The sequence below is a fragment of the Sphingomonas sp. DBB INV C78 genome, from assembly GCF_042693015.1.
In the GTDB taxonomy this organism is placed as follows: Bacteria; Pseudomonadota; Alphaproteobacteria; order Sphingomonadales; family Sphingomonadaceae; genus Sphingomonas_E.
Genome location: NZ_CP170544.1, coordinates 3,822,227 through 3,876,916, shown reverse-complemented (window position 1 = coordinate 3,876,916; position 54,690 = coordinate 3,822,227). Strand labels below are relative to the sequence as shown.

Annotated in this window: 61 protein-coding genes and 1 tRNA gene (2 of these 62 only partly in view); 39 read left to right on the top strand and 23 right to left on the bottom strand. The window is 65.2% G+C overall.

Going from position 1 to position 54,690, the window contains the following annotated elements:
* The 12 genes from ACFB49_RS18325 to ACFB49_RS18270 all read right to left on the bottom strand — a co-directional run.
* Window positions 1–1,209, bottom strand: the 5' portion of a protein-coding gene (locus ACFB49_RS18325; RefSeq protein ID WP_380872741.1) for a mannitol dehydrogenase family protein. The gene continues 258 nt to the left of window position 1, outside the view; 1,209 of the gene's 1,467 nt are visible here — the first part of the coding sequence; its start codon is at window positions 1,207–1,209; its stop codon lies off the left edge, out of view.
* Window positions 1,210–1,414: 205 nt separating this feature from the next.
* Window positions 1,415–2,830 (bottom strand): glucuronate isomerase, encoded by a 1,416-nt coding sequence (gene uxaC, locus ACFB49_RS18320; protein WP_380872740.1) that lies wholly within the window; start codon window positions 2,828–2,830, stop codon window positions 1,415–1,417.
* A gap of 98 nt (window positions 2,831–2,928) precedes the next feature.
* A complete protein-coding gene (locus ACFB49_RS18315; RefSeq protein ID WP_380872739.1) occupies window positions 2,929–4,359 on the bottom strand; it encodes an aldehyde dehydrogenase family protein in 1,431 nt (476 codons plus the stop codon).
* A gap of 70 nt (window positions 4,360–4,429) precedes the next feature.
* Window positions 4,430–5,662, bottom strand: a complete 1,233-nt coding sequence (locus tag ACFB49_RS18310) for a glycoside hydrolase family 130 protein (protein WP_380872738.1) — start codon at window positions 5,660–5,662, stop codon at window positions 4,430–4,432.
* 133 nt (window positions 5,663–5,795) lie between these two features.
* Window positions 5,796–8,066 carry a glycosyltransferase family 4 protein gene (locus ACFB49_RS18305; protein WP_380872736.1) on the bottom strand — a complete coding sequence of 757 codons (2,271 nt, stop codon included), beginning with the start codon at window positions 8,064–8,066 and terminating at the stop codon, window positions 5,796–5,798.
* A gap of 168 nt (window positions 8,067–8,234) precedes the next feature.
* The gene (locus tag ACFB49_RS18300; RefSeq protein WP_380872735.1) at window positions 8,235–9,695 is read right to left on the bottom strand and encodes a cobyric acid synthase; all 1,461 of its coding nucleotides are present in this window, start codon (window positions 9,693–9,695) and stop codon (window positions 8,235–8,237) included.
* Window positions 9,683–10,621: an adenosylcobinamide-phosphate synthase CbiB gene (gene cbiB / locus ACFB49_RS18295; protein WP_380872734.1), complete on the bottom strand. Its 939-nt coding sequence runs from the start codon at window positions 10,619–10,621 to the stop codon at window positions 9,683–9,685. Before cbiB ends, ACFB49_RS18300 begins: the two co-directional genes overlap by 13 nt.
* Window positions 10,614–11,645, bottom strand: coding sequence for a threonine-phosphate decarboxylase CobD (gene cobD / locus ACFB49_RS18290; protein ID WP_380872733.1), 1,032 nt, complete (start codon window positions 11,643–11,645; stop codon window positions 10,614–10,616). The genes cbiB and cobD overlap by 8 nt, the downstream gene beginning before the upstream one ends.
* 44 nt (window positions 11,646–11,689) lie before the next feature.
* A complete protein-coding gene (locus ACFB49_RS18285; protein ID WP_380872732.1) occupies window positions 11,690–12,724 on the bottom strand; it encodes a rod shape-determining protein in 1,035 nt (344 codons plus the stop codon).
* 144 nt (window positions 12,725–12,868) lie between these two features.
* On the bottom strand, window positions 12,869–14,758 hold the full coding sequence (mdoH, locus tag ACFB49_RS18280; RefSeq protein ID WP_380872731.1) for a glucans biosynthesis glucosyltransferase MdoH: 1,890 nt from the start codon (window positions 14,756–14,758) through the stop codon (window positions 12,869–12,871).
* Window positions 14,759–14,822: 64 nt separating this feature from the next.
* Window positions 14,823–16,346: a glucan biosynthesis protein gene (locus ACFB49_RS18275; RefSeq protein ID WP_380872730.1), complete on the bottom strand. Its 1,524-nt coding sequence runs from the start codon at window positions 16,344–16,346 to the stop codon at window positions 14,823–14,825.
* Window positions 16,347–16,475: 129 nt separating this feature from the next.
* Window positions 16,476–16,550, bottom strand: a tRNA-Gly gene (locus ACFB49_RS18270).
* Between the two features lie 196 nt (window positions 16,551–16,746).
* Between ACFB49_RS18270 and ACFB49_RS18265 the strand changes: the two genes are divergently transcribed.
* From ACFB49_RS18265 to ACFB49_RS18255, 3 genes are read left to right on the top strand one after another with little or no spacing between them, the layout of a single operon-like run.
* Entirely contained in the window at window positions 16,747–17,643 is an 897-nt protein-coding gene (locus ACFB49_RS18265) for a tetratricopeptide repeat protein (protein ID WP_380880022.1), read from the top strand.
* Window positions 17,643–18,284: an LON peptidase substrate-binding domain-containing protein gene (locus ACFB49_RS18260; RefSeq protein ID WP_380880020.1), complete on the top strand. Its 642-nt coding sequence runs from the start codon at window positions 17,643–17,645 to the stop codon at window positions 18,282–18,284. Before ACFB49_RS18265 ends, ACFB49_RS18260 begins: the two co-directional genes overlap by 1 nt.
* Window positions 18,281–18,448, top strand: coding sequence for a Trm112 family protein (locus ACFB49_RS18255; protein ID WP_380872729.1), 168 nt, complete (start codon window positions 18,281–18,283; stop codon window positions 18,446–18,448). Before ACFB49_RS18260 ends, ACFB49_RS18255 begins: the two co-directional genes overlap by 4 nt.
* On the opposite strand, the gene ACFB49_RS18250 is transcribed toward ACFB49_RS18255, so the two are convergent.
* Both ACFB49_RS18250 and ACFB49_RS18245 read right to left on the bottom strand, forming a co-directional pair.
* Window positions 18,445–19,224 carry a transglutaminase family protein gene (locus ACFB49_RS18250; protein ID WP_380872728.1) on the bottom strand — a complete coding sequence of 260 codons (780 nt, stop codon included), beginning with the start codon at window positions 19,222–19,224 and terminating at the stop codon, window positions 18,445–18,447. The genes ACFB49_RS18255 and ACFB49_RS18250 overlap by 4 nt on opposite strands.
* A 56-nt stretch (window positions 19,225–19,280) precedes the next feature.
* Window positions 19,281–19,838 (bottom strand): hypothetical protein, encoded by a 558-nt coding sequence (locus ACFB49_RS18245; protein ID WP_380872727.1) that lies wholly within the window; start codon window positions 19,836–19,838, stop codon window positions 19,281–19,283.
* Window positions 19,839–20,101: 263 nt separating this feature from the next.
* Here ACFB49_RS18245 and ACFB49_RS18240 point away from each other — a divergent pair, with 263 nt between their 5' ends.
* The 29 genes from ACFB49_RS18240 (at window position 20,102) to ACFB49_RS18100 (ending at window position 40,877) form a co-directional block, all read left to right on the top strand.
* On the top strand, window positions 20,102–23,068 hold the full coding sequence (locus ACFB49_RS18240) for a TonB-dependent receptor domain-containing protein (RefSeq protein ID WP_380880018.1): 2,967 nt from the start codon (window positions 20,102–20,104) through the stop codon (window positions 23,066–23,068).
* 367 nt (window positions 23,069–23,435) lie between these two features.
* A complete protein-coding gene (rpsL, locus tag ACFB49_RS18235; RefSeq protein WP_089219738.1) occupies window positions 23,436–23,807 on the top strand; it encodes a 30S ribosomal protein S12 in 372 nt (123 codons plus the stop codon).
* A gap of 63 nt (window positions 23,808–23,870) precedes the next feature.
* Window positions 23,871–24,341 (top strand): 30S ribosomal protein S7, encoded by a 471-nt coding sequence (rpsG, locus tag ACFB49_RS18230; protein WP_380872726.1) that lies wholly within the window; start codon window positions 23,871–23,873, stop codon window positions 24,339–24,341.
* An 87-nt stretch (window positions 24,342–24,428) separates the two neighbouring features.
* The gene (gene fusA / locus ACFB49_RS18225; RefSeq protein WP_380872725.1) at window positions 24,429–26,501 is read left to right on the top strand and encodes an elongation factor G; all 2,073 of its coding nucleotides are present in this window, start codon (window positions 24,429–24,431) and stop codon (window positions 26,499–26,501) included.
* Between the two features lie 78 nt (window positions 26,502–26,579).
* Window positions 26,580–27,770 carry an elongation factor Tu gene (gene tuf / locus ACFB49_RS18220; protein ID WP_380872723.1) on the top strand — a complete coding sequence of 397 codons (1,191 nt, stop codon included), beginning with the start codon at window positions 26,580–26,582 and terminating at the stop codon, window positions 27,768–27,770.
* Window positions 27,771–27,892: 122 nt separating this feature from the next.
* Window positions 27,893–28,204, top strand: a complete 312-nt coding sequence (rpsJ, locus tag ACFB49_RS18215) for a 30S ribosomal protein S10 (RefSeq protein WP_011952197.1) — start codon at window positions 27,893–27,895, stop codon at window positions 28,202–28,204.
* 270 nt (window positions 28,205–28,474) lie between these two features.
* Window positions 28,475–29,227 (top strand): 50S ribosomal protein L3, encoded by a 753-nt coding sequence (rplC, locus tag ACFB49_RS18210; protein WP_380872721.1) that lies wholly within the window; start codon window positions 28,475–28,477, stop codon window positions 29,225–29,227.
* A 2-nt stretch (window positions 29,228–29,229) separates the two neighbouring features.
* Window positions 29,230–29,856, top strand: coding sequence for a 50S ribosomal protein L4 (rplD, locus tag ACFB49_RS18205; RefSeq protein WP_380872720.1), 627 nt, complete (start codon window positions 29,230–29,232; stop codon window positions 29,854–29,856).
* A complete protein-coding gene (locus ACFB49_RS18200; RefSeq protein ID WP_380872719.1) occupies window positions 29,849–30,163 on the top strand; it encodes a 50S ribosomal protein L23 in 315 nt (104 codons plus the stop codon). The genes rplD and ACFB49_RS18200 overlap by 8 nt, the downstream gene beginning before the upstream one ends.
* 4 nt (window positions 30,164–30,167) lie before the next feature.
* Entirely contained in the window at window positions 30,168–31,004 is an 837-nt protein-coding gene (gene rplB, locus ACFB49_RS18195) for a 50S ribosomal protein L2 (protein WP_380872718.1), read from the top strand.
* Window positions 31,005–31,007: 3 nt separating this feature from the next.
* Window positions 31,008–31,283 (top strand): 30S ribosomal protein S19, encoded by a 276-nt coding sequence (rpsS, locus tag ACFB49_RS18190; RefSeq protein WP_380872717.1) that lies wholly within the window; start codon window positions 31,008–31,010, stop codon window positions 31,281–31,283.
* Window positions 31,283–31,666: a 50S ribosomal protein L22 gene (gene rplV, locus ACFB49_RS18185; RefSeq protein WP_380872715.1), complete on the top strand. Its 384-nt coding sequence runs from the start codon at window positions 31,283–31,285 to the stop codon at window positions 31,664–31,666. The genes rpsS and rplV overlap by 1 nt, the downstream gene beginning before the upstream one ends.
* Window position 31,667: 1 nt before the next feature.
* Window positions 31,668–32,363 (top strand): 30S ribosomal protein S3, encoded by a 696-nt coding sequence (rpsC, locus tag ACFB49_RS18180; RefSeq protein ID WP_380872714.1) that lies wholly within the window; start codon window positions 31,668–31,670, stop codon window positions 32,361–32,363.
* Between the two features lie 64 nt (window positions 32,364–32,427).
* Window positions 32,428–32,859 carry a 50S ribosomal protein L16 gene (gene rplP, locus ACFB49_RS18175; RefSeq protein WP_015458353.1) on the top strand — a complete coding sequence of 144 codons (432 nt, stop codon included), beginning with the start codon at window positions 32,428–32,430 and terminating at the stop codon, window positions 32,857–32,859.
* Window position 32,860: 1 nt separating this feature from the next.
* Window positions 32,861–33,064 carry a 50S ribosomal protein L29 gene (rpmC, locus tag ACFB49_RS18170; RefSeq protein ID WP_380872712.1) on the top strand — a complete coding sequence of 68 codons (204 nt, stop codon included), beginning with the start codon at window positions 32,861–32,863 and terminating at the stop codon, window positions 33,062–33,064.
* Window positions 33,065–33,077: 13 nt separating this feature from the next.
* Complete coding sequence (gene rpsQ, locus ACFB49_RS18165; RefSeq protein WP_380872711.1) at window positions 33,078–33,338, top strand: 30S ribosomal protein S17; 261 nt, start codon at window positions 33,078–33,080, stop codon at window positions 33,336–33,338.
* A 13-nt stretch (window positions 33,339–33,351) separates the two neighbouring features.
* A complete protein-coding gene (gene rplN, locus ACFB49_RS18160; protein ID WP_380872710.1) occupies window positions 33,352–33,723 on the top strand; it encodes a 50S ribosomal protein L14 in 372 nt (123 codons plus the stop codon).
* Window positions 33,723–34,040, top strand: a complete 318-nt coding sequence (gene rplX / locus ACFB49_RS18155) for a 50S ribosomal protein L24 (RefSeq protein WP_380872708.1) — start codon at window positions 33,723–33,725, stop codon at window positions 34,038–34,040. Before rplN ends, rplX begins: the two co-directional genes overlap by 1 nt.
* Window positions 34,033–34,617 (top strand): 50S ribosomal protein L5, encoded by a 585-nt coding sequence (gene rplE, locus ACFB49_RS18150; RefSeq protein ID WP_380872707.1) that lies wholly within the window; start codon window positions 34,033–34,035, stop codon window positions 34,615–34,617. The genes rplX and rplE overlap by 8 nt, the downstream gene beginning before the upstream one ends.
* Before the next feature lie 50 nt (window positions 34,618–34,667).
* A complete protein-coding gene (rpsN, locus tag ACFB49_RS18145) occupies window positions 34,668–34,973 on the top strand; it encodes a 30S ribosomal protein S14 (protein ID WP_380872706.1) in 306 nt (101 codons plus the stop codon).
* Window positions 34,974–34,982: 9 nt separating this feature from the next.
* Window positions 34,983–35,378, top strand: coding sequence for a 30S ribosomal protein S8 (gene rpsH, locus ACFB49_RS18140; protein WP_380872705.1), 396 nt, complete (start codon window positions 34,983–34,985; stop codon window positions 35,376–35,378).
* On the top strand, window positions 35,378–35,911 hold the full coding sequence (gene rplF / locus ACFB49_RS18135; RefSeq protein ID WP_380872704.1) for a 50S ribosomal protein L6: 534 nt from the start codon (window positions 35,378–35,380) through the stop codon (window positions 35,909–35,911). The genes rpsH and rplF overlap by 1 nt, the downstream gene beginning before the upstream one ends.
* Window positions 35,911–36,264: a 50S ribosomal protein L18 gene (rplR, locus tag ACFB49_RS18130; protein WP_380872703.1), complete on the top strand. Its 354-nt coding sequence runs from the start codon at window positions 35,911–35,913 to the stop codon at window positions 36,262–36,264. The genes rplF and rplR overlap by 1 nt, the downstream gene beginning before the upstream one ends.
* 1 nt (window position 36,265) lies before the next feature.
* Window positions 36,266–36,991: a 30S ribosomal protein S5 gene (rpsE, locus tag ACFB49_RS18125; RefSeq protein WP_380872702.1), complete on the top strand. Its 726-nt coding sequence runs from the start codon at window positions 36,266–36,268 to the stop codon at window positions 36,989–36,991.
* Window positions 36,992–36,997: 6 nt separating this feature from the next.
* On the top strand, window positions 36,998–37,174 hold the full coding sequence (rpmD, locus tag ACFB49_RS18120; protein ID WP_380872701.1) for a 50S ribosomal protein L30: 177 nt from the start codon (window positions 36,998–37,000) through the stop codon (window positions 37,172–37,174).
* Between the two features lie 161 nt (window positions 37,175–37,335).
* Window positions 37,336–37,890, top strand: a complete 555-nt coding sequence (gene rplO, locus ACFB49_RS18115) for a 50S ribosomal protein L15 (protein WP_380872699.1) — start codon at window positions 37,336–37,338, stop codon at window positions 37,888–37,890.
* 108 nt (window positions 37,891–37,998) lie between these two features.
* Window positions 37,999–39,366, top strand: a complete 1,368-nt coding sequence (gene secY, locus ACFB49_RS18110) for a preprotein translocase subunit SecY (protein ID WP_380872698.1) — start codon at window positions 37,999–38,001, stop codon at window positions 39,364–39,366.
* Between the two features lie 92 nt (window positions 39,367–39,458).
* Complete coding sequence (locus ACFB49_RS18105; protein WP_380872697.1) at window positions 39,459–40,109, top strand: adenylate kinase; 651 nt, start codon at window positions 39,459–39,461, stop codon at window positions 40,107–40,109.
* Window positions 40,110–40,334: 225 nt separating this feature from the next.
* Complete coding sequence (locus tag ACFB49_RS18100; RefSeq protein WP_380872696.1) at window positions 40,335–40,877, top strand: ATPase; 543 nt, start codon at window positions 40,335–40,337, stop codon at window positions 40,875–40,877.
* 54 nt (window positions 40,878–40,931) lie between these two features.
* On the opposite strand, the gene ACFB49_RS18095 is transcribed toward ACFB49_RS18100, so the two are convergent.
* From ACFB49_RS18095 to ACFB49_RS18085, 3 genes are read right to left on the bottom strand one after another with little or no spacing between them, the layout of a single operon-like run.
* Window positions 40,932–41,333: a YidH family protein gene (locus ACFB49_RS18095; protein ID WP_380872695.1), complete on the bottom strand. Its 402-nt coding sequence runs from the start codon at window positions 41,331–41,333 to the stop codon at window positions 40,932–40,934.
* A 35-nt stretch (window positions 41,334–41,368) separates the two neighbouring features.
* Window positions 41,369–41,770 carry a nuclear transport factor 2 family protein gene (locus ACFB49_RS18090; protein ID WP_380872694.1) on the bottom strand — a complete coding sequence of 134 codons (402 nt, stop codon included), beginning with the start codon at window positions 41,768–41,770 and terminating at the stop codon, window positions 41,369–41,371.
* A 58-nt stretch (window positions 41,771–41,828) separates the two neighbouring features.
* Window positions 41,829–42,356: a DUF2239 family protein gene (locus ACFB49_RS18085; protein WP_380872693.1), complete on the bottom strand. Its 528-nt coding sequence runs from the start codon at window positions 42,354–42,356 to the stop codon at window positions 41,829–41,831.
* A gap of 154 nt (window positions 42,357–42,510) precedes the next feature.
* On the opposite strand from ACFB49_RS18085, the gene glsA reads away from it, so the two are divergent.
* Window positions 42,511–44,349, top strand: coding sequence for a glutaminase A (glsA, locus tag ACFB49_RS18080; protein ID WP_380872692.1), 1,839 nt, complete (start codon window positions 42,511–42,513; stop codon window positions 44,347–44,349).
* A 217-nt stretch (window positions 44,350–44,566) separates the two neighbouring features.
* On the opposite strand, the gene gdhA is transcribed toward glsA, so the two are convergent.
* Window positions 44,567–45,922: an NADP-specific glutamate dehydrogenase gene (gdhA, locus tag ACFB49_RS18075; protein WP_380872691.1), complete on the bottom strand. Its 1,356-nt coding sequence runs from the start codon at window positions 45,920–45,922 to the stop codon at window positions 44,567–44,569.
* A gap of 151 nt (window positions 45,923–46,073) precedes the next feature.
* Here gdhA and ACFB49_RS18070 point away from each other — a divergent pair, with 151 nt between their 5' ends.
* A complete protein-coding gene (locus ACFB49_RS18070) occupies window positions 46,074–46,568 on the top strand; it encodes a DUF6438 domain-containing protein (RefSeq protein ID WP_380872690.1) in 495 nt (164 codons plus the stop codon).
* 19 nt (window positions 46,569–46,587) lie between these two features.
* On the opposite strand, the gene ACFB49_RS18065 is transcribed toward ACFB49_RS18070, so the two are convergent.
* From ACFB49_RS18065 to ACFB49_RS18045, 5 genes are read right to left on the bottom strand one after another with little or no spacing between them, the layout of a single operon-like run.
* The gene (locus ACFB49_RS18065; RefSeq protein ID WP_380872689.1) at window positions 46,588–46,857 is read right to left on the bottom strand and encodes a DUF1294 domain-containing protein; all 270 of its coding nucleotides are present in this window, start codon (window positions 46,855–46,857) and stop codon (window positions 46,588–46,590) included.
* Entirely contained in the window at window positions 46,854–48,107 is a 1,254-nt protein-coding gene (locus tag ACFB49_RS18060) for an adenosylmethionine--8-amino-7-oxononanoate transaminase (protein WP_380872688.1), read from the bottom strand. Before ACFB49_RS18060 ends, ACFB49_RS18065 begins: the two co-directional genes overlap by 4 nt.
* Entirely contained in the window at window positions 48,104–48,718 is a 615-nt protein-coding gene (gene bioD / locus ACFB49_RS18055; protein WP_380872687.1) for a dethiobiotin synthase, read from the bottom strand. The genes ACFB49_RS18060 and bioD overlap by 4 nt, the downstream gene beginning before the upstream one ends.
* Window positions 48,715–49,449 (bottom strand): methyltransferase domain-containing protein, encoded by a 735-nt coding sequence (locus ACFB49_RS18050; protein WP_380872686.1) that lies wholly within the window; start codon window positions 49,447–49,449, stop codon window positions 48,715–48,717. Before ACFB49_RS18050 ends, bioD begins: the two co-directional genes overlap by 4 nt.
* Window positions 49,446–50,555, bottom strand: a complete 1,110-nt coding sequence (locus ACFB49_RS18045) for an 8-amino-7-oxononanoate synthase (RefSeq protein WP_380872685.1) — start codon at window positions 50,553–50,555, stop codon at window positions 49,446–49,448. Before ACFB49_RS18045 ends, ACFB49_RS18050 begins: the two co-directional genes overlap by 4 nt.
* Before the next feature lie 214 nt (window positions 50,556–50,769).
* Between ACFB49_RS18045 and rpsM the strand changes: the two genes are divergently transcribed.
* The 5 genes from rpsM to ACFB49_RS18020 form a co-directional block, all read left to right on the top strand.
* Entirely contained in the window at window positions 50,770–51,138 is a 369-nt protein-coding gene (gene rpsM, locus ACFB49_RS18040) for a 30S ribosomal protein S13 (protein ID WP_380872684.1), read from the top strand.
* Window positions 51,139–51,224: 86 nt separating this feature from the next.
* Entirely contained in the window at window positions 51,225–51,614 is a 390-nt protein-coding gene (gene rpsK / locus ACFB49_RS18035; RefSeq protein WP_010123860.1) for a 30S ribosomal protein S11, read from the top strand.
* Between the two features lie 89 nt (window positions 51,615–51,703).
* Complete coding sequence (locus tag ACFB49_RS18030) at window positions 51,704–52,768, top strand: DNA-directed RNA polymerase subunit alpha (RefSeq protein WP_380872683.1); 1,065 nt, start codon at window positions 51,704–51,706, stop codon at window positions 52,766–52,768.
* A gap of 111 nt (window positions 52,769–52,879) precedes the next feature.
* The gene (rplQ, locus tag ACFB49_RS18025; RefSeq protein ID WP_380872681.1) at window positions 52,880–53,302 is read left to right on the top strand and encodes a 50S ribosomal protein L17; all 423 of its coding nucleotides are present in this window, start codon (window positions 52,880–52,882) and stop codon (window positions 53,300–53,302) included.
* Between the two features lie 87 nt (window positions 53,303–53,389).
* Window positions 53,390–54,690: the 5' portion of a prolyl oligopeptidase family protein gene (locus tag ACFB49_RS18020; protein WP_380872680.1), read on the top strand. It continues 814 nt past the right edge of the window; the window shows 1,301 of its 2,115 coding nt (coding positions 1–1,301); the start codon lies at window positions 53,390–53,392; the stop codon falls past the right edge of the window.

The following is a 54,690-nucleotide window of genomic DNA, read 5'->3' as shown; positions in this document are numbered from 1 at the left end:
CACCGCCAGCGCCATCCGCTCGATCGGCAAACCGCGCTCCAGCCGGGCCATGATCGGGCTCAGCAGCCGCTGCGGCAGCTTCTGCGATCCGTCCATCGCGATCTGGCGGGTGCGGTGCTGGAGTGAGGGATTGGCGAAGCGGCTCATCAGCGCTTCGCGATAAGCGGCGATGTTCAGCCCCGAAGGTGGGGACAAGGTGGTCGCGGCTTCATCCCACAGCCCTTCCACAAAGGCGCGGCCCGGATCGAGCGCGACGAACTGGTGGACGAACTCCACACCGGCAAGCCCGCCCAGATAGGCGATGCCCGAATGCGCACCGTTCAACAGACGCAACTTCGCCTCCTCCCAGGGGGCAACAGAATTGGTGAGCTGGGCGCCTAGCCCCGCAAAATCCGGCCGCTCGCCGGCGAAGCGATCCTCGATCACCCATTGGCTGAAGGGCTCGGCCTTCACCATCGCGCGGTCCTCGACCCGCAGCCGTTCGGCGAGTGCGGTTATGTCGGCCGGCTGGGTGGCGGGGACGATGCGGTCGATCATCGTCTCCGGGAAGGCGCCATGCTCGGCGATCCAGTCGCGCAGGCGAGGATCGTGATGCGCCGCGATCGCCAGCACCGCATCGCGCAGGCGCGAGCCATTGTGCGGCAGATTGTCGCAGGACATAGCGGTGAACGGCTGCAATCCTGCCGCACGCCTTTGTGCAAGCGCCGCCACCAGAAATCCGGGCGCGGTGCGCGGGCGCTCCAGGCTGGCGAGGTCGGCCGCGACATCCGCGTCGTCGATCAGCAGCGCGCCCGTCGCGGGATCGAGCTTGTAGCCCTTCTCGGTCACCGTCAGCGTCGCGATATGCGTGTCCGCGCTGGCGAGCGCCGACACCAGCCGGGCCGGATCTTCGGGCGCCACCAGCACGTCACGGACGGCGCCGATCACGCGGATCTGTTCGTTGCTGCCATCACGCACGACCAGCGAATAGAGCCCGTCCTGCGGCGCCATCTGCTCGCGCACCGCGGTCGAGCGAAGCGATGCGGCTGTAATCCCCCAGCGCCGGTCGCCCGAACGCAGTGCCGCGTCGAAATAACTCGCCTGATGCGCACGGTGGAAAGCACCGATGCCCAGATGGACGACGCCGGTGGTGATGGCCTGGCGGTCGTAAGTGGGGCGAGGGACGTTGGTGGGGAGTGTGGGGAGAGTTTTGTTTGAGAGGCGCTCCATCAAATCCTCCCCGAGCTTGTCTCGGGGAGGGGGACCATGCGCAGCATGGTGGAGGGGCAATGTCCCGCCCTACCCCTCCACCACCGGCCTGCGGCCGGCGGTCCCCAGTGACGGGTCGATCGTGCCCCCGGCACGATCTTGGATTGCCGGGGGCAATCCAACCCGTCACTCCAAGCAAGCTTGGGGAGGATTTCGGAGTGCTCCCTCACAACCGATACGCCTTCTTCACCAGATCATAAGCCAGCGCGCGCGCCACCTCGTGCGCCTCATCCTCCTCCAGCCGATGTTCGGCGACCAGCCGAGCGAGGAATGCGCAATCCATCCGCCGCGCGACATCATGCCGCGCGGGGATCGACAGGAAGGCGCGGGTGTCGTCGTTGAAGCCGACCGTGTTGTAGAAGCCGGCAGTCTCCGTCACCTGCTCGCGGAACCGGCGCATCCCTTCCGGGCTGTCGTGGAACCACCAGGGCGGGCCGAGGCGCAGCGCGGGATAATGGCCCGCCAGCGGCGCCAGTTCACGCGCATAGCTCGTCTCGTCGAGCGTGAAGAGAATGATCGTCAGATCGCGCTCATTACCATAGGCGTCGAGCAGCGGCTTCAGCGCCTCGACATAACCGGTGGGGATCGGAATATCGGCGCCCTTGTCGCGGCCGAAGCGGGCGGCAAGCGCGGGATTGTGGCTGCGATGCACGCCGGGATGGATCTGCATCACCATGCCGTCGTCCAGGCTCATCCGCGCCATTTCGGTCAGCATCTGGGCGCGGAACAGCTCGGCCTCGGCAGGCGTCACCGCGCCGGCGCGCACTTTGGCATAAAGTGCCTCGGCGTCGGCATGGCCCAGATTGGCGGTGCGGGCGCTCGGATGGCCATGGTCGGTCGAAGTCGCCCCAGCCTCGCGGAAATAGGCCCGGCGGTTCTGATGCGCGCGCAGATAGCCAGCATAGGTCGAAACGTCCTCGCGCGCGATTTCGCCGAAGCGGATCAGATTATCGGCAAAGCCCGGATTCTCGGGGTCCATCACCGGATCGGGGCGATAGGCCGTGATCACACGGCCGGCCCAGCCGCTGTCGCGGATCGCGCGATGATGTTCGAGCGGGTCGATCGGGCTCTCGGTCGTCGCGATCGCCTCGATGTTGAACCGCTCGAACAAGGCGCGGGGCCGGAAGGCGGGCGTCTTCAGCGCCGCATCGATCACATCATAATAATGGTCGGCGGTGGCAGGCTCCAGCCGCACCTCGATCCCGAAAATTTCGGCGAATACCCAGTCGAGCCAGGCGCGCGAGGGCGTGCCGCGGAACAGATGATAATGTTCCGCCAGCAGCCGCCAGATCGCGCGCGGATCGCCGGCCGTCGCACTACCGTCCACCGTCGGTACGCCCAGCGTGTCGAGGCCGATGCCCTGGCTGTAGAGCATGCGGAACACATAATGATCGGGCACGATCAGCAATTGCGCGGGGTCGGCGAAGGGCTCGTCATAAGCGAACCAGGCCGGATCGGTGTGGCCGTGCGGGCTGATGATCGGCAGGTCGCGGATCGGTTCGTACAGCGCACGGGCGATCGCGCGGGTGCGCTCGTCGGCGGGGAAAAGGCGGTCGGGATGGAGGCGAAGTGATTTAGCCATGACGCGACTCATTGATACCGGTGTCAATAACCTGATAGCGCGGATTATCCGGTCAGCGCCAGATGCTCTTCACCATGGATTCTGTCTAAACCTGGCTCTCAATCACCCACATAGACCGTCTTGATCTGGGTGTAGAATTCGACCGCCGCAAAGCCCTGCTCGCGCGCGCCATAGCTCGAGCCGCGGGTCCCCCCGAACGGCACATGATAGTCGACCCCCGCAGTCGGCAGATTGACCATCACCATGCCGGCCCGCACCTTCCTCCGGAAATCCCGCGCATGTTTCAGCGATGTCGTGACGATCCCCGCCGACAGCCCGAAATTGCCGCGATTGGCGATCTCCAGCGCCTCGTCATAATTGCCGACACGGATCGTCGAGACGACGGGGCCGAACACTTCCTCATTGTTGATCCGCATGTCGGGATTGGTGTCGGCGATCACCGCAGGGCTCATGAAATAGCCCGGCGTCGCGAGGCTCAGCCGCTCGCCGCCCGTCACCAGCCGCCCGCCTTCGCCCGTCGCGATCCCGACATAGCGCAGATTCTGCTCGAACTGCGTCTCGCTCGACGCCGGGCCGACCTGTGTCGCCGGATCAAGCGCCGGGCCGACCTTCAGCGCCTTCGCTTTTTCGGCGAGCGCTGCGACGAAGCGATCGTGGATCGCATCCTCGACGATCACCCGGCTCGAAGCGGTGCAGCGCTGCCCGGTCTGAAAGAAGCCGCCGTCGAGCGCGATGGCGACGGCGCGGTCGAGATCGGCATCGGCGAGGACGACCAGCGGGTTCTTGCCGCCCATCTCAAGCTGCACCCGCGCCTGCCGCGCCATCGCGGCCATGCCGACCTTCGCGCCCACCCCCTGCGATCCGGTGAAGGATATGCCGGCGACATCGGGATGGTCGACCAGTGCCGATCCGACCCCGCCCTGGCCGAGCACCATGTTGAACACGCCGGCCGGCGCGCCGCATTCATGGATGATCATTGCCAGCGCATGGGCGATCGCCGGCGTCGGATTGGCCGGCTTCAGCACCACGGCATTGCCGAAGGCGAGCGCCGGTGCCGTCTTCCAGGCGGGGATCGCGATCGGGAAGTTCCAGGGGGTGATCAGCCCATAGACGCCGACCGCCTCGCGATAGGTCGAGACATCGAGGCCGGGCCGGGTCGATTCCAGCGTCTGACCATGGCGGCGCAGCGCCTCCCCGCCGAAATAGCGGAAGATGCGCGCGGCGCGCATCACCTCGCCGGTCGCTTCGGCGCGCGTCTTGCCCTCCTCGCGCGCCAGCAATTTGCCAAGCTCGGCCGCGCGCACCATCAGCGTCGCGCCCACCTTGTCGAGCAGGTCGGCGCGCAGCTCGGGCGACGCGGCGGCCCAAGCGGGCTGCGCGGCCTTTGCGGCTTCGACCGCAGCCGCCACCTCCGCGTCGCCGCCAGCCGGATAACTCGCGACCACATCATTGGTGTCGGACGGATTGACGCTGTCGAAGGGGGTATCCGCCTCGACCTCGACGCCATTGATGAAATGGGTAAGTTTCATGCTGGCTGCCCTTTTCGAGACCTTGATCCTTATCGCCGGTCGCTGGGATACACCCGGCGGATCAAAGTCATCAATCCGGGGCCATGGCCGCAAGCAAGGTCTGAATCGGCACGAAGGCGAAGGCGACCGAGCTGTCGGCAACGCCATAGGGCAGGAAGAGCAGGTCGCCGTGGAGCAGCGCGCCGCAGGTATAGACCACGTTCGGAACATAGCCCTCGCGATCCTCGTCCGCAGCCGACAGCAAGGGCTGCACGGTGCGGCCGATGATCTTCGACGGATCATCCTTATCGAGCAGCACCGCGCCGATCGAATATTTGCGCATCGCGCCGACGCCATGGGTGAGGAGCAGCCAGCCTTCATCCAGCTCGATCGGTGCGCCACAATTGCCGATCTGCACCATCTCCCACGGATAATGGGGCGTGAGCAGGATTTCGCCTTCGTCCCAATGGTCGATCCGGTCGGATTTGATGAGGAACAGATTCTCGCCGTCCTGCCGGCCGATCATCATATATTGGCCGCCGATCGTGCGCGGAAACAAAGCCATCCCCTTGTTGCGCGCGGCCGTGCCTTCGATCGCTTCCATGCGGAAGGTGCGGAAATCATGGGTGCGGAGGAATTCGGACCGGATCGAGCGGCCATCATAAGCGGTGTAGGTGCCGATCCATTCGACCTGGCCATTGTCGTGGGTGAAATGGACCAGCCGCAAATCCTCGACCCCGCTGCTCTGCGCGGCGGTGATCGGGAAGATCAATGTGCCCGAAATGGTCGAATCCGCCTGGCGGTGGATCTGCACCGCTCCATTGGGGGCGGGATCGCCGGGCTCGGCTCCGGCTGTGGTGCAGAAGGGCGGTTCCGGCGCCAGCTCGAAATGCATGCCGGGCGAAAGGATGCCCTCGCGAAAGGCGATCGAGCTGATATGGCCTTCGCCCACCGCCCGCAGCGACAGGATCACCCGCTGCGATCCTTCGGTCAGGCCCGACTGGTCGGGATGCGGGACGATGCTGGGGTTCATCAGCGCGGCGGCGGCATAGCTATATTCGTGGCAGAAATAGGCGCCGATCAGCTGCTGCTTGACCGGCGATATCTGCATCCCGTCCAGCTTGAGCGCCTGCTCGATCTGGCCGTAGCGCTGGTTGAAGACATTGCGGGTTTGCCAGTGACGCGCCTCGAAATCGCGGAGCACCAGCGCCAGTTCAGCCTCTGCGTCGACGTCGCAGAGTGCGAGCACCTGGCGCACGATCCGGCCGACGCGGCCGGCGCCGGGATTGGCCGGATCGACAGGAATATGGAAGGGCCGCACCACGACGCGGGAGGCATCGGCGCTCAGCCGCAGCGGCGTATGAATCAGATCGAGCAGAATGGCCGCTTACTCCTCGCGCCGCGCCGGGATCCAATCCCCGCAAGTCCCAATACCTTCGAAGCTAAGATACGCGGCCCTAGACCGCGACCGCCCCCGCTTCGGGTCGTTCGGGACTGTCCGACGCTGCCAGGCCGGACTGCGCCATGGCGCAGGCGGCAAGCTGGAAGGCCAGCACCGATTCCGCACCCGTATTAAGATTCACGCCGTCGCGCATCAATCCATCAAAACAGCTTCCGTCGGCTGCGGAAGCAATCGGCTGGCCGAGGTCGTTGTCGCCCAGATACCACCGCCAGGCGCGCTGCGCGGCCGCATGCCAGACAGGATCGCGCGTCGCCGTCCAGGCGGTAAGCGCGGCATCGACCATCGCCCAGGCCTCCAGCGGCTGCTGGTCATAGGGCAAGGGCGGGGCGAAGGGACGGTTGAAGCTTTCGCTGCCGACCGCGCGGAAATGGCCGTCCTCGCAGGTCTGGATGCGATCGAGCCAGCCGAGCGCCTCAAGGCCGGCGCCGTGCATAGCGGCATCGTCGAGCACCATACCCGCCCGGATCAAAGCTTCCGCGATACGGGCATTGTCATAGCCGAGCGTCGGTTCAAACCACACCCAGTCCGGCCGGCGCACGGCGGCCAGTGCCGCGGCCAGGCGCTTGCCGACGGTTTCGATGATGTGCTGAGCCATCGCGTGGCCCGGCTGGCCTTCGAGCAGGGCTTCGGCCCCCAACAGCGCGAAGGCGGAACTGCGCAGGTTGTGGAAGCTCAGCGCATGGGGTGCAGCCTCGTTGAACAGATTATGCGCCCAACGCCGCAGATCCGGCCGGCGCGCCTCCGCGGCGGTGACGCCGACCGCCCATAGCGCGCGGCCACAACTGTCCTCCGATCCCGCTTCCTCCAGCCATTGCCGGTCATAGCTCATGAAGTTGCGGAAGGCGGCGCGATCGGGGTTCCAGGCATGTTGCACGAAGGAGGCGTATATCGTCGCCAGCGCCTCGCTGCGTTCGCCGCGCGCATCACCCAGCCGGTGCATCAGGATCAGCGCGCGAGCATTGTCGTCGACGCAATAGCCATGGCGGCGATCGGGCACGCTGAACACCGAATGCTGCAAGATGCCGCAATGATCGGTCAGTCGTTCGACGGCGGCGAGACGCGGCGCGATCCGATCGCCGCGGCCGGCGACCGGTAGGCGGAGCGGACGGGGCGCCCGCGCGCTATCGAAGATGTCGAGATAGGCGTCCGCCACGCGACGCCAGATCATGCTGCGGCCGACCTCATAAGCGCGGCAGCGCATGGCTTCACGCGCGGCGTCATCGTCGAGCAGGCCGGTGATGGCGCGGGCGAAGGCGGCGCTGTCACCGAAGGGGGCGAGCAGGCCGACGCCATTGGCGAGCAGTTCGGCGGCATGCCAATAAGGCGTCGAGACCACCGGCTTGCCGAGGCCGACGGCGTAGGACAGCGTGCCCGATGTGATCTGCGCCTCGTTCAGATAGGGCGTCACATAGATGTCGACGGCCTCGAGATAATCGAGCAGCCGTTCGGTCTCGGTGAATTCGTTGACGAAGCGGACATGCGCCTCGACGCCCAGTTCGCGGGCAAGCGCGGCCAGCCGGTCGCGATAGGCCTCGCCCTGTTGGGCGACGAGTTGCGGGTGCGACGCGCCGAGGATGACGTAAAGCGTGTCGGGATGGCCCGCGACGATCGCCGGCAGCGCCCGGATCATCGTCTCGATCCCCTTGTTCGGGGACAGGAGGCCGAACGTCAGCAGCACCTTGCGGCCCTCAAAGCCGAAGCGCGCCTTCGCCACGTCGATATCGGCAAGCGGGCGATCGGGCACGCCATGGGGGATGACCATGATCCGCGCCGGCGCGATGCCATGGACGCGTTCCAGGATCTGCCGGCCCTTTTCGGCCATGACGATCAGACGCGATGCCCGGCGGGCCAGCGCGTCGATGACGAAGCGCTGCTCGGGGCTGGGATCGGTGAGGATGGTGTGCAGCGTCACGACCAGCGGCAGATCGACACGTTCGATCAGGCGCAGCAGATGCGCGCCGGCGCTTCCGCCGAAAATGCCATATTCATGCTGGACGCAGAGCAGTTCGGCGCCGCTCTGGTTGATGCGGCGCGCAGCCGCGCGATAATCGGCGAGGTCGGCCTGGCCGATCTGGCAGACCACTTCGGGTGGATAAGCGTGGAGACCGCCGGGTTCGTCCATGGCGAACACGTCGGCAATCAGATCGGGCCGGGCAGAGACCAAAGCGGCACGAAGATCGGCGGTGAACGTGGCGATACCGCACATGCGAGGCGGATGATTGCCGATCAGCGCAATATGACGGGTCTGCTTGCCGGTTGTTACCATCGGCACCTCGCTGCGTTGCAATGCAAATCAAAAGGCGGCCGCGATCCGACTCGCCACGATACAAAGCCAATTGAATGGTATGTTAAATGCGCAGCAGGGGGAAAGGTTTCTGGCATTTGCGATGAAAATTTTGTTGCAATGCAGCGAAAGGCCCGCGAATCGCGGCGGTTAGCGGCCGGCGGTCTGTGCGAGCGTGATCAGCGCCGGAATGTCGAGATGTTCCTCCAACATCGCGGCGATGGCATCGAGCGCTGCATCGACCCTGACATGATGATCGCCACCGCTGCTGGCCACGCCGATCCGTTCGAGCAACGCGGCACGCAAGCCCGGCTCGGCAAGCAGGCCATGCACATAGCTGCCCATCACCAGACCGTCCGCGGACAGGGCGCCATCGGCGCGGCCGTCGTCGAGCTGCGCGAAGGGACGGGCGGAATCGGGGCCGGTCGTCTCGCCCATATGCATTTCATAGCCCGAGAAGCGCCCGCCGAACGCCTCGCCCGAAACCTGCCGGAGCGCCTTGGCAGGCTGGAAGATGGTGTCGATCTGGAGCAGCCCCAGCCCCGCGACCTTTCCGGCCTCCCCCTCGATGCCATTCGGGTCAGCGATGCTCCGCCCCAGCATCTGATAGCCACCGCACAAGCCAAGGATCGGCTTGCCTTGGCGATGATGCGCGAGGATGTCCACGTCCCAGCCGAAGCTGCGGAGCGCGGCGAGATCGGCGATGGTCGCCTTCGATCCTGCGATGACGATCAGCGCCGCTCCGCCGGGGATCGGCTGGCCGGGCGGCACCATCACCAGTTCGACGCCGGGTTCGTGGCGCAGCGGATCGAGATCGTCGAAATTGGAGATGCGCGGCAGGATGGGGCAGGCGATCATCAGACGCTTGCCTTCGCGGCCGCGCACCCGCTCCAGGATCACCGCATCCTCGCTCGGCAGCATGCGGGCGTCGGCCAGCCAGGGCACGACGCCGAAGCCGCGCCAGCCGGACAACTGCTCGATGGAGCGATAGCCATCGTCGAACAGGGCCAGGCGCCCGCGGAACTTGTTGATGATGAAGCCATGGATCATCGCCGCGTCGGCAGGCGCGACCACCTGGCTGGTGCCGACCACGGCCGCGATCACCCCGCCGCGATCGATATCGCCGACCAGCACCACGGGCACGCCGGCGGCGCGAGCGAAGCCCATATTGGCGATGTCACCGGCGCGCAGGTTGATCTCCGCAGGTGATCCCGCGCCTTCGACGACGACGATATCGCATTGGGCGCGGAGCCGCTGATAGCTTTCCAGCACCTCGGGCAGCAGCGGCCGGCGGCCTTCGCGGAAATTCTCCGCGCCCAGCGTGCCGCGCACCTTGCCATGGACGATCAGTTGCGACGTGTGATCGGCCTGGGGCTTCAGCAGCACCGGGTTCATGTCGGTATGCGGTTCGACTCTGCACGCCATCGCCTGCGTCGCCTGCGCGCGGCCGATCTCGCCGCCATCGACCGTCACCGCGGCATTGTTGGACATATTCTGCGGCTTGAACGGCCGGACGGTGAGGCCACGATTGGCGAAGGCCCGGCACAGCCCGGCGACCAGCACCGACTTGCCGACATCCGATCCCGTGCCCTGCAGCATTAGAGCGCCCATATGAAACCTCCAGCAAGTGCCCAGAGCAGCAGGCAGGCGCGACCATAAAGCGCGAGAGCGCGTCGGATGTCGGCGGCATTGGCATCCGCCCGTCCATCGCCGATCCAGGGTTTGTCGTGAACGATCCCGCCATAGGCGATCGGCCCGGCCAGCCGAAGCTGGAGCGCGCCGGCCATCGCCGCTTCCGGCCAGCCCGAATTGGGGGACGCATGATTGGCATGATCGCGCCATAACGTGCGCCAGCCACCCCAATCGGCCACGCACAGCAGCAGACCGGCGAGGCGGGCGGGGATGAAGTTGAGCGCATCGTCCGTCCGCGCCGCGGCCCAGCCGAAGGCACGCCAGCGTTCCTCCTTATGGCCGATCAGGCTGTCGGCGGTGTTGATCGCCTTGTAGGTCCAGATGCCGGGCAGCCCGAGCAGCAGCAGGAAGACAAGCGGCGCGGCAACGCCGTCGCAGAAGCTTTCGGCGAGGCTTTCGATCGCGGCGCGGGCGATGCCGGGCTCGTCCAGTTGCGCGGTATCGCGGCCGACGATCATGTTGACGGCGCCGCGAGCGCCTTCCAAATCTCCGGTAGCGAGCCGATCGGCCACGGGCCGAACATGATCGTAGAGGCTGCGCTGGGCGAGCCCCGGCGCGGCCGCGATCGCCACGCCGATCCAGCCCCAGCGGCCCAGCCACGTCCACAGCGCCTGCTCGATCGCGAGCGCCAGCAGGAAAGTGCCGGAGCCGAGCAGGATGACCAGCAGGACGCCGGCCGCGCGGCGGAAGGATACCGCCAATTCGGGGCGGTTCCAGCGGCGCTCGCCGGCCTCGATAATATGCGCGAACAGCGTCACGGGGTGGCCTATCCGTCGATAGAGCGCGTGCGGCCAGCCGATCACGGCGTCGATCGCCAGCGCTGCGAGCGCGGTCGGCTCAACCATGCGTCAGCGCCCGCTCCAGCCGGGCGAGCGCTTCATCGTCCCCCGGCACGCCGAGCCGAAGCCAGCGCGGCTGATGATCGAAGGGGCGGGTGAGGATGCCCTGCTGCGCCAATCGGAAGAAAAGCTCTGGGGCATTGTCCACATCGAGCAACCGGAACAGCGGGCAGTTTCCGATAGGATCGAAGCCGTGGCGATGCAGCATGGCATCGAGCAGCGCGGCCCGTTCCTCAAGCCCGCGCCGCGTGGCGGCAATCCATTCGCGGTCGCGATAGGCCGCAGCGCCGATGCTGATCGCCGCGGCCGACAGCGGCCAACTGCCCAGCCTTTGCCGCAGTGGCGCCAGCCGGTCGGGCGCCCCCGTCAGAAAACCGAGCCGGACGCCGGCGAGGCCGAAAAACTTGCCGAAGGACCGCAGCACCAGAATGTTCGCGCCGGCGGCAACATGCGGCAGCACGCTTGCCGCGGGGGCCGCATCGGCGAAGGCCTCATCGACGATCAGCCATCCCCCACGCACCGCGAGGCTTTCCGCCACGGCCAGCAGATCCTCGGGACGCAGTAGGCGGCCATCGGGATTGTTGGGGTTGGCGATCAGGATCGTCCCGCCTTGCCGCGTCTCATCCAAAAGCGCGTCGGCCGGGATGGCGCGGCTGTCGGGCAGCGCCTCTCCGTGGGTGGCATAGGCTGGAGCGACATGGCGGAAGGGGGCGGGGAGGTCCAGCATCGGCAGCAGGCGCAGGCCGAGTTCCGAGCCGGGCAGCGCACAGACATCCGACGGCGCGACCCCGAAATGCGCGGCCGCGGCCTCTTCCAGCCCCGTGAGGGCGCCCGGATCGGGCAAGGCACGCCAGTCGATCGGCCCGGCCTTGGCAGCATCCCATCCGTTCGGATTGATCCCGGTCGAAAGATCGAGCCAGGGCATAAGCGCGTCCGGAAAGGCCGACCGGGCATGGTCCAGCCGGCCGCCATGGACCGTCCATTTTTCCATCGAAACCGGATGTTCGCCCGTCGTCACCCGCCGGGCCATAGAGCGCTTTGCGCCGCCGCGGAACCGCGCTCGGCTATATCGCTTCAGGCCGGGTGCAGCACCCCGCGATAAGCGGGGTCTCCCAGCGCTCGTCCCGCCCCCTTGGCGACGCACATCAGCGCTTCGTCCGCCACCGCAACGGGCAGGCCGGTCGATTGGCTGATCAGGTCGTCGATATGGTGGAGCAGCGCCCCCCCGCCGGTCAGCACGATGCCGCGGTCGACAATGTCGGCGGCAAGCTCGGGCGGGGTATTTTCCAGCGCCATGCGGACAGCGCCGACGATCTGGCTGACGGGCTCGGCGATCGCCTCGGCAATCTCGGCTTCGGTGATCTCGATTTCCTTGGGCACGCCGGCCACCAGATCGCGCCCCTTGATCTTCAGGCGCTGGCCGTCGCCCGCGGGCATCGTCGCGCTGCCGATCTGATGCTTGATCCGTTCCGCCGTCGCTTCGCCGACCATCATATTGTGCCGGCGGCGGATCGACGAGGATATGGCTTCATCCATCTTGTCGCCGCCGACGCGCACCGAACTGCTATAGGCAAGGCCGCGGAGCGACAGCACCGCCACCTCGGTCGTGCCGCCGCCGATATCCACGACCATCACGCCGACCGGTTCGATCACGGGCAGTTCGGCGCCGATCGCGGCGGCCATCGGCTCCTCGATCAGCAGCACGCGCGATGCACCCGCGTTGGATGCGGCGTCGCGGATCGCGCGGCGTTCCACGGTGGTCGAACCCGAAGGCACGCAGATGACGATCTCGGGCCGGCGCAGGAAGCGCTTGGTGCCGCCATGCACCTTATGGATGAAATGCTTGATCATCTGTTCGGCGACGTCGATGTCGGCGATCACGCCGTCGCGTAACGGCCGGATCGCCTGGATGTTGGCGGGCGTCTTGCCCATCATCAGCTTGGCATCGCTGCCCACGGCACGGACTTTCTTGACGCCGTTGCGGGTTTCGATGGCGACCACCGACGGCTCGTTCAGGACGATGCCGGCATCGCGCAGAAAGACGACGGTGTTGGCGGTGCCGAGATCGATCGCCATGTCGTGCGAGGCGAACTGGAAGAAGTTCGGCATATTCTGATTCTTGCTCCCCGGCGGTTATCGGTCTGATTGGCCGTTCGGGTCGCCGTGCCGACGGTTCCCAGCGACAGAGGGTGCGCGCGCGGTGCGGTCAACCGCCGCGCGCCCAAGCGGCGCTAATGCGGGGCGATTGGCGGATCAGGGGCGAACGGCGGGTCCGATCGGCCGGCGCACGAAGACGCTCGCCATCAACGTGCTGCGTTCCGATCCCGCCGGCGGCGTAACCGCGCCGGGCGCCAGGAACAGGCCCCGGCTGGCGAGCCAGTCGCCGACATCCGCGCGCGAAGTGATCAATGCCGTCAGCGGCGAGGCCAGCAGACCGAAGACGACGGGCAAAGTCCAGACCGGGACGGTGGCGCCGACCAGCATCGGTGCGAGCAGCAGCGCGCCGACCGCGATGTGGATGCGGCAGAGATAGACGGCGCTGCCCAGCGCCATGCCGTCGGCATCGCGCCGCTGGGGATGCCAGCCCACCGGCCGGCCGCGGAGAATATCGATGATCGCGGTGGTCTGGTTGACCATGGTGATCGGCGCCATCAGCATCGACAGCGGCAGCTCGATCGCGATCGTCGCGGCAACCTTGCGGCCGCCCCCCATCGATTGGCGCAACCCCTCGTCGACGCAGAGCCAGAGCATCGCGATCAGCTTGGGGCCGAGCAGCAGCAGCACGGTCAGCGCGATCAGCCAGCCGGCCGGCGCAGCCGAATAAGCGGCATGCGCGCCGCCAAGCGAGGCGACTGCACCCAGGATCAGCATCAGCATCCACAGGGGTGAAGTGAGATAGGCGGACGCGCCCATCAGCAATTGAAGCCGGTTGACCCAATGGAAGCCGCCCGTCGCGAGCAGGCGAACATGCTGCAGATTGCCCTGGCACCAGCGGCGATCGCGCACCGAATGGTCCGCGACGGTCGGCGGAAATTCCTCATAGCTGCCTTCGGGCAGCGAGACCATGTGGACCGACCAGCCGTTGCGGCGGAGCAATGCGGCCTCGACCATATCGTGGCTGAGCACATGGCCGCCGAATGGCTCAGGGCCGGACAGCTTGGGCAGGCCGCAGCTCTGCGCGAAGGCGCGGACGCGGACGATGGCGTTGTGGCCCCAGAAGGTCGCTTCCGTGCCCGACCACCATTGCAGCCCGGCGGAAGCAGCCGGGCCGTAGGCCGTGGCGGCAAACTGGTGCCAGCGCGCGAAGAAGGTGCGCGCGTTGACGATCGTCGGGATCGTCTGGATCAGGCCGACCGACGGCCGCTCCTCCATCGCGCTGGCGAGCAGCGCCATCGCCGGGCCGCTCATCAGGCTGTCGGCGTCGAGGACGATCATATTCTCGTAGCCGGCGCCGAAGCGCTGCACCCAATCGGCGATATTGCCGGGCTTGCGGGCGATATTCTTCGGCCGGCGGCGATAATAGATCGGCACCGCGCTGCCGGCGCGCGTGCGATACACAGCGGCAAGCTCGGCCGCTTCCATGTCGGGGCGCGAATCGCTCAGCACGAAGATATCGAAGAGGTGCTGGCCGCCGATCGATGCCAGCGATGCGCTCATCTGGGCGATCCGCCCGAACACCGCGCTGGTATCCTCATTGTAGATCGGCATCAGCACGGCGCAGCGCCGCTTGGGCAGCCGACGCCGCGTGAACCAGCGCGACAGGCCGGGACCGTTGCCGAGCAATACGGCGAGCCCCGCGAGTGCGCTGAGGAAGCCGAAGCTGATCCAGCCATAAAGGCTGAAGACGAGCAGGGTCAGCACGATATCGAGCAGGCCGATGCCGTCCGCGGCGAAAGGGAGCATCATCTCCTGCGTGGTCGCAACGGCGATCAGCAGGCTGCCGATGACCAGGAACAACCGCCGTTCGCTGACGCCGTCGACCTTGATCTCGGTGGCGCGCGGTTCGAGCTCGGCAAGCGTGTCGGCAGCCGCGAGCGACTGTTCGGGCATGGCGAGCGGACTCTCGTGCGGCAGCAGCGGCTCGCCGAACATGGTTCGCGAGTCATAGGCGGACGGCAAGTCCCTGGCTTTGCGCAAATGCACGGCGGTCAGATCCAATCCGTTACGGCCCCACCCCTAAATCGTTGAAGCGCCGTGGGTTCATTGCTTAGCGCAGGAGGTAGAGAAGGGTTTCGCTAAGCGCATCGCCCCCCTTCCTCAGATAAGCCCGCAAATCGGTCGACTGGCCGTTGTTGCGGGCCACATCGACGATGAGACGCCACCGCGCCTCCATTCCGACGACCGGATAGGCATAGGTCGCGATCACCTCTCCGCCCGTTGCCGAGACGACGGCTTCGACGCCACTGTCACGGTCGAGGCCAGCGAGCCCATGGCCTTCGAAATCGGCGACCAGCCGACGTGCGTTGGGAATGGGCTCATGACCCGGACGGCCGGCGACGCCGGTCCAGCAATCCATGGTCCGCGCCAACGCCGGCGGCGCGGGGTCGGTTCCGCTCCACGTCAGGCGATAGCCGAAGTCGAAGCGGCGACCGGCCTTCGCCGGAGCCGCGGGCACCCAGAAGGCGACGATATTGTCCTCGATCTCCCGCGTGGTCGGGATTTCATAGAGCATCACTGCGCCCGGCCCCCAATCCCCCTGGGGCTCGACCCAAAGATTGGGGCGCTTTTCATAATAAGCGCTGTCATCCTGATAATGGGCGAACTGGCGGTCACGCTGGAGCAGGCCGAAACCGCGCGGTCCTTTGTCGGAATAGGTACTGGCGGTCGGCGCCGCCGGATTGCCGAGCGGTCGCCAGATGCGTTCGCCGGTCCCCGTAAGAATGGCGAGACCGTCCGAATCGTGGATCTCGGGGCGCCAGTCGACCGCCTGCGCACGATTGCCTTCGCCATACCAGAACATGCTGGTCAGCGGCGCTATCCCAAGTCGCTCCACGTCGCGGCGGAGGTGGAGGGTGATAGTCACGTCCTGCACCGGGCCGGCGGCGGTCTTGCGGCTGATGAGGCGATAGGCACCCGTGATGCTCGGCCCCTCGAGCAAAGCGAAAATCGTCATCGCGTCGGCCGGGCCGGGCATCAGCCAGAATTGGGTGAAGACGGGAAATTCCTCCTTCCCGTCGATGCCGGTGTCGATGGCAATGCCGCGTGCCGACAGACCATATTGATGGAGCGCGCCGGCCGAGCGGAAATAGGATGCGCCCTGGAAGGCCAACCAGTCGCCACGCCCGCCGGCGTTCATCAGGCGAAAGCCGGCGAGACCCGGCGCGAGAGCGAATCGGTTGCCCTTCGTATCCGGAGCGACATCGAACATGCCGGGTGAGAATTCGATCGGGATGGTGCGGCCGTTTTCGACCCGCGAAATGGCAACGGGCGTGTTGGCGAAGCGGTGGATCGGGAAGAATCTCGTCTCGCGCTCGCCATCTCCACGCCACAGCGCATGGTCGGTGCGGAACGTGATCCGGTTCACCTCGTCATAATCAATGGCGGCGGCCGCCGCGACAGGCTTGGGCGCATGCCATGGATCGCGCGCGCGGGCGGCGGCGAACTGCTGCAGCCATTCCCACGAAAAAGGCCGGCCGGTAGAGGAAAGGCCCTTGGCAGCGACGAGAAAAGGTGTCGCGGCAATGCCCGCAAGGGCGTGCCGTCGCGTCAGGCGTCCGGGAGAAATGTGCATTCGGGGGCGGGTTCCACAAGCTGATCCACGCGTAAAGACGCGGGGGCCGCCAAATGGTTCAACCGTAACGGAAGCGCGACGACAGGATGCCGGCGAAAGCCGGATCATCACGCGATCTATCTGGAAAACTGGAGCGGGCGAAGGGATTCGAACCCTCGACCCCAACCTTGGCAAGGTTGTGCTCTACCCCTGAGCTACGCCCGCTCTGGCGCCTAGCCGGGTGGTTCCCGGCGGGTGAGGCGCGGCTAATAGCGAAGGGTATTGGGGTCGGCAACCCCTGTTGGAAACAAAATTCCGGATCGGCTGTCGACAAGCTCCGCGGGGCTTGGCAGCAGCGGCCTCACGCCCACATAAGGGCCCTGAAATAAGATAACAGGAGCTGCCGGTGGCGACCTTGGGTATGAGTGCTGCGGACCGCGAGGCGATAGAGGCGTTCAAGCGGGATGTTGTCGAACCCTCGATGACGTCGCTGGTCATCCTCGACTTCTGGGCTGAATGGTGCGGCCCCTGCAAGGCGCTGGGGCCTGTGCTCGAAAAGGTGGCCGAGGATTATGCCGGCCGCGGCGTCAAGCTCGTCAAGATCGACGTCGATGCTAACAAGATGATCGCGGCGCAGTTCCGCGTGCAATCGATCCCTACCGTCTATGCCGTGTTCCAGGGCCAGTTGGTCGCCGATCTCACCCCGGCGCGGACCGAAAGCCAGCTCAAGACGATGCTCGACCAGATTCTGAAGCAATTGCCGGTCCAGGGGGCGGACGATCTGCTGGCGCAGGATATCGCCCCGCTCGTCGCGATGGGCGAGGAAGTGCTCGATTCGGGTGATGCCGAACGCGCGCTGTCGATCTTCAGCCAGGTGGCGGAGATGGCGCCCGAGGATGTTTCGGTGATCGCCGGCCAGGCGCGCGCGCTGCTGGCGCTTGGGCGTGGCGAAGAGGCCGAGGCGCTGCTCGCCAATGTTCCGGCGGACAAGCAGAAGGATCCGGCGATCGCGCGGGTGCTGGCGGGGCTGGCTTTGGCGAGGGAAGCGACGCCGGTCGACGACCTTGCCGGGCTTCGAGCGCGCGTCGCCGCCAATCCGGAGGATCATGAGGCGCGCTACGAGCTGGCCGGTGGCCTGATGGCCGCAGGCGATCGCGACGGCGCGGCCGATATCCTGCTGGAAAGCATCGCGCTCGATCGCGCCTGGAACGATGGCGCGGCGCGGGCGCGCCTGCTCAAGCTGTTCGAGGCGGTCGGCATGGAAGATCCGTGGGTCAGTGCACAGAGGCGGCGACTTTCCGCCGTGCTGTTCACATGATGGGCGAACGCACCGCCGTCCGTCTCTCCATCTTCCCGCTTGGCGGAGCGTTGCTGTTTCCGCGCGCGATGCTGCCGCTGCACATCTTCGAGCCCCGCTATCGGGCACTCGTCACCGATGCGCTGGCCCGCGACCGCCGCATCGCGATGATCCAGCCGCGGGAGGCGGAGCGCGAGGGGCATCTGCCCGCGCTCTACGAAGTCGGCTGCGTTGGCCGCATTGCGCATGTCGAGGCGCTGGACGATGGGCGCTTCAATATCGTGCTGGAGGGTATCAGCCGCTTCCGAATGACGGCTGAGCTCGACCGGCCGACATTGTTTCGCCAGATCGAAGCGCGCTTCGACGATTATGATGACGAGGCCGAGCCCGAACCGCTCGAGTTGATGATCCGCGCGGCGCTCGAACAGGAATCGAAGCGCTTTGCCGATGTCCGCGGCTATGTTGTCGACTGGGACGCGGTTTCCCGCCTTGACGATGAATCGCTGGTCAACGGCATCGCCCAGATCGCGCCGTTCGACGTCGCCGCGAAGCAGGCGCTGCTCGAAGCGCCGACGATCGCCGATCGTGCCGATCTCATCATCCAGTTCATGCAGTTCTTCCGCCTGCGCGACGATGATGATGACAGGGCGACCTTCCAGTGAGTCTGGATCGGGATCTGCTGGCGATCCTGGTCTGTCCGGTTACGCGCGGTCCGTTGCGCTATGACGAACAAGCGCAGGAACTGGTGTCGGAGAAGGCGGGGTTGGCCTATCCCGTCCGGCAAGGCGTGCCGGTGCTGCTGGCAGACGCCGCGCGACAGCTTTAGTCGAGCTTTCGGACGTCTACGGTCTGCGTGACGAGTTCGATCGGGGCAAAGGATGTCATGAACGCGATGTCCGTAGCATCCCGGCCGACGGCGATGCGGGCCAGCGATTCCGTCGGCGCGAGCCGGGTGGCATCGACGAGGTGCCAGGCGCCGTCGAGCCAGACTTCCACGACGGCATGGAAATCGGGCGGATCGAGTTTCCAGGCATAAGCCGAGACGAGCCGCGCCGGCATGCCGCCCGCGCGGATGAAGGCGGCCAGCAGGTGGGCAAAGTCGCGGCACACGCCCTGCCGGGCAACGAGCGTGTCGATGGCCGTTGTCGCGGTGTTGCTGGTGCCGACGCAATAATCGACGTGGGTGTGGATCCATTCCATCATGGCGAGCACCTTGTCGCCGCCTTCGCGGTCGCCGAATTCGCGGCACACCATGGCTTCCAGGCGATCGGCTTCGCAATAGCGGCTGGGCCAGAGATAGGGGATCGCCTCGTCCGGCAGGTCGCGAAGGGGCGTCGCGGCCAGTCCGGCAATCGCGACCGGCCGGCGATCGATCCGGACGATTGCGCGATATTCGGCATGGAAATCGCCGGTGGCCCCGGCCCAGGCCCGGCGGCCGATGGCGTCGGTGCCGTTCATGGTGCGGGTTGGCGGAGTGCCGTTGATCGTCAGGCAACTTTCCACCACCTGCTGGTCGTGCATGGCCGCGACTTCGACCATCAGCAGCAGATCGGTGGCCTGATCGGCCCGATAATTCAGTTCGGTGCTTATCTCGAAACGCATCGCAGACCCCGCCTTGGCGCCGCTTCAACGGCCAAGGCAGGGCCTCGTTCCGGAGATCAGTTCTCGCGGCGCATGCGGATCGCCGGCTGGCCGTCGACATTGGCGAAATAGCTGCCCAGCGTGGCCTTGCGGATCTTGATCGGCATGCCGGGCTTGGGGCTGCGATTCAGGCGCTTGCTTTCGGTCTGCACCCAGCGGGCGCCGTCCTCGATGATGATCACCCAGCGGTCGGTCGTTCCCTTGAGGGGCGCCGCGCTCTTGATCGTCGTTTCGATCTCGGTGACCTCTTCCTGCTGGGCCTCGTCCTTCTTCTCGTCCGATCCGCCGCCGAAGATATCGAGCGTCGGCAGGCTCAGCCCGAACAGGGTCTTCTTGGCCTTCTTGATCTGTCCCTTGTCGACGACGACGACATCCTTGTTCGCCTCGGCGGAATCCAGCGCGGCGACCTGGGCGTCGTAACAGGCGAGGCGCTGGCCATCGTCGGCGATGGCCCGGCAATCGACAAGTTTCTGGAAAATGGCGGGGCGCCCCTCACGCTGCTCCGCAGCAAAAGAGAGGGCCGGTGCTGCCAGGACACAGGCCCCGAGCAAGAGCCTGCTTGCCGAAAATTTCATCAAATCCTCCCCGAATCACCGAAAATTACGTTGTCTGACAAAATGGCACGCGGGCCCCGCCCGGACCACTGTTGCATTTGTGCGACAGCACAGGGCGAACCGCCATGTGAAGATGAACCGCAGCTTTACAAGGCTAAAGCCCATCCTGCATCACCCCCACCATGCCAGAGGGGGGTCTGCCGCGGTTCGCCGCGCATTGGCCGCCGGACGGTTGGGACTTTGGGCCGCTCCACGGCCCGACACACTCCAGAATAAGGGACTGGATAGTGACCAAGACGCAGAAATTTCTCAGCCGCTCGGCGCTGAGCACGGGGGTCATTGGCCTCGCGCTCCTCGCCTCGCCGGCTTTCGCGCAGGAGGAGGCGACCGCTGCTGCCGACTCCGCCGCCGATGAAGGCACCATCGTCGTCACCGGCACGCTCATCAAGAATCCGAACATCGCGTCGTCGAGCCCGGTCTCGGTCGTCGGTGCCGAGGAAATCGCACTCCGCCAGTCGAACGTCGCCGAAGAAATCCTTCGCGATCTTCCGGGCGCGGTCGCGAACATCGGTTCGGCCGTCAACAACGGCAACAACGGCGCCTCGCTGGTCGACCTTCGCGGCCTCGGTTCGCGTCGCAACATCGTGCTGCTGGACGGCACCCGCATCGTTCCGGGTGACATCGCCGGTCGCGTCGACCTCAACAACATCCCGCTCGCGCTCGTCGAGCGCGTCGATGCGCTGACCGGCGGTGCTTCCACCACCTACGGCGCGGACGCGATCTCGGGCGTCGTCAACTTCGTCACCAAGAAGGACTTCTCGGGTCTCGAGGTGAACGTCAGCAACCAGATCACCGAACAGGGCGACGGCAACGTCTTCCGCGTCGACGCGACGATCGGCGGCAATTTCGATGATGGCCGCGGCAATGCCGTGTTCAGCGTCGGCTATCAGCAGTCGGACGCGGTCTATCAGGGCCAGCGTGACTTCTCGATCTTCCAGGTCGATTCCTACACCGGCGGCCAGGGCGGTTCGGGCACCGCGGTGCCGTCGCGCTTCACCCGCCCCGGTTCGCCGCAGCAGCAGATCGATCCGACCACGGGTGCGCTGGTAGCCAATTACGCGAGCTTCAACTTCAACCCGTACAACGTCTTCCAGACGCCGTTCGAACGATTCAACCTGTTCGGCCAGGCGAATTACGAAGTCACCGACGGGATCGAAGTCTACACCCGTGGCATGTTCTCGAAGAACACGGTGTCGACGATCATCGCTCCGTCGGGTTCGTTCGGCAGCACGGTCACCATTCCGTACAGCAATCCGTATCTGCCGGCGGCCGCCCGTGCGCAGTTCTGCGCCGCGAACGGCCTGAGCGTCGCGCAGTGCTCGGCTGCTGCCCTTGCGACCGATCCGGACGATCCCAACTATGCGACGTTCAACACCAACCTGTCGCGTCGTACGACCGAAGTCGGTCCGCGTCTCAGCGACTATGTCACGACGGTGTTCGACTATCGCGTCGGCGTCCGCGGCGACATCACCGATTCGATCGGTTTCGACCTGTCGGGCTCCTATGGCGAGAGCGAGAACATCCAGACGCAGCGCGGCTATGTGCTGACCTCGCGTCTGCGTGATGCCCTGCTGGCGACCAACACCACGACCTGCCTCAGCGGCAATGATGGCTGCGTTCCGGTCAACGTGTTCGGTCCGGACGGCAGCATCACCGCCGATCAGATCCCGTACCTGACCGGCAACTCCACCGTCGCAGTGCGCACCACGCTGGCTCAGGTCCGCGCGCTCATCAACGGCGATCTCGGCGTTGCCAGCCCCTGGGCGGAAGACGCGATCCAGTTCGCCGTCGGCGGCGAATATCGCGAATATGGCGCTCGTCGCGAATCCGATCTTCTGGCGCAGACCCCGGGCGAACTCGGTGGCGCCGGCGGCGCTGCTCCGAACATCGACGGCGGCTACAACGTCTACGAAGCCTATGGCGAATTGATCGCTCCGCTCGTCAGCGACAAGCCGTTCTTCCACAGCCTGCAGCTCGAAGGCGGCATCCGCTATTCCAGCTACAGCGTGGATGCGCCGAACAACCCGAGTTACAACACCACCACCTGGAAGGCGGGCGCGACCTGGGAACCGGTCGAATCGGTCAAGATCCGCGGCATGTTCCAGCGCTCGGTTCGCGCGCCGAACATCGGTGAATTGTTCACCCCGGTCTCGACCGGCCTGACCAACTTCGGCGTCGATCCCTGCTCGGGTGACAAGCCGCTGGGCAACCCCGACCTCCAAGCGGTCTGTCTCGCACAGGGTGCTCCGGCCGGCCAGATTGGCGTCATTCTTGATCCGACCGCTGCCCAGGCGAACATCACCACGGGCGGCAACCTCAACCTGAAGCCGGAAAAGGCGGACAGCTACGTCATCGGTACGGTGATCCAGCCCGACTTCTTCTCGGGCTTCACGCTGACGGTCGATTACTATCATATCAAGATCAAGGACGCGATCACGACCCCGACCCCGGGCGATTTGGCGACCGCTTGCTTCGGCAACATCACCTCCGCCTCGGCAACGGATCCGAACTGCCTTGCCATCGTTCGTAACCCGGTTACGGGTGGTCTGGACGGCGATCCGTCGACGACCCCGGGCTTCCTGGCCAACCTGTCGAACCTCGGCACGCTCGAGACCGACGGTATCGATCTGACCTGGAACTATCGTCACGAGTTCGACTTCGCGACGTTGAACCTGTCGTTCAACGGCAACTGGACGAACAGCTCGAAGTTCAAGTCGCAGCCGGGTGCGATCAACCGCGATTGCGTCGGTTTCTACAGCGTCAACTGCGCCTCGATCCAGCCGGAATTCGCCTGGAACATGCGTGCGACGTTCGGCTTCGAGAATGTCGACGTGTCGCTCCTGTGGCGCCACATCGACGGCGTGAAGTTCGAGCCGCAGCAGCTTGCGGACGATCTCGCCGGCGCGGTTGCCGGCGGCTGCGAGGATCCGGAAGGTGCCGATCCGGATGGCTGCATGGTCAATCCGGAGTATCGCAAGATCAAGGCTTACGATTACTTCGATCTGGCGAGCCGCTTCACCGTGACGGACAATTTCGATGTCACGCTGACGGTCACCAACCTGTTCAACAAGAAGCCGCCGATCGTTGGCAACACCATCGGTTCGACGACCTACAACAGCGGCAACACCTACCCGGCGACCTACGACGCGCTGGGCCGTCGCTTCGCAGTGGCTGGTCGCATCCGCTTCTAAGCGGCGCACCAACGCTCGAGAAAATGGGGGGCGGGCCTTCGGGCTCGTCCCCTTTTTTGTACCGGTGCGGCGGATGCCGGGGCCATGCCCCTCGTGATGACGGTGGGGACGGTAGTTCAGGCGGGCGCATCTGGCCACGCCCGGTTGACCCGCGCCGACTCTCCTACTATAGCGCGCGCCTGCTCTTCGGCCGGATTCCCGGCAGGAGGGTTAGCTTGAACATTGCTGATGCACGCAATGGCTCAGGTGAGCCGACAGGCCACCGGGGCTTTTGCGCGTTCCGGGAATCTCCCTTCGGGGCACCGGGCAATTCGGGCATCGGTAAAGTAACCGCCGGTTTTTCCGGTAACAAAAGGTGAAGGGCTTCATGCCGACGATCAATCAGTTGATCCGCAAGGGTCGCGAACCGCAGAAGGCCAAGTCGAAGGTCCCTGCGATGGACCAGAACCCGCAGAAGCGGGGCGTCTGCACGCGCGTCTACACGACCACCCCGAAGAAGCCGAACTCGGCTCTCCGCAAGGTCGCCAAGATTCGCCTGACCAACCAGCGCGAAGTCATCAGCTACATCCCCGGCGAGGGCCACAACCTGCAGGAGCACTCGGTTGTGCTCATCCGCGGCGGCCGTGTGCGCGATCTTCCCGGCGTGCGCTACCATGTGCTGCGCGGCGTGCTCGACACGCAGGGCGTCAAGGATCGCAAGCAGAGCCGTTCGAAGTACGGCGCCAAGCGTCCGAAGTAAGCTGGTTTGGTCTGCCCGGCGCGGCCGTCTTGCGGCCCCGGGCGAGTATAAGGAATTAACGAGATGGCTCGTCGTCGTCGTCCCGAGAAGCGCGAAATCCTCCCCGATCCTAAGTTCGGGGATGTCGTGCTCAGCAAGTTCATGAATTCCGTCATGCTCGACGGCAAGAAGTCGGTTGCCGAAGGCATCGTCTATTCAGCCCTCGAAGTCGTCGAGACCCGCGCCAAGCGCGATCCGATCGGCGTGTTCCATGACGCGCTCAACAACATCAAGCCGGGCATCGAGGTCCGCAGCCGCCGCGTCGGTGGTGCGACCTACCAGGTTCCGGTCGAGGTTCGTCCGGAGCGTTCGCAGGCGCTGGCGATTCGCTGGCTGATCTCGGCCGCGCGTTCGCGCAGCGAGACCACGATGTCGGCGCGTCTGTCGGGCGAGCTGCTCGACGCCGCCAGCAACCGCGGCAATGCCGTGAAGAAGCGCGAAGACACGCACCGCATGGCGGAAGCGAACCGCGCCTTCTCGCACTATCGCTGGTAAAAGGCGGACTCGAAAGAGTCACATAACCTTCCCATATCGTCGGGGACGGAGCGGACGCTCCGATCCCCGACATCGGAGTTTAAGATCATGGCCCGCAGCCACCCGCTCGCGAAATATCGCAATATCGGTATCATGGCGCACATCGACGCCGGCAAGACCACGACGACCGAGCGTATCCTTTATTACACCGGCAAGTCCTACAAGATCGGCGAAGTGCATGAAGGCACCGCCACGATGGACTGGATGGAGCAGGAGCAGGAGCGCGGCATCACGATCACGTCGGCCGCGACGACCTGCTTCTGGGACGATCACCGCATCAACATCATCGACACGCCCGGCCACGTCGACTTCACCATCGAAGTCGAGCGTTCGCTGCGCGTGCTCGACGGCGCGATCACCGCGTTCGACGGCGTTGCCGGCGTTGAGCCGCAGTCGGAAACCGTGTGGCGTCAGGCCGACAAGTATCGCGTGCCGCGCATGTGCTACGTCAACAAGCTCGACCGCACCGGCGCGAACTTCGATCGCTGCGTGCAGATGATCAAGGATCGTCTGGGTGCGCGTCCGGCGGTGCTGTATCTCCCGATCGGTATCGAGGGCGGCTTCAAGGGCCTGGTCGATCTGGTCGAGAACCGCGCGATCATCTGGCTCGACGAATCGCTGGGTGCGAAGTTCGAATATCAGGACATTCCGGCCGATCTGGCGGATGCGGCCGCTGCGGCGCGCGCCGAGCTGATCGAGCTTGCCGTCGAGCAGGACGATGCGGCGATGGAGGCCTATCTCGAAGGCAACGAGCCCGACGTCGCGACGCTGAAGGCGCTGATCCGCAAGGGCACGCTGGCGTTCGATTTCGTGCCCGTGCTGTGCGGTTCGTCGTTCAAGAACAAGGGCGTGCAGCCGCTGCTCGACGCCGTTGTGGATTATCTGCCGAGCCCGCTGGACATCCCGCCGGTCGAAGGCGTCAAGCTGGACGGCGAGACCCCGGACAACCGCCCGGCCGACGATGCGGCGCCCTTCTCGGCGCTGGCCTTCAAGATCATGAACGATCCGTTCGTCGGTTCGCTCACCTTCGCGCGCATCTATTCGGGCAAGCTCGAAAAGAGCACCGTCCTGAACTCGGTGAAGGACAAGAAGGAAAAGATCGGCCGTATGCTCCTGATGCACGCGAATTCGCGTGAGGACATCGAAGAAGCCTATGCCGGCGACATCGTCGCGCTTGCGGGCCTCAAGGAAACGACGACGGGCGACACGCTGTGCGCGTCGACCGCGCCGATCATCCTTGAACGCATGGAATTCCCGGAGCCGGTGATCGAGCTGTCGGTGGAGCCGAAGACCAAGGCCGACCAGGAGAAGATGGGCGTCGCCCTCAACCGCCTGGCCGCCGAGGACCCCTCGTTCCGCGTTTCGACCGATCATGAATCGGGCCAGACGATCATCAAGGGGATGGGTGAACTCCACCTCGAGATCCTCGTCGACCGCATGAAGCGCGAGTTCAAGGTCGAGGCCAATGTGGGTGCGCCGCAGGTGGCGTATCGCGAGTCGCTCGCCCGCAAGGTCGATGTCGACTACACCCACAAGAAGCAGTCGGGTGGTTCGGGTCAGTTCGGTCGCGTGAAGATCACGGTCGAGCCGGGCGAACGCGGCCAGGGCATCCTGTTCGTCGACGAGGTCAAGGGCGGCAACATTCCGCGCGAATATATCCCGTCGGTCGAAAAGGGCATTCGCGAGGTTGCGGCCACCGGTTCGCTGATCGGCTTCCCGATCATCGACTTCACCGCGACGCTGACGGACGGCGCCTATCACGACGTCGACTCGTCGGCTCTGGCGTTCGAAATCACTGGCCGTGGCGCGATGCGCGAAGCGGCTCAGAAGTCCGGCATCAAGCTCCTCGAGCCGATCATGAAGGTCGAGGTGGTGACGCCGGAAGATTATCTGGGTGACGTGATCGGCGACATGAACAGCCGTCGCGGCCAGATCCAGGGCACCGACAGCCGGGGCAACGCCCAGGTGGTCGAGGCGATGGTGCCGCTCGCCAACATGTTCGGCTACGTGAACCAGCTCCGCTCGTTCACGCAGGGGCGTGCGCAATACAGCATGCAGTTCTCGCATTATGACGAAGTTCCGCAGAACGTGGCGGACGAGGTCAAGGCGAAGCTGGCGTAAAGCTAAATTTGCAGGTATGGGCGCGTCCGCATCGGGCGGCGCGTCCCGGAAAACGGTTTGAGAAGAAGGTAGGATACAATGGCGAAAGCTAAGTTCGAGCGGACGAAGCCGCACTGCAACATCGGCACCATCGGTCACGTCGACCACGGCAAGACCTCGCTGACGGCCGCGATCACCAAGGTGCTCGCCGAAACCGGCGGCGCGACCTTCACCAGCTACGACAACATCGACAAGGCTCCGGAAGAGCGCGAGCGTGGCATCACCATCTCGACCGCTCACGTCGAGTATGAGACCGAAGCGCGTCACTATGCGCACGTCGATTGCCCGGGCCACGCCGACTATGTGAAGAACATGATCACCGGTGCCGCCCAGATGGACGGCGCGATCCTGGTCGTGTCGGCCACCGACGGCCCGATGCCGCAGACCCGCGAGCACATCCTGCTCGCCCGTCAGGTCGGCGTGCCGCAGCTTGTCGTGTTCCTGAACAAGGTCGATCTCGTCGACGACGCCGAGATCCTGGAGCTCGTCGAGCTCGAGGTTCGCGAGCTTCTGTCGAAGTATGAGTTCGACGGCGACAACATTCCGATCATCCCGGGTTCGGCCGTTGCCGCCCTCCAGGACAAGACCCCGGAAATCGGCCACGACGCCGTTCTGAAGCTGATGGCGGCTGTCGACAGCTGGATTCCGCAGCCGGAGCGTCCGCTCGACAAGTCGTTCCTGATGCCGATCGAAGACGTGTTCTCGATCTCGGGTCGCGGCACCGTCGTCACCGGCCGTGTCGAAACCGGCATCGTCAAGGTTGGCGAGGAAGTCGAGATCGTCGGCATCAAGGACACCCGCAAGACCACCGTCACGGGCGTCGAAATGTTCCGCAAGCTGCTCGATCAGGGCCAGGCTGGCGACAACATCGGTGCGCTGATCCGCGGCGTTGGCCGTGAAGAGGTCGAGCGTGGTCAGGTTCTGGCCAAGCCGGGCACGATCACCCCGCACACCGAATTCTCGGCCGAGGTGTACGTGCTGTCGAAGGACGAGGGTGGCCGTCACACGCCGTTCTTCGCCAACTACCGTCCGCAGTTCTACTTCCGCACGACCGACGTGACGGGCGAAGTGACGCTGCCGGAAGGCACCGAGATGGTCATGCCCGGCGACAACGTCTCGCTCGGCATCAAGCTGATCGCCCCGATCGCCATGGACCAGGGTCTGCGCTTCGCGATTCGCGAAGGCGGCCGTACGGTCGGCGCCGGCGTCGTCGGCACGATCACCAAGTAATTGGTTGCATATACCGGCCGGCTCCCCTAGGGAGCCGGCCGGTAATTTTTTGCTTCCGACAGATTCGCCGAGGGATTCGGCGCTGATTGGTCGGGGCACGGCTCTTTCGCATCGGTAGAGAAATGGAAACGCAGAACATCCGCATTCGCCTTAAGGCGTTCGACCATCGCGTGCTTGATCAGGCCACCGGCGACATCGCCGACACCGCCCGACGTACCGGCGCGCTTATCCGCGGTCCCATTCCCCTCCCGACGCGCATCGAGAAGTTCACGGTCAACCGTGGCCCCCACATCGATAAGAAGTCGCGCGAACAGTTCGAGGTGCGCACCTACAAGCGCCTCCTGGATATCGTGCAGCCCACGCCGCAGACGGTCGACGCGCTGATGAAGCTCGATCTCGCCGCGGGTGTTGATGTCGAGATCAAACTGGCCTAAGAGGCCGGCTCTCGCTGCAGCCGAATCGGCCGCAGCGCCTCATGCGATTTTGCCCAAGGCATCGACCCAGGCATTTTAGTCGCGTGACGGAAGAGTAGGGATACCGGCCAGCTTGCTGGCGCCCGAGTCCCCGTCTTTCGCTTTTGACGAAGCGGAAAAATGGCCCTGACGGGGGCAAGGTTTCATTGGGCTGGGCTTCGGCGGTTCGCCGGGGCCTTTTTCGTTGGCACGCTCCCCGATAACGGGAGCCTCTGTTGGAAGGAGCAGATCATGCGCACTGGCGTGATCGCGAAGAAGATGGGGATGACCCGCCTGTTCCAGGAAGACGGCCGTCACGTTCCCGTGACTGTCCTCTCGCTGGAAGGCGCTCAGGTCGTTTCGGTCCGCGACAAGGAGCGGGACGGCTATGTGGCCGTGCAGCTCGGCGCGGGGACCGCGAAGGTCAAGAATATCTCGAAGCCCGAGCGTGGGCATTTCGCCAAGGCGGAAGTCGAGCCCAAGGCGCGTCTCGTGGAATTCCGCGTGGCCGATGACGCCGTGCTCGAGGTTGGCGCGGAAATCGCCGCCGACCATTTCGTGCCGGGCCAGCTGGTCGACATCGCCGGCCAGACCCAGGGTAAGGGCTTTGCGGGCGCCATGAAGCGTTGGGGCTTCGGCGGTCTGCGCGCGACCCACGGCGTTTCCGTCTCGCACCGTTCGCACGGTTCGACCGGCAACCGCCAGGATCCGGGCAAGGTCTTCAAGAACAAGAAGATGGCCGGCCACATGGGCGACCGTCAGCGCACGCAGCAGAATCTCGAAATCGTTTCGACCGACGTCGAGCGCGGGCTTCTGTTCGTCAAGGGTTCGGTGCCCGGTTCCAAGGGCGCCTGGCTGATCGTCAAGGATTCGGTGAAGGTCGCGCGTCACGCTGATGCGCCCTATCCGGCCTCGGTGAAGAAGGCCGCCAGCAACGATGCCGCTCCGCAGACCGAGGCTCCGGCCGAAGTCGCTGCCGAAGCCGCCGAAGGCCAGGAGGGCTGATCATGAAGGTCAAGGTTCAGACCCTCGACGCAAAGGCGTCGGGCGACATCGAACTCGCGGACGACGTGTTCGGCCTCGAGCCGCGCGCGGACATCCTGCACCGTGTCATCACCTGGCAGCTCGAGAAGCGTCGCGGCACCGCCCGCGGCACCCGCGAGCGTTCGGACGTCGCACGTTCGGGCAAGAAGTTCGGTCGCCAGAAGGGCGGCGGTACGGCTCGTCACGGCGATCGCCGCGCACCGGTGTTCATCGGCGGTGGTAAGGCTCACGGCGCCCGCGTTCGTGATTTCAACCCGTCGCTGAACAAGAAGGTTCGTGCGCTCGGTCTCAAGATGGCGCTCTCGGCCAAGGCCAAGGACGGCAACCTGATCATCGTCGACGCGCTCGACGTTGCTGAAGGCAAGACCAAGACGCTGGCCGGTCAGCTCGCCAAGCTCGGTTTCGGCGCCAAGGCGCTGGTGATCGACGGTGAAGCGCTGAACGTCAGCTTCGCGCTGGCTTCGAGCAACATCAAGGGCGTCAATCTGCTGCCGGCGATCGGTGCGAACGTCTACGACATTCTGAAGCATGACACGCTGGTGCTGACCCGCGCCGCCGTCGAGAAGCTGGAGGCGCGCCTCAATGGCTAAGAAGCAAAAGGAAGCGGTGGCGCTGCGTCATTACGACGTCGTCCTCGCCCCGCACATCACCGAGAAGACCAGCCTGCTCTCCGAGCATAATGCGGTTGTCTTCAAGGTCGCCGGCGACGCCAGCAAGCCTGAGATCAAGGCCGCTGTCGAAGCGCTGTTCAATGTCTCGGTGACGGGCGTGAACACGATCGTCCAGAAGGGCAAGACCAAGAAGTGGAAGGGCGCGCCCTACCGCCGCTCGGACGTGAAGAAGGCGATCGTGACGCTGGCCGAAGGCCAGTCCATCGACGTGACGACGGGGATCTGACGCCATGGCGCTGAAGCATTATAACCCGACCAGCCCGGCACGGCGCGGCCTCATCCTCGTCGACAAGTCGTCGCTGTGGAAGGGCAAGCCGGTCAAGGCGCTTACCGAAGGCAAGCGCAAGTCCGGCGGCCGCAACAACCAGGGCCACGCCACCGCGCGCGGCATCGCTGGCGGCCACAAGCAGAAGTATCGCTTCGTCGATTTCAAGCGCCGGAAGTGGGATCAGCCCGCGACCGTCGAGCGCCTGGAATATGACCCCAACCGTTCGGCCTTCATCGCGCTGGTGAAGTATGAGGACGGCGAGGTCGCCTACATCATCGCGCCGCAGCGTCTCGCTGCCGGTGACGTGGTCGTGGCCGGCAAGAAGACCGATACCAAGCCCGGCAACGCGATGGAAATCGGCCAGGCCCCGGTCGGCACGATCGTCCACAATGTCGAGATGAAGCCCGGCAAGGGTGGCCAGATCGCGCGTGCCGCCGGCACTTATGTGCAGATCGTCGGCCGCGACAAGGGCATGGTGATGGTTCGCCTGAACTCGGGCGAGCAGCGTTACATCCGCTCGGATTGCATGTGCACGGTCGGTGCGGTGTCCAACCCGGACAACGCCAACCAGAACCTGGCGAAGGCCGGTCGCAACCGCTGGCTCGGCAAGCGTCCGCTTACCCGCGGCGTCGCCAAGAACCCGGTCGATCACCCCCATGGCGGCGGTGAAGGCCGCACCTCGGGCGGCCGTCATCCGGTCACCCCGTGGGGCAAGCCGACCAAGGGTGCCCGCACCCGTTCGAACAAGTCCACGGACAAGTTCATCATCCGTTCGCGTCACGCGAAGAAGAAGAGGTAAGCGATGGCCCGCTCCGTCTGGAAAGGTCCGTTTGTCGACCTGCATCTGCTGAAGAAGGCCGAATCGGCCCAGGAATCGGGCGCTCGCGCTCCGATCAAGACCTGGTCGCGCCGTTCGACGATCCTTCCGCAGTTCGTTGGCCTGACCTTCAATCTCTACAACGGCCGCAAGTTCGTGCCGGTGTCGGTCAATGAAGACATGGTCGGTCACAAGCTGGGTGAATTCGCGCCGACGCGCTACTTCCCCGGCCACGCCGCCGACAAGAAGGGCAAGCGCTGATGTCTAAGCCTGCATCTCCCCGCAAGGTGGGTGACAAGGAAGCCCTGGCGGTGGCCACCACCGTCCGTGGCAGCCCCCAGAAGCTGAACCTGGTCGCGGCGCTGATCCGCAACAAGAAGGCCGGCGACGCGCTCAACATCCTCGCTTTCTCGAAGAAGGCGATGGCTGTCGACGTGCGCAAGGTGCTTCAGAGCGCGATCGCCAACGCCGAGAACAACCACAATCTCGATGTGGATGCGCTCGTCGTGAAGGAAGCCTCGGTCGGCAAGGGCCTCGTCATGAAGCGCTTCGCCACCCGCGCCCGCGGTCGTTCCACCCGCATCATCAAGCCGTTCTCGCGCCTGCGCGTGGTCGTCCGCGAGCAGGAAGAGGCTGGAGAATAATATGGGTCAGAAGTCTAACCCGATCGGCATGCGGTTGCAGATCAACCGCACCTGGGACAGCCGCTGGTTCGCCGAAGGCGCCGATTATGGCCGCCTGCTGCTTGAGGATCTGAAGATCCGCAAGTTCATCATGAAGGCGCTGCCGCAGGCCGCGATCTCCAAGGTGGTCATCGAGCGTCCGGCCAAGCTGTGCCGCATCTCGATCTACGCTGCCCGTCCCGGTGTCATCATCGGCAAGAAGGGCGCGGACATCGAGAAGCTGCGCAAGACGCTCGGCGCGATGACCTCGTCGGACGTGAGCCTGAACATCGTCGAGATCCGCAAGCCGGAAATCGACTCCAAGCTCGTCGCCCAGGGCGTTGCCGATCAGCTCGAGCGCCGCGTCGCGTTCCGTCGTGCCATGAAGCGTGCCGTTCAGTCGGCGCTGCGTCTCGGCGCGGAAGGCATCCGCATCACCTGCGCCGGCCGTCTCGGCGGCGCGGAAATCGCGCGGACCGAATGGTATCGCGAAGGCCGCGTGCCGCTGCACACGCTGCGCGCGAATGTCGATTATGCCGAAGCCGAAGCCCACACCGCTTATGGCGTGTGCGGGATCAAGGTGTGGATCTTCAAGGGCGAGATTCTCGGCCATGATCCGCTCGCCCAGGATCGGCTCATGATGGAAGCTCAGACGTCGGGGGTCCGGCCGGCGCGGTAAGGGGTTTACCCCTTTCCACGTCGCCTGATCGACCGGACAATCGGTGTCAGAAGGCGATTAAGAAATGCTGCAACCAAAGCGCACAAAATTCCGCAAGGCCTTCAAGGGCCGCATCCATGGCGACGCCAAGGGTGGCACCCAGCTCAACTTCGGCGCCTTCGGCCTGAAGGCTCTGGAGCCGGACCGGATCACCGCCCGCCAGATCGAAGCGGCCCGCCGCGCGATCACGCGTCACATCAAGCGCCAGGGGCGTTTGTGGATCCGCATCTTCCCGGACGTTCCGGTCTCGTCGAAGCCGGCCGAAGTCCGCATGGGCTCCGGTAAGGGTTCGCCCGAGTTCTGGGCTGCGCGGGTCAAGCCCGGCCGCATCCTGTTCGAGCTCGACGGCGTTCCCGGCCCGCTCGCCCGCGTCGCTTTCGAGCGCGCGATGGAAAAGCTGCCGATCAAGACCAAGGTGGTCGCCCGCCTCGGTGAATCGATTTACGAGGCTGCGTAACATGGCCAAGATCAGCGATCTCAACACCAAGACCGACGACCAGCTCTCCGAGCAGCTCGGCGAACTGAAGCGTGAGCAGTTCAACCTGCGCTTCCAGGCCGCCACCAGCCAGCTCGAGAAGCCGTCGCGGGTGCGTGAGGTGCGTCGCACCATCGCGCAGATCAAAACCCTGCAGACCGAGCGTTCGCGCTCGGCGGCCAAGTAAGGAGACACCAGTCATGCCGAAGCGTGTGCTGACGGGGACGGTGGTCTCCGACAAGACCGACAAGACGGTGGTGGTTCTCGTGGAGCGTAAGGTTAAGCACGCGCTCTACGGCAAGATCATCCGCCGTTCGAAGAAGTATCACGCCCATGACGAGGGCAATGTCTTCAAGGAAGGCGAGACCGTCCGCATCGAGGAATGCGCGCCGATCTCCAAGCTGAAGACGTGGCGCGTTCTGGGCAAGGTCGGGGCCGAAACCCCCGCCGTCGCCGGTTAAGGAGGACTGATCCATGATTCAGATGCAGTCCAACCTGGACGTGGCTGACAACTCGGGCGCCAAGCGCGTCCAGTGCATCAAGGTGCTCGGCGGTTCCAAGCGTCGCACCGCCACGGTCGGCGACGTGATCGTCGTGTCGATCAAGGAAGCCGCGCCGCGCGGCAAGGTGAAGAAGGGCGACGTCCATCGCGCCGTCATCGTCCGCACCGCCAAGGACATTCATCGTCCCGACGGTTCGACGATCCGGTTCGACGGCAACGCCGCCGTTCTGATCAACAAGAATAGCGGGGAGCCGATCGGCACCCGTATCTTCGGCCCGGTTGTTCGCGAGCTGCGCGCCGCTGGTCACATGAAGATCATTTCGCTCGCGCCTGAGGTGCTGTGATGGCCGCGTTGAAGATCAAGAAGGGTGACAAGGTCATCGTCCTGTCCGGCAAGGACAAGGGCAAGACCGGCGAAGTCACCAAGTCGCTGCCCAAGGAGGGCAAGGTGATCGTGTCCGGCGTCAACGTCGCGACCCGCCACCGCAAGCCGACCCAGGTCAACCCGCAGGGTGGCCTGGAGCGTGTGGAAGCGCCGATGCATGTCTCGAAGGTCGCGCACGTGACCGCCGACGGCAAGCCGACGCGCGTCCGCTTCGAAATCAAGGACGGCAAGAAGGTCCGCGTGGCCGTGAAGTCCGGGGAGCAGATCAATGGCTGATCAGTACAAGCCGCGCCTGCGCAAGCTGTATGAAGACAGCATTGTCAAGGCGATGACCGAGAAGTTCGGTTACACCAACCCGATGCAGGTGCCCAAGCTCGACAAGATCGTGCTGAACATGGGCGTCGGCGAGGCGACCCAGGACAAGAAGAAGGTCGAGGTCGCGGCCCAGGAAATGACCGCGATTGCCGGTCAGAAGGCCGTCATCACGAAGGCGAAGAAGTCGATCGCGCAGTTCAAGCTGCGTGAAGGCATGCCGATCGGCACGAAGGTCACCCTTCGTCGCGAGCGGATGTACGAATTCCTCGATCGCTTCGTGACGATCGCGCTGCCGCGCGTCCGCGACTTCCGTGGCCTGTCCGACAAGTCGTTCGACGGCCGTGGCAACTATGCCTGCGGCCTGAAGGAACAGCTGATCTTCCCGGAGATCAGCTACGACAAGATCGACAAGATCCGCGGCATGGACGTGATCGTCACGACCACGGCGAACACCGATGATGAAGCGCGCGAGCTGCTCCGTCTGTTCGGCTTCCCGTTCCCGCAGCCGGTCGTAACCGAAGAGAAGAAGGCGGCCTGAAGCTCCACATGGAGACAGGCTCGATCCGATAAGGAAAGAGAACTTAAGTCATGGCGAAACTGAGTTCGATCAACAAGAACGAGAAGCGCAAGAAGCTGGTCAAGGCTTATGCCGGCAAGTATGCGCGTCTCAAGGCGATCGCGAATGATGAAACCCTCGATGAGGGCGAGCGCATCATGGCGCGTCTCAAGATGTCGGCGCTGCCGCGCAACGCGAACCCCACGCGGGTCCGCAACCGCTGCGAGCTGACCGGGCGCCCGCGCGCTTATTATCGCAAGTTCCGGCTGTGCCGTGTCCAGCTGCGCGATCTGGCCAACAAGGGCCTGATCCCGGGCGTCACGAAGTCGAGCTGGTAAGGAACGAAGATGGCTCTGACCGATCCTTTGGGTGATCTGCTCACCCGCATCCGCAACGGCCAGCGCGCCCGCAAGGACAGCGTGCTTTCGCCTGCGTCCAAGCTGCGTGCCCGTGTTCTCGACGTGCTTCAGCGCGAAGGCTATATCCGTGGTTACAGCGAGGAAGACCTTGCCGGCCACAATGGCCTGCGCATCGAGCTGAAATATTTCGAGGGCCAGCCCGCGATCCAGCACGTTGCCCGCGTCTCCAAGCCGGGGCGCCGCGTCTATTCCGGTTCCAAGGAACTGCCGCGCGTCCGCAACGGGCTGGGCATCACCATCGTCTCGACGCCGAAGGGCGTTCTGTCCGACGCGGAAGCGCGTGAGCAGAATGTGGGCGGCGAGATCCTTGCGGAGGTCTTCTAATGTCCCGCATTGGTAAGAAGCCGGTGGCCGTGCCCGCGGGCGTGACCGCCACGATCGAAGGCCGTCAGCTTTCGGTGAAGGGTCCCAAGGGCACCCTCTCGATCCCGCTGGCCGACGAAGTCACCTACGCGCTCGAAGACGGCGGGATCTCGGTCCAGCCGGCGAACGAGACGAAGCGGGCGCGCTCCTTCTGGGGCATGCAGCGCACGCTGGTGCAGAACCTGGTGACGGGCGTGACCGAGGGCTTTTCGAAGACCCTGCAGATCACGGGCGTCGGCTACCGCGCTAATCTTCAGGGCAAGAACCTGAAGCTGCAGCTCGGCTACAGCCACGACGTCGATTTCGCGGTGCCGGAAGGCATCACGATCGCCACGCCGGATCAGACGACCGTCCAGATCAGCGGCATCGACAAGCAGCAGGTCGGCCAGGTCGCCGCCGAGATCCGCCGCTGGCGCAAGCCGGAGCCCTATAAGGGCAAGGGCATCAAATATGCCGGCGAGTTCATCTTCCGCAAGGAAGGGAAGAAGAAGTAATGGCCAAGCTTTCTCATTTCGCGAAGCGGCGCCAGCGCGTCCGCACCGCGCTCCGCGCCCGTGGCGGCACCCGTCCGCGCCTTTCGGTGCATCGCTCGGGCCGTCACATCTACGCCCAGGTGATCGACGATGCGGCTGGCCGCACCGTTGCTGCCGCGTCGACGCTCGACAAGGACGTGCGTGGCACGACCGGCGCGACTGCCGATGCCGCTGCGGCGGTTGGCAAGCGCCTGGCCGAGCGCGCTTCGGCCGCCGGTGTCACCCAGGTCGTGTTCGATCGCGGTGGCTTTCTGTTCCATGGTCGGGTGAAGGCTCTTGCCGACGCCGCCCGCGAAGGCGGACTGGAGTTCTAATATGGCTGACGAAACCGAAAACCAGGTCGTTGAAGCGGCTCCCGCCGCTGGCAGCGCTCCGGAAGGCGAGCGTCAGGGCCGTGGTCCGCGTGGCGGCCGTGGTCGTGGCCCCGGTGGCGACCGTGGCGGCCGTGGCCGTGACGGCCAGCGCGGTCGTCGCGACGATCGTCGCGGTGGCGCCGAGGAAGGTGGCGAGGAGCTGATCGAAAAGCTCGTCCACATCAACCGCGTGTCGAAGACCGTGAAGGGCGGTAAGCGCTTCGGCTTCGCAGCCCTCGTCGTCGTCGGCGACGGCAAGGGCCGGGCCGGCTTCGGCCATGGCAAGGCGCGCGAAGTTCCGGAAGCGATCTCGAAGGCGACTGCCGCTGCCAAGAAGGCGATGGTCCGCGTTCCGCTGCGCGAAGGCCGCACGCTGCACCATGATGGCAACGGCCATTTCGGTGCGGGCCGCGTGACGCTTCGTTCGGCGCCGCAGGGCACCGGCATCATCGCGGGTGGCCCGATGCGCGCCATCTTCGAAAGCCTGGGCGTTGCCGACGTGGTGACCAAGTCGGTCGGCACCTCGAACCCCTACAACATGATCCGTGCGACCTTCGAGGCGCTCAAGGATCAGACCAGCCCGAAGTCGGTAGCCCAGCGCCGCGGCAAGAAGATCGCTGACCTCCTGGGTCGCGGCGGTGCTTCGGCCGAGGTGGCGGAAGCCGACGCCGCGGCTGTCACGGAGTAATCGGACATGGCGACCATCAAGGTGACCCAGGTCGGCTCGCCGATCCGCCGCACGGCGGATCAGCGCGCGACGCTGATCGGCCTCGGCCTCAACAAGATGCACCGGACCCGGGAGCTCGAGGATAGCCCCGAAGTTCGCGGTATGATCCGCAAAGTGCAGCACATGGTGAAGGTCGAGGGCTGAGCCTTCGACCCTCCGGGCGAAAGCCGGGATCAAATTGGCGCTACGGTGAAGGCTTCGGCCGCACCGTAGCGCGAATCGATTAAGGCTTCCGTCGGAAAGACAGAAGGGGTAGGGGCCTCGCCTCCATCCCGGCGCGACAAAAGCGAAAGCGAGTGCAAGATATGAAACTGAACGACATCCGCGACAATGATGGTGCCCGCAAGGGCCGGGTTCGCGTTGGACGCGGCATCGGCTCGGGCCTCGGCAAGACTGCCGGCCGCGGCCAGAAGGGTCAGAAGAGCCGCTCGGGCGTCTCGATCAAGGGCTTTGAGGGCGGTCAGATGCCGCTCCACATGCGTCTGCCGAAGCGTGGCTTCAACAACATCTTCGCCAAGGATTTTGCGGAAGCGAATCTGGGCGAGATCCAGAAGCTGGTCGATGCCGGCAAGCTCGACGCCAAGGCGGTGATCGATCATGCCGCGCTCAAGGCCGCCGGCATTGCCCGTGGCGGCAAGGACGGCGTGCGCATCCTCGGCAAGGGTGAGCTGACCGCGAAGTTGTCGTTCAACGTCGCCGGCGTGTCCAAGGGCGCGAAGGAAGCGATCGAGAAGGCCGGCGGTTCGGTCGAGGTGATCGCGGTGGTTCCGGCCGCCGAGAAGGCCGCCGCCAAGCATCGCGTGGTCCAGAAGGCGCGCGCCGCCGACAAGGAAGCCAAGAAGGCCGCGGCGAAAGCCTGAGCCGCCTTGAAGGTTCCGGGCTGACAAGCGCGAGCCAGACACTATATGAGGCGGCGGGGGGCGTAGAGGCACTCCGCCGCCTTCAATTTTTCCGAGGTCGTTAAACGCATGGCATCCGCAGCCGAACAACTGGCCGCCAACGTCAGTCTCGCCCAGTTCGCGAAGGCGACCGAACTCAAGAAGCGCCTGTGGTTCACGCTCGGCGCGCTGATCGTGTTCCGACTCTTGAGCTTCGTGCCGCTGCCGGGCATCGATCCGGTCGCGCTGCAGAACCAGTTCAACACCACCAAGGGTGGCGTGCTGGACTTCTTCAACACCTTCTCGGGCGGCAGCCTGGAGCGCATGAGCCTCATCGCGCTCGGCGTGATGCCCTACATCACCGCCTCGATCGTCGTTCAGCTCGCGACCTCGCTGTCGCCGACGCTCGCCGCGATCAAGAAGGAAGGTGAAAGCGGCCGCAAGAAGCTGAACCAGTATACCCGCTACGGCACGGTCCTGCTCACGGCGATCCAGGGCTATTTCATCTCGGTCGGCCTCGAAAGCTGGGGCGCGGACCAGGGCATGTCGGCCGTGCTCGATCCGGGCATGCTGTTCCGCATCACCACCGTCATCTCGCTGATCGGCGGCACCATGTTCCTGATGTGGCTGGGTGAGCAGATCACCAGCCGCGGTATCGGCAACGGCGTCTCGCTGATCATCATGGCGGGCATCGTCGCCTCGCTGCCGACGCACCTCGCCCAGCTCTTCGAAGGCGGCCGCACCGGCTCGCTCTCGCCGGTGCTGATCATCGGCGTCATTCTGCTGATCGCCGGCCTGATCCTGTTCATCTGCTTCATGGAACGCGCGCAGCGCCGCGTGCTGATCCAATATCCCAAACGCCAGACGGCCAAGGGCATGATGCAGGGCGACAAGAGCTTTCTGCCGCTCAAGATCAACACCGCCAACGTGATCCCGCCGATCTTCGCCTCGTCGCTGCTGCTGATGCCGCTGACGATCAGCCAGTTCGCGGGCCAGCGGGTGAATGACGAGACGATTTGGGGTTCGGTGCTGAGCTGGCTCAACCTCAACCTCGCCCATGGCGCGCCGATCTACATGCTGCTCTATGCGGCGGGTATCATCTTCTTCTGCTTCTTCTACACCGCGGTTGTCTTCAACCCGGAGGAGACGGCGGACAATCTGAAGCGCTATGGCGGCTTCATCCCCGGCATCCGTCCCGGCAAGAGCACCGCCGACTATCTGGATTATGTGCTGACCCGCATCACCGTGCTCGGCGCCGCTTATCTGACGCTGATCTGCCTTGTGCCGGAATATCTGGCGTCGCGGGCGGGCATCAGCTTCGCGCTCGGCGGCACCAGCCTGTTGATCGTCGTCAACGTCACGATCGATACGGTCACGCAGATCCAGAGCCATCTGCTCGCCCATCAATATGGCGACCTCATCAAGAAGGCGAAGCTCAAGGGCGGCGTGCGTCGCTAGAGGGATTTCGGGCCGTCTCGCAAAAGGGGCGGCTTGGAAAACTCTGCCGAGATGCTACGCCATCTTCGGCATAAGAGGGGATATAGCTTCCGATGAACATCATTCTGCTGGGGCCTCCGGGCGCGGGCAAGGGTACGCAGGCGAGCCGGCTCGTCGCCGAACGCGGCATGGTTCAGCTTTCGACCGGTGATATGCTGCGCGCCGCCGTAAAGGCGGGAACGCCGATCGGCCTCAAGGCCAAGGCGGTGATGGAAGCCGGCGAACTGGTTTCGGATGAGATCGTCTCGGGCCTTATCGGCGAGCAGCTCGATGCGCTTTCGCCGGAAACCGGCGTGATCTTCGACGGCTATCCCCGCACCGCCGCGCAGGCGGAATCGCTCGATGGCCTGCTGGCCAGCCGCAATCGCTCGCTCGATCATGTGATCGAACTGGGCGTTGACGAGGATGCGCTGGTCGAGCGCATCACCGGCCGCTTCACCTGCGCCAAGTGCGGTGAAGGCTATCACGACACATTCAAGCAGCCGAAGGTTGAGGGCGTCTGCGACGTCTGCGGCTCCACAGAGTTCAAGCGCCGTCCCGACGACAATGAGGAAACGGTGCGCACGCGCATGGCCGAATATCGCGCCAAGACCGCGCCGATCCTGCCGATCTACGAAGCCCGCGGCCTCGTGACCCGCGTCGATGGCATGGCGCCCATCGCCGAGGTCGAAGCCTCGATCGAGGGCATTCTCGGCCCCAAATGATCAGGGAGGAGGGCGTCCTGCCGGCGCCTTCCGCCCGCTGACATAGAGACAATCGTCGCCCCAGCGGAGGCTGGGGCCCATGGCTCTCTCGAAATCGACGCCGGTTGAGCGGATAGAGCCATGGATTCCAGCCAGCGCTGGGATAACGGTGTCTTTTTGGCTTGCCCCCCGCGACAATCGGTCCTGATTAGGCGCTCCACGCTCTGAAGAGGGGGAGGGGCCAAGATGTTTGCCAGGATGCGGTCGGCCGCGATCGCGCTCATCGCCACAACGCCTGCCGCCGCCGAAGTCATATCGTCGACACCCACCGGCTTCCAAGTCTCGCGCACCATCACTGTCACGGCCTCACCCGCCGAGGCCTATGCCGCACTGGTCCGCGTCGGCGACTGGTGGAACGGCGAGCACACCTATTCGGGCAAGGCTGCAAACCTCTCGATCGACGCGCGCCCGGGCGGCTGCTTCTGCGAGACGCTGCCCAACGGCGGCGGCGTCGAGCATGGTCGCATCCTCTATGCCGATCCCGGCAAGGTGCTGCGCTTCTCGGGCAGCCTCGGCCCGCTCCAGGGCGACGCGATCGCCGGCACGATGACCTGGGCGATCAGCGCCGAAGGTGGCGCCACGAAGATCAAGCAGACCTATGTCGCCGGCGGCTATACCGGCACCGGCTTCCAGAAGCTCGCGCCGCTGGTGGATCAGGTGCTCAGCGAACAGGTCGACCGGTTGAAGACCCATCTCGACGCCGGCGGCGGGGCGCGGCGGCGTCCGTAAGGCGGATGGCGGACGCAAGACCTGGCAACGCCCCCAGCGCGCGTCCGATAGCGTTCACACCAGCCGCGTCGACATGGTGACGAACAATGCCACGCCCGCCACGCACATGATCGCCGCCATCAGCAGTGTCGGCCGGCCGATGCGGAACTCCTCCGCGCGCTTGAGATCCTTCAGCGTCGCCCAATAGCTGAAGGTGCCGAGGATGATCGCCGCGACGCCCATGCCGACCAGAAAGAGGCCGACGCGCTGCGGGCTTTCGGGATGCGGGAGCGGCTGATCGCTCGCCTTCGCCATGCCATCGAGGAATTTGTAGATCGTGAAGCCGAAGCTGAGCATCGACAGCGACGTGCGGATCCACGCCATCAGCGTGCGATCCGCCGCCATGATCGTTCGCATCTGCCCGAGATCGCTGGGCAGCGCCGGCGCCCGGCCATGCGCAGTTGCAGGTTCATCCATCAGACGTCCCTCCGTGCAGCGGCCGATCGGCAGGATCAGCCCAGATGCGTGTCGGCCCCCGTGGGAAATTCCCAGAAACCGCGCAGCGACACCAGCTTTCCTTCGTCATTGATGCGGTGGACGATCACCAGGTCCATCTCGCGCGCGACATCGTCCTGCGTGGTGATGAAGAAGCGCGCGACGCTCGCCACCTCATTGCCGCAGAGATAGGAGTGCAGAATTTTGTAATCGAAGGTTTTGTTGGCGGAATTGACCATGTCGTAGAAGCGCCCGATCGCTTCATGCCCGCGATGGCCGTTCCCCGATGGATCGAAAGGCGAGGGGCCGACCGGATCTTCCAGCACCGCATCCTCCGCGAACAGGCTGAGCCATTTATCCTTCTGCCTGGCCTTAACGGCACTCAATGATGCGATCGACACGTCCCGCGCATTCGGCATCCCTTCTCTCCCACGCTTATGCTGTCGGGACTGGAGGATAGACGTGATTGCGGACGAGTCACCCGCCAATCGCGCCGCTTCCTACCGCCAGCGACAGGGCATGGTTGCGGATGCCGACTGGCCATTCGGCCATCAGGGCCGCCATCCGATCAATGTCGCCGGCATAAAGCGCGCGGGTCGCTTCCTCGAAATTGGCCCGATCGCCGGCAATGGCCGTCATGAAACGGAAGGCGGCGTCCTTGCCTGCACGGCCGCCATCGTCGCGCTTGCGGGCCTCCTCGACGAGACGGCGGAGTGCCGCCGACGCACCTTCGGGTTGTTCGGCAAGCCAATCCCAATGGCGGGGCAGCAAGGTCACTTCGCGCGCGACGACGCCGAGGCTGGGGCGACCCCGCGGACGCGCCGCTTCCGGTTCCTCGGCCGTGTCGCGCAGATCGAAATCGACCTGTCGGCCGGTGGCATCGTCGAACACCAGCAGATCATTGGCGCGCGATGGATCGGGCATGGCGCGGATGGCGGCGACGATCTCGCCCCGCGATCCGGTGGCGAGCCACATATCCTGCAGGAAGGCGGTGTAGGTCGGCATGATCGTCTCCATGGAATATGCCCGGTATTTATCCGGGTGAAATTATCGAGTCAATATCATCCGGGTAAATATGCCAACAAGCGTCACTCCATGGTTTCGCAGAGGAAAGACGGCTAGAGCGGGTCGAACGTAAATGGCGTGAGGGGACATGCGCATGGACGGGCCGATCGACGATTTCCTGAAGGCGCTCCACGCGGAAATCAGCACGATCGGCGAGGGCGCGCCGGCGAGCTACATCCCCGAACTGGCCAAGGTCGATCCCAAGCTCTGCGGCATCGCCATCGCGACGGTGGACGGGGCGGTGCATGTCGCGGGCGACTGGGACCGTGCCTTCACCATCCAGTCGATCAGCAAGGCGTTCGTCTATGGCCATGCGCTGGAAGTGCATGGGCGTGATCGCGTGCTGGAGCAAGTGGGGGTCGAGCCTTCGGGCGACAGCTTCAACTCGATCGCGCTCGATACCGTCAACAAGCGCCCGTTCAACCCGATGGTCAATTCGGGCGCGATCGCCACCGCCGAGCTGATCGAGGGCGCGGACGTGGAGGAACGGCGCGCCAATCTGGAGGCGATGTTCGCGCGCTTCGCGGGGCGCGCGCTGACGCTCGACGAGGCGACCTATCTCTCGGAAAAGGCGACCGGGCACAGGAACCGCGCGATCGCGTGGATGATGCTGTCAGCGGGCATGATCGAGCGCGAACCGGAGGAGGTGCTCGACCTCTATTTCCGGCAATGTTCCTATAATGTCACCGCGCGCGACCTCGCCATCATGGGCGCGACGCTCGTCAATGACGGGGTGAACCCGGTGACGGGCAAGCGCGCGCTCGACGCCGAATATTGCCCCGATGTGCTGACGGTGATGCTGAGCTGCGGCATGTATAATTATGCCGGGCAATGGGCCTATGAAGTGGGGCTGCCGGCCAAGAGCGGGGTTTCCGGCGGGATATTGGCGGTGATCCCCGGCCAGGCCGCGGTGGCGATCTTCTCCCCGCCGATCGACGCCAACGGCAACAGCATCCGCGCATTGGCCGCGTGCAAGCGGATCGCCGAGCGTTTCGGCCTGCACATGTTCCGTACCCACCCCGACCCCCGCACGGTGATCCGCTACGAGCTCGACGGGCGGCAAGTCCGGTCGAAGCGGACGCGGTCGTTGCGGGAGCTGGAGATATTGTTTCGCGCCGGCCCGCGCATCCGCCTGCTCGCGGTGCAGGACGCGCTCTACTTCGGATCGGTCGATCGCCTGCTGCGCCGCGCCAAGGATCTTGCGGCGGAGGCGGATTATCTGATCCTCGACCTGCGCCGTGTATCGCATGCCGATGCGGCGGCGCGCACGCTGCTGGCGGAGTTCCACACCGATATGCGCCGTTCCGGCGACAAGGTGATCTTCGCCAACCTCGAAGCGGACGGGCCATTGGCCAGCCTCCACGCGCATCTGGCCGAAACGCTGGGCGATCTTTCCAGGGCCGTATTCGACAGCCGTGACCGCGCGCTGGAATATTGCGAGGACCGGTTGATTGCCGAGGTGCTGCCGGGCGGAGAGATGCAGACCGCGAATGTCGCGGAGTTCGAATTGTTCCGCGGGCTGGGCGCAGACGACCTTGCCTGCCTGAAGGCGATCGCCGAGCCGCTCTCCCGCCCCGCCGGCACCGTGCTGGCGCGCGAGGGCGAGGAGGCGGCGCGCTTCTTCGTCATCATGCGCGGCAGCGCCAGCGTCTGTGCCGAGGTGGCGACACCCACCGGCCTCAAGACCGTCCGCTTCAGCGTGTTGGGGCCGGGCCAGAGCTTCGGCGAGCGCGCGCTGATCGGCGGCGGCCCGCGCGTGGCCGATGTCGTCGCGGAAAGCGACGTGGAACTGCTCGGCTTCAGCCTGGCCGCGGTGGAGGAACTTGCGGCCCAACGGCCGACGATCCTGATCCGACTGCTCGCCAACATATCCGGCGAACTGGCCGAACGGTTGCAGGTGGCGAGCGCGGAGATCCGCGCGTTGGAGATGTGAAGCACAGCCCCTCCCTGGAAGGGAGGGGATAGGGGGTGGGTAGCGGAGCCAGCGGGCTCGATGCCCGCTGGCGCAGCCTTGCGCTGCGCTGAAGGAAGCTCGCTGCCGCTCGCCACCCACCCCTCGCATCAGGTGAAACAGCCCCCGGCTGTTTCAGATCGTCCAGGGACGATCGGCCTGAAGCGCCCCTCCCTTCCAGGGAGGGGAGATCAGGTGATCACACCACGCCGTAGGCGAGCATCGCGTCGGCGACCTTCTTGAAGCCGGCGATATTGGCGCCCTTCACATAGTCAACATAGTCGTCCGAGACGCGGCCATAGGTGAGGCAGCTGTTATGGATGCCCGCCATGATATCGAGCAGCAGCTGCTGGAGCTCGCTTTCCTTCCAGGAGCGGCGTTCCGAATTCTGGCTCATTTCCAGGCCCGAAACCGCGACACCGCCGGCATTGGCGGCCTTGCCCGGCGCGTAGAGGATGCGGGCATCCTTGAAGACATGCACGCCGGCCAGGTCGGTCGGCATGTTGGCACCTTCGGAGACGGCATAGCAGCCATTCTTGACGAGCAGCTTGGCATCTTCGCCGAGCAATTCGTTCTGCGTGGCGCAAGGCAACGCGACATCGCAGGGAACGCCCCAGGGCGTCTTGCCGGCATGGAAGGTCGCCCCCTTATGCTCGCCCGCATATTCCGAGATGCGGCCGCGACGTTTGGTCTTGTGCGATTTCACCCAATCGATCTTTTCCTGGGTGATACCGTCGGGATCATGGATGAAGCCTTCGGAATCCGACAGGGTGAGCACCTTGCCGCCGAGCTGGACGATCTTTTCCGCGGCGTGGGTGGCGACATTGCCCGAACCCGAGATCACCGCGGTCTTGCCCTTCAGATCCTGCCCGCGCGTGCCGAGCATGTTGGCAAGGAAATAGACCGCGCCATAGCCCGTCGCCTCGGGCCGGATCAGCGAGCCGCCATATTCCAGGCCCTTGCCGGTCAGCACGCCGGTGAACTGGTTGGTGATGCGCTTATACTGGCCGAACATGTAGCCGATCTCGCGTGCGCCGACGCCGATGTCGCCGGCGGGCACGTCCACGTCCGCGCCGACATGGCGATAGAGCTCGGTCATGAAGCTCTGGCAGAAACGCATCACTTCATGATCGCTCTTGCCCTTGGGATTGAAGTTGGCGCCGCCCTTGCCGCCACCCATGGGCAGGCCCGTGAGCGCGTTCTTGAACGTCTGTTCGAACGCCAGGAACTTCAGCACGCTCTCGTTGACCGAGGGGTGGAAGCGGATTCCGCCCTTATAGGGGCCGATCGAATTGTTGTTCTGGATGCGATAGCCGCGCTGCACGCGGATATTGCCATTATCGTCTTCCCAGCAGACGCGGAAGGAAATCACCCGGTCCGGCTCCGCAATGCGACGCAGGATCTGGTAGTGATGATATTGTTCCTTGTCGGCGATGAAGTCGTAAATGTCCTCGGCGACTTCCTGAACCGCCTGGACGAATTCCGGCTGACCCGGATTACGCTTCTTCACGCCTTCGATGAATGTCGGCAGATCGACATGGTCGGTAACGGCCATTCCTAGCACCCCCAATAGAGCTCACAGGACCGACCCGATCGTCCACCCTGTTGAGTCGGGCGGATCTTTGCCGATGCTGTTACCACAAAATTGGGGGAACCCACCGCGATATGATGGTAATCAGGCGGTAAGCGCGGAGGGTCGACAAGCAATGCGGGGTTTCATCACAGCGGCAGGCGCCATGATGCTGCTCGCGCTCGGCGCGGCGCCGGCCCGTGCCAACAATGATGTCGCTGCTGGCCTTGCCGAAATCACCATAGCGGCGGGGCCATGTTTCGGGAGTTGCCCGGTCTACAGCTCGCGCATCACGCCCATCGGGGCGGTGCGCTTCGTCGGCACGCGCTTCGTGGCGAAGCCGGGCGAACAGACGCTGACCGCGGATGCCGACACTTTCCGCGAGATCGCGGAAATGCTCGCCCCCTATCGCCCCACCGTAGACCGCCGCATCGGGCCCGAGGAATGCGACAATTTCCGCACCGACGCGCCGAGCTGGACGGTGCAGTGGACCGACAAGGCAGGGGCGACGGTCTCGCTGGCGTTCAGCCTCGGCTGCACCGACATGCGCTATTTGCCGATCGCCGACGCCATCAAGGCCGCGAACGACCTGCTGCCGATCGCCCCGTTGGTGGCGAAGCCGGCGCGGTGAAGGGCGGACCCAGGCCCGCTTAGGCCAGCATTGCCCCCACCACGACGCTAACCTGCACCACCGCAATCACCAACAATCGCCCCGAAAAGGGCTGCTTGCGTGTCTTGTGGCGAAACACCTGACGCGCAAGCAGCGCCGCCGGCGTGCCGCCGATCAGCGCGAGCCCCAGCAGATTGGCTTCGGGAATCCGCCGCCCGCCGGATCGCGCCCGCGCCTTGTCCTGCCAGAAGCGGAAGAAGGTCCAGAGATTGACGATCAGGATCGCGAGCGCAGCGGCGGCGATCGTCACGCCAGCCCCGCCGCTTCCTCGATCGCGTCATAGATCCAGTCGAGTTCGCCGGCCGTGATGCAATATGGCGGCATCACATAGACGGTGTTGCCGAGCGGCCGGAGCAGCAGTCCGCGGTCGCGGAAGAAAGCGCCTAGCCTCGGGCCCAGCGTCGACAGATAGTTGCCGGTCGCGTCGGCCAGCTCCATCGCCGTGATCGTGCCGATCTGGCGCTTGCCACTGATCCGCCCGCGCCCATCGAGCCGCGCCAGCCGCTCAGCCTGCATCGCCGCCAGTTGCTCCACCCGCTCCAGCACCGGCTCCTCGCGCCAGATCGCGAGATTTGCGTTGGCGGCCGCGCAGGCGACGGGATTGGCCGTGTAGCTCGACGAATGGAAGAACATCCGCGCGCGATCGGCGGAATAATGCGCGTCGAAGATCGCCGGCGTCGCCAAGGTCACGGCCAGCGGCAGCGCGCCGCCGGTCAGGCCCTTGGACAGGCACATTATGTCGGGCGATATCCCGGCCTGATCACAGGCGAAGCGGGTTCCCGTGCGGCCCCAGCCGGTCATCACCTCGTCGGCGATGAACAATACGCCATGCCGCGCGCATATGGCGCGCATCTCCCTGAGCACTGCCGGCGAATAGATCAGCATCCCGCCCGCGCCCAGCAGCAGCGGTTCGAGGACGAAGGCGGCCGGCTGCTCGTTGCGGCACGCTACGTCGAGGGCATCGAGCGTCGCCTGTTCCGCTCCGGCAGTGGGGAAGGGGATGGTGCCGACATCGAACAGCAAGGGCTGATAGGCGCGGTTATAGACGCCGCGCTCGCCCACCGACATCGTCCCGATCGTGTCGCCATGATAGCCATGTTCGAGCACGAGGATGCGGTGTCGTGGCTCGCCGCGGTTGAGCCAATAGCCGAGCGCCATCTTGAGCGCGACCTCGACCGCGGTGGAGCCGCTGTCGGAGAAGAAGACATGCTCCAGCCCCGCCGGCGCGATCTCCACCAGCGAACGCGCCAGCGTCTCGGCCGGCTCATGCGTCCAGCCCGCGAAGATGAGCTGGTCGAGCTTGCCGGTCTGGTCGCGGATCGCCTGCTGGATGCGCGGCTCGCAATGGCCATGGGTGATGACCCACCAGCTTGATATGCAGTCGATCCACTGCCGGCCGTCCGCGCCGTAGAGCGTCGCGCCCTCGGCCCGGTCGATCAGCGGGATCTCTTCGCCAAGGCCGTGCTGGGTGAAGGCGTGCCAGACGGGCGAGCGGCTCATGCGAAGGCGCTCAGGTCGAAGCTTTCGGCAAACGCCGCCGCCAGCGTCTCTGGTGTCAGCGGGTCGAGATACGGCAGCCGGCCGAGCCGGCGCACCCGGCCCATCTCGGCGATCGTCGCCTCATTATCCTCATTCGCCTCACCGATGAAGGCGATGCCGTGGATGGGGACGCCGCGCGCCCGCAGCGCTTCGATCGACCCAAGGCTGTGGTTGATCGTGCCGAGCCCGGTGCGGGCGCAGAGGATTACCGGCAGGCCCCAGCGCGCGAAGATGTCGGCGAACAGCGTGGCTCGCGTCACCGGCACCAGCGGCCCGCCGGCGCCCTCGATCACCAGCGGGCCGGGGCAGGAGGGCACGGCCAGCGCGTCCGCGTCGATCGTCACACCTTCCAGTTCGGCCGAACGATGCGGAGACAGCGGGCGGACCAGGCGATAGCCTTCGGGTAGCACCGGCTGGCCGGTCAGCCGTGCCACCGTCTCGCTGTCGGCTTCCTCCTCCAGCCCGGACTGGATCGGCTTCCAGTATGTTGCCCCGATCGCGCCCGTCAGGCCGGCGGCGAAGATGGTCTTGCCGATGCCGGTGTCGGTGCCGGTGACGATGAACCGGCTCATGCCGTGATGATCCCATAAGCGATATGGTAGGTGACGGCCGCGCCGTCCGCCTCGAACAGCGCCATTGCGCGGCGGAGCGCCGGCGTCGGCATGGGCGGACGTGGCTCGCGCGGGCGGTGGGCGCCGATCGCGCGCAGGCTCGCCAGGAAAGCGCGGGCGTCGGCATGGCGCTGGACGAAGCGCTCGCTATGGATCGTCGCGCCCAGTGCCTCCAGCGCCTCGATCCTTGGATAGCCACCCATCGCCGCCGCCTCGCCCGTCGCCGCGCGGTGCGCCGCATCCCATTCGCCGATGCTTCCGTCCGCCATGGTTGCGAAGGCGATCCTGCCGCCGGGGGCGAGCAGCGCCTTCAGCCTCATGATCGCGCCCGGCAGATCGGCGAACCATTGGAAGGTGAAGCTTGATGCGATCAGGTCGAAGCGGCCGTCCACCTCGGGCCGCTCGCCGTCCACCACCGCGTAATGCACGTCCGCCCGCGCGCCGATCCGCACCCGGCAGCGCTCCACCATCGCCGGCGCGATATCGGTCAGCAGCCAGTCGCCATCGATCCGCTTCGTCAGCGCTTCGGACAGCAGCCCGGTGCCGCAGCCGATCTCCAATATGCGGGGGCGCTCGGCCAGCGGCATGCCGGCGATCCGCTCCGCGAGCGCGCTCGCCGCATGCGCTTGCACCAGCGCGGCTTCGTCATAGCGCAGGGCGGCATCGAACGCCTGGGTGACATGCGCATTCATATCAATGTTTTCAATATGTTATGAAGATAGTTGAGATTCTCGACCCCCGCATTGAGTGTCAACGAGACTCTCAACCGCGACGTCCCCATCGGCACCGTCGGCGGCCTGATCCCCCGGACATCGAGCCCCGCCTCCTGCAGCGCCGCCGCGATCGCCATCGTTCTTTTGTCGTCGCCGATGATGATCGGCAAGATCTGCGATCCCGTCTTCGGCAGGCCCAGCCCCGCGGCATGATCGATCAGCGCCATCAGCCGCTCGCGCCGCTCCGGCTCGCTTCTGAGCAGGCCCAGCGCCGCGCGCACCGCGGCCGCCATCAGCGGCGACGGCGCGGTCGAGAAGATGAAGCCGCGGCCGCGATTGACCAGATAATCGGTGATGACCCGCGGGCCGCACACCAAAGCGCCCTCGCACCCCAGCGCCTTGCCGCAGGTGCGGAGCGTGATGACATTCTCCTCGCCCTCCCACGCCGCGGCCAGCCCGCGCCCGTCCGGCCCGAACACGCCGGTTGAATGGGCCTCGTCGATCAGCAGGAAGGCGTCTTCTCGCGCGGCCAGATCGGCCAGGTCGGCGATCGGGGCGATGTCGCCATCCATGCTGTAGAGGCTCTCGATCGCGATCCAGACGCGGCCCTTGCCGCCTTTCTCGCGCCAGCCGCGGATCGCGTCGGCAAAAGCCTGGACATCGTTATGCGTCGCTGCCACCCGCTCCGCTTTCCCGCAGCGCAGCCCGTCATGGACGCTGGCGTGGATCAGCTCGTCATGGACCACTAGGTCGCCCCGCCTGGGCAGCGCGGCCAGCAATGTCGTGTTGGCGGCATAGCCCGACGAGAAGAACAGTGCCGATTCGCAGCCGAAGAATTGGGCGGCCTCCGCCTCCAGCGCTTCATGCTCCGGATCATTGCCGCGCAGCAGCCGCGATCCCCCCGATCCGATCGGCACGCCGCGCGCGATCGCGGCCGCCACCGAATCGGCCAGCACTGGCAATCCGGCGAGGCCGAGATAGTCGTTCGAGGCAAAATCCACGCCGGCGCGGGGGATTAGCCGGCGGCCCCGGCCGCGGCGGGCAAGCGCTTCCATATCCGCGCGATGCTGGTCTAGGATCGCCATTGCGGCGCGCCGTAGCGGAAGCGCGGGCCCCTTGCAAAGTGCCCCGAATCGGCGATTGCCTCCTTGACTCCGGCCAGGCCGGTCCTTACTTGGCCCCTATCCCCAGAGACCGGTTCCGGCGGCGTTTCGACGTGCGCCGTTTTTTCGTTCTTTGCGGGGTGCGTCGAGATGGAACGGGAAAGCCACCCGTTCTGTGGAGCAGGAGAATAGTCAAGTGGCACGTATTGCGGGTGTTAACATCCCGACCAACAAGCGCGTTGAAATCGCGCTTACCTACATCCACGGCATTGGCCCGGCCAAGGCCAAGGAGATCACCACGAAGCTGGGCATCGCTCGCGAGCGTCGCGTCCAGGAGCTGTCGGACCAGGAGGTTCTGCAGATCCGTGAGGCGATCGACGCCGGCTACACCGTGGAAGGCGATCTTCGCCGCCAGGTGGCGATGAACATCAAGCGGCTGATGGACCTCGCCTGCTACCGTGGGCTCCGCCATCGCAAGGGCCTGCCGGTCCGCGGTCAGCGCACGCATACCAATGCGCGCACCCGCAAGGGCAAGGCCAAGCCGATCGCCGGCAAGAAGAAGTAAGCGCGCAATCGCTGCTTCTCCGCCGGCGGCGAAGCTCTTTGGAGCGACCGCCCGGCGCCACGCAAGATTAAGGTCAGGATCTATCCATGGCACGTGAACCCCAGCGCCTTCGCCGTCGCGAGCGCAAGAACATCACCGCCGGCGTCGCCCATGTGAACGCCAGCTTCAACAACACCATGATCACCATCACCGACGCGCAGGGCAATGCGATTGCCTGGTCGTCCGCCGGCATGATGGGCTTCAAGGGCAGCCGCAAGTCGACCCCTTACGCCGCGCAGGTCGCGGCTGAGGACGCCGGCAAGAAGGCCGCCGAACATGGCGTCCGCACCCTCGAAGTCGAGGTCAAGGGCCCTGGTTCGGGCCGTGAATCGGCGCTCCGCGCGCTGCAGGCGGTCGGCTTCCACATCACGTCGATCCGCGACGTGACGCCGATCCCGCACAACGGCGTGCGCCCGTCCAAGCGTCGTCGCGTCTGATTGTGTTCGGCGGAGGCGACCAGACCTCCGCCGCTCAAGTTTTCCGGCCGTCGCGGACGCGCGGCGGTCCAACCCCCAAGGGGAAGTCCATGGCTGTCAACGCAAAGAACTGGCAGGAACTTAAGAAGCCGCAGGGCCTCGAGAAGAAGGCGGGTGGCGACAGCAAGCGCAAGGCGACCTTCGTTGCCGAGCCGCTGGAGCGCGGCTTTGGCCTGACGCTGGGCAACTCGCTGCGTCGCGTGCTGCTCTCGTCGCTGCAGGGCGCGGCCGTCACCTCGATCAAGATCGAAAACGTGCTTCACGAATTCTCGTCGCTCGCCGGCGTGCGTGAGGACGTGACCGACATCGTTCTCAACGTGAAGCAGATCGCACTGCGCATGCAGGGCGAAGGCCCGAAGCGTCTCCAGCTTTCGGCGACCGGCCCGGCCGAAGTCACCGCGGGTGACATCGCTACCACCGGCGACATTGAGGTGATGAACCCCGATCTGGTGATCTGCCACCTCGACGAAGGCGCCACGCTCAACATGGAGCTGACCGCCGACATCGGTAAGGGCTATGTCCCGTCCGCGAACAACCGTCCGGCCGATGCGCCGATCGGCCTGATCCCGGTCGACGCGCTCTACTCGCCGGTTCGTCAGGTTGCCTACAAGGTGGAAAACACTCGCGTCGGGCAGGAGCTTGACTATGACAAGCTGACCCTGACCGTCGAGACCGATGGCACCGTCACCCCGGAAGACGCGCTCGCTTATGCGGCCCGCATCCTCCAGGACCAGCTTCAGCTCTTCGTCCACTTCGACGACGCGCTCGTCCAGACCGCTCCGTCGGTCGGCGGCGTCGCCGCGGTTCCGACTGCGGGTGGCGAGCCGGAGCAGAACGCCAACCAGCTCAACCGCTACCTCCTCAAGAAGGTGGACGAGCTCGAGCTGTCGGTCCGTTCGGCGAACTGCCTCAAGAACGACAACATCATCTACATCGGCGATCTCGTGCAGAAGACCGAGGCGGAGATGCTGCGCACGCCGAATTTCGGCCGCAAGTCGCTCAACGAGATCAAGGAAGTCCTCGCTTCGATGGGGCTGCGTCTGGGTATGGAAATCCCCGGCTGGCCGCCTGAGAATATCGAGGAAATGGCCAAGAAGCTCGAACAGGAATTCTGATCGGGCGGGTCTTTCCGACCTGACTTTTAAGGGCTTTGGGCGGTGGCCCGTTTACACCGCCTGGCCCGGAGTACCTGATACGGCTCCGGGACGAACTGAAGGAAGAGTAACATGCGCCATCGCGTAGGCGGTCGTAAGCTTCAGCGGACCGCGTCTCACCGTACCGCTCTGTTCCGCAACCAGTCGGCCGCGCTGATCAAGCACGAGCAGATCACCACCACGCTCGCCAAGGCGAAGGAGCTTCGCCCCTATGTCGAGAAGCTGGTGACGCTGGCGAAGAAGGGTGGCCTCGCCAATCGTCGCCTCGCGCACGCCCGTCTGCTTGATGACGCCCAGCTCGTGAAGCTGTTCGACGTCCTGGCCGAGCGCTACAAGGATCGCAACGGCGGCTATACCCGCATCATCAAGGCCGGCATCCGCGCGTCGGACGCCGCTTCGATGGCGATCATCGAGTTCGTCGACCGCGACGTCTCGGCCAAGGGCCAGGATTCGGGCCCGGTGGAAACCGAGGAAGATTTCGACGAGGCCGCCTGAACCTTTCAGGTTACCTCTCGGGGTTGAATGCAAGGCCGGGGACGTTAGTCTCCGGCCTTTCCTTTTGCCCGTGAGGCCATTCGCCCGATGAAGAATCTTGTCGCCGCCTTGCTGCTGAGCGCCGTCACCCCCGCGCTCGCCGCGCCGATCGCCTACCCCACCACCGAACGCGGCAATGTCGTTGACACTCAGTTCGGCCAGCCGATCGCCGATCCCTATCGCTGGCTCGAAAACGACGTCCGCACCGATCCCAAGGTCGCGCAATGGGTGGCCGAGCAGAACAAGGTGACCGACGCCTATCTGGCGACGCTGCCGGGCCGCGACGCGATCAAGAAACGGATGACGCAGCTCTGGAACTATGAGCGTTTCGACGTGCCCAGGAAGGCCGGCGGCAATTATTTCTACACGCGCAATGACGGGCTGCAGAACCAGTCGGTGCTCTATGTCCGCACCGGCCTGAATGGCGCGCCGCGTGCGCTGATCGATCCCAACACATGGGCGAAGGACGGCGCCACCGCGCTCGCCGAATGGAAGCCTTCAAAGGACGGCACCAAACTGGCTTACGCTATCCAGGACGGCGGCAGTGACTGGCGCACTGTCCGTGTCCTCGACGTCACGAACGGGCAACCGATGACGGACGAACTCAAATGGGTGAAATCCTCCAACCTCGCCTGGGCGAAGGATGGCAGCGGCGTCTATTATTCGCGCTTTCCCGAACCCAAGGCAGGCGAGGCGTTCCAGGCGCTCAACGAGAACCACAAAGTCTACTTCCACCGCCTCGGCACCCCGCAGACCGAGGACCGGCTGGTCTATGCGACGCCCGACCGGCCGAAGCTCGGCCACAGCGCGGAACTCACCGAGGACGGCGCCTGGCTCGTCATCACCTCGGCGGAAGGCACCGATGACCGGTATGAAATCATACTGATCGACCTGCGCAAGCCCGATGCGACGCCGCAGACGCTGGTGAAGGGGCTGGAGAATAACTGGACGCTCGTCGGCAATCAGGGCGATCGGCTGATCTTCCTCACCAACAAGGATGCGCCGCTGCAGCGGATCGTCGCGCTCGACGCGGCCAGCGGTGCGATGCAGGAGATCGTGCCCGAAGCCAAATCGACCATCGACAGCGCGCTCGTCGTCGGCGGCAAGCTCGTCGTCACCTATCTGGTCGATGCCCGCACCGAGGTCCGCTCGTTCACGCTGGATGGCCAGCCGATCGCCAAGCTCGCCTTGCCCGGCATCGGCACCGCCAAGGATATGGAGGGCAGCGCCGACGATCCCGAGGCATTCTTCGCCTTCACCAGCTTCAACGTGCCGACCGCCATCTACCGTTATGACGCGGCGAGCGGGAACATCTCGCCCTTCGCGGTGCCCAAGGTCGCGTTCGATCC

Excerpts from the sequence above, each read along its gene's own strand:
- ACFB49_RS18250 (WP_380872728.1), bottom strand. The coding sequence starts at position 19,224 with ATGCGTTTCGAGATAAGCACCGAACTGAATTATCGGGCCGATCAGGCC.
- ACFB49_RS18315 (WP_380872739.1), bottom strand. The coding sequence starts at position 4,359 with ATGAAACTTACCCATTTCATCAATGGCGTCGAGGTCGAGGCGGATACC.
- rpsQ (WP_380872711.1), top strand. The coding sequence starts at position 33,078 with ATGCCGAAGCGTGTGCTGACGGGGACGGTGGTCTCCGACAAGACCGAC.
- bioD (WP_380872687.1), bottom strand. The coding sequence starts at position 48,718 with ATGAGCCGGTTCATCGTCACCGGCACCGACACCGGCATCGGCAAGACC.
- uxaC (WP_380872740.1), bottom strand. The coding sequence starts at position 2,830 with ATGGCTAAATCACTTCGCCTCCATCCCGACCGCCTTTTCCCCGCCGAC.
- rplQ (WP_380872681.1), top strand. The coding sequence starts at position 52,880 with ATGCGCCATCGCGTAGGCGGTCGTAAGCTTCAGCGGACCGCGTCTCAC.
- ACFB49_RS18285 (WP_380872732.1), bottom strand. The coding sequence starts at position 12,724 with ATGCCGAACTTCTTCCAGTTCGCCTCGCACGACATGGCGATCGATCTC.
- rpsS (WP_380872717.1), top strand. The coding sequence starts at position 31,008 with ATGGCCCGCTCCGTCTGGAAAGGTCCGTTTGTCGACCTGCATCTGCTG.
- rpsN (WP_380872706.1), top strand. The coding sequence starts at position 34,668 with ATGGCGAAACTGAGTTCGATCAACAAGAACGAGAAGCGCAAGAAGCTG.
- rplP (WP_015458353.1), top strand. The coding sequence starts at position 32,428 with ATGCTGCAACCAAAGCGCACAAAATTCCGCAAGGCCTTCAAGGGCCGC.
- gdhA (WP_380872691.1), bottom strand. The coding sequence starts at position 45,922 with ATGGCCGTTACCGACCATGTCGATCTGCCGACATTCATCGAAGGCGTG.
- ACFB49_RS18095 (WP_380872695.1), bottom strand. The coding sequence starts at position 41,333 with ATGGATGAACCTGCAACTGCGCATGGCCGGGCGCCGGCGCTGCCCAGC.
- rpsH (WP_380872705.1), top strand. The coding sequence starts at position 34,983 with ATGGCTCTGACCGATCCTTTGGGTGATCTGCTCACCCGCATCCGCAAC.
- rpsG (WP_380872726.1), top strand. The coding sequence starts at position 23,871 with ATGGCTCGTCGTCGTCGTCCCGAGAAGCGCGAAATCCTCCCCGATCCT.
- rplF (WP_380872704.1), top strand. The coding sequence starts at position 35,378 with ATGTCCCGCATTGGTAAGAAGCCGGTGGCCGTGCCCGCGGGCGTGACC.
- ACFB49_RS18100 (WP_380872696.1), top strand. The coding sequence starts at position 40,335 with ATGTTTGCCAGGATGCGGTCGGCCGCGATCGCGCTCATCGCCACAACG.
- fusA (WP_380872725.1), top strand. The coding sequence starts at position 24,429 with ATGGCCCGCAGCCACCCGCTCGCGAAATATCGCAATATCGGTATCATG.
- tuf (WP_380872723.1), top strand. The coding sequence starts at position 26,580 with ATGGCGAAAGCTAAGTTCGAGCGGACGAAGCCGCACTGCAACATCGGC.
- rpmC (WP_380872712.1), top strand. The coding sequence starts at position 32,861 with ATGGCCAAGATCAGCGATCTCAACACCAAGACCGACGACCAGCTCTCC.
- ACFB49_RS18245 (WP_380872727.1), bottom strand. The coding sequence starts at position 19,838 with ATGAAATTTTCGGCAAGCAGGCTCTTGCTCGGGGCCTGTGTCCTGGCA.
- ACFB49_RS18275 (WP_380872730.1), bottom strand. The coding sequence starts at position 16,346 with ATGCACATTTCTCCCGGACGCCTGACGCGACGGCACGCCCTTGCGGGC.
- ACFB49_RS18105 (WP_380872697.1), top strand. The coding sequence starts at position 39,459 with ATGAACATCATTCTGCTGGGGCCTCCGGGCGCGGGCAAGGGTACGCAG.
- rplV (WP_380872715.1), top strand. The coding sequence starts at position 31,283 with ATGTCTAAGCCTGCATCTCCCCGCAAGGTGGGTGACAAGGAAGCCCTG.
- ACFB49_RS18305 (WP_380872736.1), bottom strand. The coding sequence starts at position 8,066 with ATGGTAACAACCGGCAAGCAGACCCGTCATATTGCGCTGATCGGCAAT.
- ACFB49_RS18200 (WP_380872719.1), top strand. The coding sequence starts at position 29,849 with ATGGCTAAGAAGCAAAAGGAAGCGGTGGCGCTGCGTCATTACGACGTC.
- rpsC (WP_380872714.1), top strand. The coding sequence starts at position 31,668 with ATGGGTCAGAAGTCTAACCCGATCGGCATGCGGTTGCAGATCAACCGC.
- ACFB49_RS18260 (WP_380880020.1), top strand. The coding sequence starts at position 17,643 with ATGGGCGAACGCACCGCCGTCCGTCTCTCCATCTTCCCGCTTGGCGGA.
- ACFB49_RS18090 (WP_380872694.1), bottom strand. The coding sequence starts at position 41,770 with ATGCCGAATGCGCGGGACGTGTCGATCGCATCATTGAGTGCCGTTAAG.
- ACFB49_RS18060 (WP_380872688.1), bottom strand. The coding sequence starts at position 48,107 with ATGAGCCGCTCGCCCGTCTGGCACGCCTTCACCCAGCACGGCCTTGGC.
- rplN (WP_380872710.1), top strand. The coding sequence starts at position 33,352 with ATGATTCAGATGCAGTCCAACCTGGACGTGGCTGACAACTCGGGCGCC.
- rplR (WP_380872703.1), top strand. The coding sequence starts at position 35,911 with ATGGCCAAGCTTTCTCATTTCGCGAAGCGGCGCCAGCGCGTCCGCACC.
- ACFB49_RS18030 (WP_380872683.1), top strand. The coding sequence starts at position 51,704 with ATGGCTGTCAACGCAAAGAACTGGCAGGAACTTAAGAAGCCGCAGGGC.
- rplO (WP_380872699.1), top strand. The coding sequence starts at position 37,336 with ATGAAACTGAACGACATCCGCGACAATGATGGTGCCCGCAAGGGCCGG.
- rpsJ (WP_011952197.1), top strand. The coding sequence starts at position 27,893 with ATGGAAACGCAGAACATCCGCATTCGCCTTAAGGCGTTCGACCATCGC.
- glsA (WP_380872692.1), top strand. The coding sequence starts at position 42,511 with ATGGACGGGCCGATCGACGATTTCCTGAAGGCGCTCCACGCGGAAATC.
- ACFB49_RS18085 (WP_380872693.1), bottom strand. The coding sequence starts at position 42,356 with ATGCCGACCTACACCGCCTTCCTGCAGGATATGTGGCTCGCCACCGGA.
- ACFB49_RS18300 (WP_380872735.1), bottom strand. The coding sequence starts at position 9,695 with ATGGGCGCTCTAATGCTGCAGGGCACGGGATCGGATGTCGGCAAGTCG.
- rplE (WP_380872707.1), top strand. The coding sequence starts at position 34,033 with ATGGCTGATCAGTACAAGCCGCGCCTGCGCAAGCTGTATGAAGACAGC.
- rplB (WP_380872718.1), top strand. The coding sequence starts at position 30,168 with ATGGCGCTGAAGCATTATAACCCGACCAGCCCGGCACGGCGCGGCCTC.
- rplC (WP_380872721.1), top strand. The coding sequence starts at position 28,475 with ATGCGCACTGGCGTGATCGCGAAGAAGATGGGGATGACCCGCCTGTTC.
- rpsE (WP_380872702.1), top strand. The coding sequence starts at position 36,266 with ATGGCTGACGAAACCGAAAACCAGGTCGTTGAAGCGGCTCCCGCCGCT.
- ACFB49_RS18050 (WP_380872686.1), bottom strand. The coding sequence starts at position 49,449 with ATGAATGCGCATGTCACCCAGGCGTTCGATGCCGCCCTGCGCTATGAC.
- secY (WP_380872698.1), top strand. The coding sequence starts at position 37,999 with ATGGCATCCGCAGCCGAACAACTGGCCGCCAACGTCAGTCTCGCCCAG.
- rplX (WP_380872708.1), top strand. The coding sequence starts at position 33,723 with ATGGCCGCGTTGAAGATCAAGAAGGGTGACAAGGTCATCGTCCTGTCC.
- cbiB (WP_380872734.1), bottom strand. The coding sequence starts at position 10,621 with ATGGTTGAGCCGACCGCGCTCGCAGCGCTGGCGATCGACGCCGTGATC.
- cobD (WP_380872733.1), bottom strand. The coding sequence starts at position 11,645 with ATGGCCCGGCGGGTGACGACGGGCGAACATCCGGTTTCGATGGAAAAA.
- ACFB49_RS18045 (WP_380872685.1), bottom strand. The coding sequence starts at position 50,555 with ATGGCGATCCTAGACCAGCATCGCGCGGATATGGAAGCGCTTGCCCGC.
- ACFB49_RS18070 (WP_380872690.1), top strand. The coding sequence starts at position 46,074 with ATGCGGGGTTTCATCACAGCGGCAGGCGCCATGATGCTGCTCGCGCTC.
- rpsK (WP_010123860.1), top strand. The coding sequence starts at position 51,225 with ATGGCACGTGAACCCCAGCGCCTTCGCCGTCGCGAGCGCAAGAACATC.
- rpmD (WP_380872701.1), top strand. The coding sequence starts at position 36,998 with ATGGCGACCATCAAGGTGACCCAGGTCGGCTCGCCGATCCGCCGCACG.
- rpsL (WP_089219738.1), top strand. The coding sequence starts at position 23,436 with ATGCCGACGATCAATCAGTTGATCCGCAAGGGTCGCGAACCGCAGAAG.
- rplD (WP_380872720.1), top strand. The coding sequence starts at position 29,230 with ATGAAGGTCAAGGTTCAGACCCTCGACGCAAAGGCGTCGGGCGACATC.
- ACFB49_RS18265 (WP_380880022.1), top strand. The coding sequence starts at position 16,747 with ATGAGTGCTGCGGACCGCGAGGCGATAGAGGCGTTCAAGCGGGATGTT.